Genomic DNA, 42,893 nt, shown 5'->3' with positions numbered 1-42,893 from the left:
GGTTGGTGCGCAGGGCCTGCTCGGTGGCATCGGAGCGAAATTGTTCCAGGCTGTCGAGCTTGGGATTGGTGTTGCTGCGGTCCAGGGTATCGGTCCCGGCCAGTGCGCTGGTGGCGGCAGGCTTTTTAGTACTCATCAGACGTAGACTCCTCGTTGCGATTCCCGTCGTGGTCAGGGCTCATTGGCATTGCCCGGGCTTTTTCGAGTTGCTTAATGAGTGACTGATGAGGCGCTGGCGCCGTTCCTTTTTTCTGACCTTTGATCGCGTTATTGCCAAATCGCTGGTTGAAAGCGAAATAAATGCTAAGAACCTCTATACGGACAGGCTAAAATGCGCGCCCGGCTAACCGCTGATCCTTTTCTAACGCGCCCCACAAGGTTCGCTACGTGATCGAGTTTCAAAACGTCCACAAAACTTACCGCGTCGCCGGTAAGGATATTCCCGCCCTGCATCCGACCAGTCTGACGATTGAGAACGGTCAGGTCTTTGGCCTGATCGGCCATTCCGGTGCGGGAAAAAGTACCCTGCTGCGCCTGATCAATCGCCTGGAAAACTCCAGTGGCGGCAAGATCATCGTCGATGGTGAAGAAGTCACGGCGCTGGATGCCAATGGCCTGCGACGTTTCCGTCAGCAGGTCGGGATGATTTTCCAGCACTTCAACTTGCTGGCGTCCAAGACCGTGGCCGACAACGTCGCGCTGCCGCTGACCCTCGCCGGTGAGCTGTCGCGTAGCGAAATCGACCAGCGTGTGGCGCAATTGCTGGCGCGGGTTGGCCTGGCCGACCATGCGAAAAAATACCCGGCGCAACTGTCCGGTGGTCAGAAGCAGCGTGTCGGCATCGCCCGCGCCCTGGCAACCAAGCCGAAAATTTTGCTGTGCGACGAAGCCACCAGTGCCCTCGACCCGCAGACCACGGCGTCGGTTTTGCAATTGCTGGCCGAGATCAATCGCGAGCTGAAGCTGACCATCGTCCTGATCACCCACGAGATGGATGTGATTCGTCGAGTCTGCGATCAGGTGGCGGTGATGGATGCCGGTGTGATCGTCGAGCAAGGTTCGGTGGCCGAAGTGTTCCTGCACCCCAAGCACCCGACCACCAAGCGCTTCGTCCAGGAAGACGAGCAGATCGACGAGAACGAACAGCGCGACGACTTCGCTCATGTGCCGGGCCGCATCGTGCGTCTGACCTTCCAGGGCGAAGCGACCTACGCACCATTGCTGGGTACCGTCGCCCGGGAAACGGGCGTGGACTACAGCATCCTGGCCGGTCGTATCGATCGCATCAAAGAGGTTCCCTACGGCCAATTGACCCTGGCCGTCACCGGTGGCGACATGGAAGCGGCGTTTGCTCACTTCACCGCAGCTGATGTCCATATGGAGGTGCTGCGCTGATGGAAGTCCTGATGAGTTTCTTTTCCAATATCGACTGGTACGAAATCTGGCTGGCCACCGGCGACACCCTGCTGATGCTTGGCGGTTCGCTGTTGTTCACCGTGCTGCTGGGGTTGCCGTTGGGCGTGCTGTTGTTCTTGTGCAGCCCGCGCCAGTTGCTGGAAGCCAAAGGCGTCTACGCGATGCTATCGCTGGTGGTGAACATTCTGCGTTCGCTGCCGTTCATCATTCTGCTGATCGTGATGATTCCGTTCACCGTATTGATTACCGGCACCTCCCTCGGTGTCGCCGGTGCGATCCCACCGCTGGTGGTGGGCGCCACGCCGTTCTTCGCGCGACTGGTGGAAACCGCCCTGCGTGAAGTGGATCGCGGCATCATCGAAGCGACCCAGGCCATGGGCGCGACGACCCGTCAGATCATCACCAACGCCTTGCTGCCGGAAGCCCGCCCGGGCATCTTCGCAGCGATTACGGTGACAGCGATTACACTGGTGTCCTACACAGCAATGGCCGGTGTGGTCGGCGCTGGCGGCTTGGGCGACCTGGCGATCCGTTTCGGTTACCAGCGTTTCCAGACCGACGTGATGGTGGTCACCGTGGTCTTGCTGCTGGTGCTGGTTCAAGTGCTGCAAACCGTCGGCGACAAGCTGGTGGTTCATTTCTCCCGCAAATAAACAGTTTTCGTCACTTAAGACATGAGCCGGCCATTCGCTGGCAGGCGCCGAAGACTGGCGCCTCACAAGGAGTTAGCTGAATGAAAAAACTACTCGTCGCATTCGCTGCCATTGCAGCCTTTTCCGCCCACGCTGCCGACACCTTGACCGTTGCGGCCACCCCGGTGCCCCACGCGGAAATCCTCGAGTTCGTTAAACCAGCCCTGGCCAAAGAAGGCGTGGACCTGAAAGTCAAAGTCTTCACCGACTACATCCAGCCGAACGTACAGGTGGCCGAGAAGCGTCTGGACGCCAACTTCTTCCAGCACCAACCGTACCTGGATGAGTTCAACAAGGCCAAGGGCACCAACCTCGTCAGCGTTGCCGGTGTGCACCTGGAGCCGCTGGGCGCTTACTCCAGCAAGTACAAGAAACTGGAAGAGCTGCCGGGCGGCGCCAACGTGGTGATCCCGAACGACGCCACCAACGGCGGCCGTGCGCTGTTGCTGCTGGAGAAGGCTGGCCTGATCAAGTTGAAGGATTCGAAAAATATCCTGTCGACCGTGAAGGACATCACCGAGAACACCAAGGATCTGAAATTCCGTGAACTGGAAGCCGCGACCATCCCCCGCGTGCTGACTCAGGTCGACCTGGCGCTGATCAACACCAACTACGCGCTGGAAGCCAAGCTCGATCCGTCCAAGGACGCGCTGGTCATCGAAGGCAGCGACTCGCCGTACGTGAACATCCTCGTTGCCCGTCCGGACGACAAGGACAGCGCGGCAATGCAGAAACTGGTTGCTGCCCTGCACAGCCCGGAAGTGAAAGCCTTCATTCTCGAGAAGTACAAAGGCGCGGTATTGCCGGCGTTCTGATCGGCTGACGTAAACGAAAAAGGGGCGCATTGAATTGAATGCGCCCCTTTTTTTGTCTGTTTGCCCCTTACTGTAGGAGCCAGGCTTGCCGGCGACGGCGCCCGTGAGAGCGCCTTCGCCGGCAAGCCTGGCTCCTACAAAGAGTGTGGTGCTTATTGACGGTTGAGCATCACCGGCAACTGCGCCACCAGTTTCTGGTTATTCAGCGGTGCACGAATGAACCCGCGTTGAGTCCCGTCCGGTCCGATCACCGCCAGGTTGCCGCTGTGGTCGACGGTGTAGTTCGGCTTGCTGGTGTCCGCCGGAATGAACGGAATGCTCACCGCGTTGGCCATTTTCTGAAGGTCTTCGACCGAGGCTGCGGTCAGCCCGATGAATTGCGGATCGAAGTAGCCCAGGTACTGCTTGAGTTGCTTGGGCGTATCGCGGTTAGGGTCGACGCTGACCAGGATGACCTGCAACTTGTTCACCGCATCCGCCGGCAGTTCACTCTTGATCTGCCGCAGCTGGGCGAGGGTGGTCGGGCAGATGTCCGGGCAGAAGGTGTAGCCGAAGAACAGCAAACTCCACTTGCCTTTCAGTTCGTTGACCGCCACTGGCTTGCCGTCCTGATCGGTCATCTTCACGTCCGGCAGATTACGGCTTTGGGGCAGCAGAATGATCCCTGCATCGATCAGCGCCGTCGGGTCTCCCTGGTTTTTCCCGGTCAGTACTTTATTGACGGTCAGGCCCAGGATCAGCGCGATCAGGGCAACGAGGATGAAGACGGTTTTCTGGGTTCGGGTCATAGGATCAGCAGTAAGTAGTGGTCTACGAGCAGCGCGATAAACAGCAGGAACAAGTAGTAGATAGAGTACTTGAACGTGTTGATCGCCGCGTGCGGTCGAGTGCCACGGTACAGCACCACGGCCCATTGCAGAAACCTTGCGCCCAGTAAGAGGGCACACATTAGGTAGAGCACGCCGCTCATGTGGATCACGTAGGGCATCAGGCTGACGGCCAGCAACGCAAAGGTATAGAGCAGGATGTGGACTTTGGTGTAGTGCTCGCCATGGGTCACCGGCAGCATCGGAATGTCAGCCTTGGCGTATTCTTCCTTGCGGTGAATCGCCAGCGCCCAGAAGTGCGGTGGGGTCCAGGCGAAGATGATCAGCACCAGCAACAATGGTTCGGCGCCGACATGACCGGTGGCGGCGGTCCAGCCGAGCAGTGGCGGGGCAGCTCCGGCGAGGCCGCCGATGACGATGTTCTGCGGCGTCGCGCGTTTCAGGAAACCGGTGTAGACCACGGCATAACCGAGCAAGGAGGCGAGGGTCAGCCACGCCGTCAACGGGTTGGTGAAAGTCAGTAGCAAGGCCTGGCCGAGCATCGCCAGTATCAGGGCGAAGGTCAGCGCGGCGGCTGGAGATACCCGGCCTTCGGCCAGGGGCCGTTTGTGGGTCCGGGCCATGACCGCGTCGATGCGCCGGTCCACCACATGATTGACCGCCGCGGCACCGCCGGCACACAGGGCGATCCCCAGATTGCCGAACACCAGCACCGTCCATGGCACCCCGGCGCGGGTCGCGAGGAACATGCCGACCAGCGAGGTGATGAGCATCAGCACCACCACTTTCGGCTTGGTCAGTTCCAAGTAGTCTCGCCAGATGGCCTGACTGTGACGTTCGCCGATCAGAGTCGCCATGGCATCTCTCCTTTTATTGTTATGGGCCCGGCCGAGTGCTTACGCAGGCGTAGACGCCAGCGCCGAGGGGGCTGATGCTTGACCCGAACCAGGCTGGTTCGCGCGTGATAATTGACCAGCACCATCGTCAGCAACAGCGCCGCACCGCCGGCGTTGTGGGCGACGGCCACCGGCAGCGGCAAGTGGAACACCACGTTGCTGATGCCCAGGGTGATTTGTGCGGCAAGGGCGATCAGCACCATGACGGCCAGGCGCGTCATGCCGACGACCTTCAGTTGCCAGGCCAGACCGAGCAGAACAAAGGTGACCAGTAATGCGCCGATGCGGTGAGTCAGGTGAATCGCGGTGCGGGCATCGCTGTCCAGCTGCCCGCCCAGATAATTCGGGCCGATGTGCTGGGTCAGGTGAAAACCGTTGGCGAAATCAGCCGGCGGCAGCCATTGGCCGTGGCAGGTTGGAAAGTCGATGCAGGCTACCGCCGCATAGTTGGAGCTGACCCAGCCACCGAGAGCAATTTGCAGGATCACCAACAGCAAGCCGGCGGTTGCCCAGTATTGCAAACGTCGAGGCACGGTCAGCGCCGGCAATACGCCGGACAGGCGCAAGGTCAGCAGAAACAACAGGCTCAAGGTCGCAAAACCACCGAGTAAATGTCCGGTGACCACTTGCGGCCAAAGCTTGAGCGTCACCGTCCACATGCCGAAAGCCGCTTGGCCAATGACCAACGCCAGCAGGAACAGCGGTAACTTCACCGGCTGCCCCGGATGATGACGATGGACCCAGGCGCGGCCCGCCAGCACCGCGATCAGCAGCCCCAGCGTGCCGGCGAAGTAGCGATGGACCATTTCGTTCCAGCCCTTGTGGGCTTCCACCGGAGTGTCTGGAAAATGCAGTTCGGCATGAGCCAATTGGGCTTCGCTTTGCGGCACGCTGATAAAACCGTAGCAGCCGGGCCAGTCCGGGCAGCCGAGGCCGGCGTGGGTCAGGCGTGTGTAAGCGCCGAGCAACACCACAATCAGTGCCAGCAAGGTGGCAAACAGCGCGAGGCGAAATCCAGGTTTGGCCATGACGATGCCCTTATCCGATGTTCGACAGTTTCAGCAGGTGGCGCAGGTCGTTGAGCAGATCCTTGCCCTTCACCGTCGGGTCGTAACGCAGCACCAGATTGCCGTGAGGGTCGATGATCCACAGGTGCGGCGTGTCATTGCTCTGTGCGCCTTTGATGTAGGACGGCAGGTCCAATGAATAGCGTTGTAACTGTGGGTACTCGCGTTGAAGTTTAGTCTCGTAATCGCTGTTCAGCGGCTGCGCGATGGCCAGCGCATGGCTGGCACGGGCAGCATCGCGACCGAGGCCGATCTGGATCTGCCGCGCCAGATAAACCAGCTGTTGGCAGTCCACCGAGCAGTCCTTGGGCGCCGTCACCAGCAACTGCCAGCGTTCTTCTTGCGCTTGTACGCCAATGTCGGCGCGAGTCTGGCCGTTGCCGATCAGCTCACCGTGATAACTGCGGCCTTCGGGTACCCAGAACTGCAATTTGTACATGCCGGTGGCGAGGATCATCGGACCGATCACCCCCAATAGGATCAGCAGCAACTGCAAGCGTCCGCGCCGCCGATTCACCGGTGTTTTCGCCTCAGACATGCCGGGTGGATTCATGGCCACTCCCATTATTGTTCTCCTTTGCGTTGTGCCAGCCGAGATAGAGATAAAGGCCGAACAGCGCGATCGCCAGGGCGAACCACTGCACGGCGTAAGCCAGGTGCTTTTCCGGCCCCATGGCCACCACCGGCCAATCGGCGCGGTAGGTCGCAGGGCCACTTTGCGCGCGTAATTCGTAGGCGAAACCGTCACGTTCAAGCGCCGTCCACAACCTGGCCGGTTCAACGGCGGTGATCAGTTGTGGCCAGGTCGTGGTGTTGGGGTCGGCGTGCAACTGGAACGTTGCGCCGGGGGAGACGTAGACCCAGGCGTCGAGGCTCAACACCTGAGTCGGTGTGGTGAATGACGGCGGGGTACGCCGATCCGGCCACGGCAGCCAGCCGCGATTGACCAGCAACCAGAGCCCGGTGGCCTGATCCTGAAATGGTTGCAACAGCTCGACCCCGACCTTGCCGTCACGCTGCCGGTTATCCAGCAGCAGGCTGTGTTCGGCATCGAACTGGCCGTGCAGGCGAACCCGGCGAAAGGCCGGATCTTCGGTGTGTTGCAGTTCGGTGCTGGCCATCGGTTCGGCCGCCCGGCGCTCAGCGTAATTTTGCAGCAGCGCGCTTTTCTCCGCGCCCCGGCTCAACTGCCAGAAGCCGAGTGACACCAGCAAGGGCAGCAGCACCGCGACCACCAGAGTCGGCACGAGGCCCAGCCGGAAGCGCTTCATGGCGTCGCCAGAAAGTCGGTCATCGCGATAGCTATACTCACATGCATCGCCTGTCCCCCGGAGTGTCACCATGCTCAAAGCAGCCATCGTCCTGATGCTGATTGCCACGGTTGTCAGCCTGTTCAGCGGCCTGTTTTTTCTGGTCAAGGACGACAGCAGCTCGAATCGCCTGGTCATCGCCTTGAGTATTCGTGTTGCGCTGGCCGCCATCACTGTCGGCTTGATCGCCTGGGGTTTTTTCAGCGGCCAGTTGGTGTCTCACGTGCCTTGGTAGTCATGAGTGCCAGGCTCAAAGTACGTAGACGAAAACGAACAACCCGATCCACACCACATCCACAAAGTGCCAATACCAGGTCGCCGCCTCGAAGCCGAAATGGTGGTCTGCATTGAAGTGCCCGCGCATGATGCGCATCAGCATCACGAACAGAATGATGGTGCCGATGGTCACGTGGGCACCGTGGAAACCGGTGAGCATGAAGAACGTTGCGCCGTAGATGCCGGAACCGAGGGTCAAGCCCAGCTCGTGGTAGGCGTGCAGGTATTCTTTGGCTTGAAAGCCCAGGAAGCCGCAACCGAGCAACACGGTCAGCGCCAGCCAGATTTTCAGCGCCCCGCGATGGCCTTTCTTCAAGGCGTGGTGAGCGATGGTCACGGTGACGCTGGAACTCACCAGCAGTACGGTGTTGAGCAGCGGCAGACCCCAGGGGCTGATGACTTCCTTGGGGGGAGGAAAGAGTTTCGAGTCCGGGTTGTTCAGCAGCGGCCAGGTGAACTCGAACGTCGGCCACAGCATGTGGGCGATGCCTTTGGTGCCTTCACCACCCAGTGCCGGGCCCGCGATGTTGCGCACATAAAACAGCGCACCGAAAAAGGCCAGGAAGAACATCACCTCCGAGAAAATGAACCAGCTCATGCCCCAGCGGAACGAGCGGTCGAGTTGCGGGCTGTACAACCCCGCGCGACTCTCCTTGACCACCGTCCCGAACCAGCCGAACAGCATGTAGGCCAGCAGCAGTCCGCCGACGAAAAAGATCAGCGGGCCATGGGATTCCGGCCGCGCAGCCTTCAGGTCGTTGAACCAGGTGCCCAGGCCGAACACCGTGACCAGCATGCCGATCGTGGCGATGATCGGCCATTTGCTCTGGGCTGGAACGTAATAATGTTCATGAGTTGCCATTTATTGTTCTCCTTATCGGGCACGCTTTAACGCCTAGCCACCTGTGCTTGCTGCAACAGCCACGGGCGGATGACGTGCGGTGATATCGAACAGCGTGTAGGACAGCGTCAGGTGCTTCACATCCTTGGGCATGTCGCGGTCAACGATGAACCGTACTGGCATCTCGATGCGTTGACCGGGCTGCAGCACTTGCTGGGTAAAGCAGAAACATTCGGTCTTGTGGAAGTACGCCGCGGCTGCACTCGGCGCGATACTCGGCACCGCCTGGGCGCTCATCGGCCGGTCGGTGGGGTTGTGGGCGATAAAAATCATCTCGTTCACCGCCCCGGGGTGCGCGGTCAGCTCATCCGTCTTGGGATAGAAATCCCAGGGCATGTCAGCAGCGTTGGTCGACAGAAACTGCACGCGAACCTGCCGCGAGGCGTCGACCGTTTGCTCGCCTTCATACTGCCCGGCGGTTTTGCCATTGATGCCGAATGCCTTGCACATCACGTCGTAGATCGGCACCAGGGCAAAGCCGAAGACAAACATCGCCGCCACCACCAGCAACAGGCGGGTGACCAGCTTCTTCATCGAGATCGAGTCAGCCATTATTTCCAGCCTCTACGCCATATCCTGTAGGAGCTGGCTTGCCAGCGAAGGCGGAGTGTCTGACACACCGCGCTGCGTTCATCGCCAGCAAGCCGGCTCCTACAGGACCGAGGCGTTTCATTTCACTTCCGGCGGTGTGGTGAAGGTGTGATACGGCGCGGGCGATGGAATGCTCCATTCCAGGCCTTCGGCACCATCCCACGGCTTGGCCGGTGCCGGCTCGCCGCCGCGAATGGTCTTGATCACGATGAACAGGAAGAAGATCTGCGTGGCACCAAACATGAACGCGCCGATCGACGACACCATGTTGAAGTCGGCGAATTGCAGGTTGTAGTCCGGAATCCGCCGCGGCATGCCCGCCAGGCCCACGAAGTGCATCGGGAAGAACGCCATGTTCATGCCGATGAAAGACAGCCAGAAGTGCAGCTTGCCGAGGGTTTCGTCGTACATGTGGCCGGTCCATTTCGGCAGCCAGAAGTAAGCCGAGGCGAAGATCCCGAAGATCGCCCCCGGCACCAGCACGTAATGGAAGTGCGCGACCACGAAGTAGGTGTCCTGGTACTGGAAGTCTGCCGGGGCGATGGCCAGCATCAGCCCGGAGAATCCGCCAATGGAGAACAGGATCACGAACGCCACGGCGAACAGCATCGGCGTCTCGAAGGTCAGCGAGCCTTGCCACATGGTGCTGGCCCAGTTGAACACCTTCACGCCGGTCGGCACTGCGATCAGCAGCGTGGCGTACATGAAGAACAACTCGCCCACCAGCGGAATGCCGACCACGAACATGTGGTGCGCCCAGACGATGAATGACAGGAACGCAATACTGGCCGTGGCATAGACCATCGAGGTGTAGCCAAACAGCGGCTTGCGCGAGAACGCCGGAATGATCGAGCTGACGGCACCGAAGGCCGGCAGGATCATGATGTACACCTCGGGGTGACCGAAGAACCAGAACACGTGCTGGAACAGCACCGGATCACCGCCACCGGCGGCACTGAAGAAACTGGTGCCGAAGTGGATGTCCATCAGCATCATGGTTACGCAGCCGGCCAGTACCGGCATCACCGCGATCAGCAGGAACGCGGTGATCAGCCAGGTCCAGACGAACAGCGGCATTTTCATCAACGTCATGCCGGGGGCGCGCAGGTTGAGGATGGTCGCGATCACGTTGATTGCGCCCATGATCGAACTGATCCCCATCAAGTGGATGGCGAAGATGAAGAACGTCACGCTTTCCGGCGCGTAGGTGGTCGACAGCGGTGCGTAGAAGGTCCAGCCGAAGTTCGGCCCGCCACCGGGGGTGAACAGGGTCGATACCAGCAGAATGAACGCGGCCGGCAACAGCCAGAAGCTGAAGTTGTTCATTCGCGGCAGGGCCATGTCCGGCGCGCCGATCATCAACGGGATCATCCAGTTGGCGAGGCCGACGAAGGCCGGCATCACCGCGCCGAAGACCATCACCAGACCGTGCATGGTGGTCATCTGGTTGAAGAACGCCGGTTCGACGATTTGCAGTCCCGGCTGGAACAGCTCGGCACGGATCACCATGGCGAACGAGCCGCCCAGCAGGAACATAGTGAATGCAAACCACAGGTACAGCGTGCCGATATCCTTGTGGTTGGTGGTCAACACCCAGCGCATCAGGCCTTTGGCGGGGCCGTGGGCGTGGGCGGTATCGGTATGAACATGGTCATCGACTACAACAGTCATGTCCTGTCTCCTGCAAACGGCTGGGCTGGGCGAACCGGGACGTCATGCCCCGACCGATTCCTTGAGTACGCAATAGACCGGGTCATTTGCTTTCCGCCTGTTTCAGCTCCAGCACTTCTTTAGGGGTGACCATGTCGCCTTTGTTGTTGCCCCAGGCGTTACGTTCGTAGGTCACGACCGCCGCGATATCGACTTCCGAGAGCTGCTTGCCGAACGCCGCCATCGCGGTGCCGGGCTTGCCATGGAAGACCAGGCTCAGGTGAGCCTCTTTCGGCCCGGTGGCGATTTTCGAGCCCTTGAGTGCCGGGAACATCGGCGGCAGGCCCTGGCCTTCGGCCTGGTGACAGGCCACGCAAGTGGTGTGATAAATCTTGTCGCCGCGCTCCTTGAGCTCGTCGAGGGTCCATTCCTTGCTGGTCAGCTCTTTGAGTTGCGCGGCTTCCGCCTTGCGCTCGCCCAGCCATTTTTCGTAGTCGGCCTTTTCCTTGACCTCGACCACGATCGGCATGAAGCCGTGGTCCTTGCCGCACAGCTCGGCGCACTGGCCACGGTAGATGCCGGGCTTGTCGACACGGGTCCAGGATTCATTGACGAAGCCCGGAATCGCATCGCGCTTGACTGCGAAGGCCGGCACCCACCAAGAGTGGATGACGTCGGCGGAGGTCACCAGAAAACGCACCTTGGCACCGATCGGCAGCACCAGTGGCTTGTCGACCTCCAGCAGGTAATGCTCGCCCTTGGCTTCCTTGTTGTGGATCTGATCGGCGGGGGTAGTCAGGTTGCTGAAAAATTCGACGTCCTGACCCAGGTATTTGTAATGCCACTTCCACTGATAGCCGGTGACCTGGATATCGATATCCGGCTCCGTGTTGTCGTACATCTTGATCAGTGTGGCGGTTGCGGGGACCGCCATGGCTACCAGGATAAGCAGGGGGACGATGGTCCAGAGGATTTCAACGGTGGTGCTTTCATGAAATTTTGCGGCCACCTGCCCGGTCGAGCGGCGGTGGATCATCATCGACCAGAACATGGCGCCGAAGACGATGATGCCGATCACCACACAAATCCAGAAAATGGTCATGTGCAGATCGAATACTGCGTGACTGATCTCAGTCGCTCCAGGCGCCATATTGACAGTCCAGGCCGCTTGCGCCTGACTGAAAATCGACCACAACAGGAGGCCCATCCAGACATGTGGATGTCGCATCATTGCGGGTTCCCCTTATCGTTCTTGTTATCCCGTAGGCGTAACGCCTGCGGCAAGGGAGCGGCATTTTCAGACCACGAACTTGAATCGCCGAGCCTTGCTGCGTATGCAGTCGGGTGTCATCAGCTAACTCCATTCAGAACCGAGTATAGACAGCGACTGCCACCTCGCAACGCGATGGGGTAAATCAGCTGAAACAGGTTGGACTTGCGTTCCAGGTCACGAATGGAGAAGGATGCAGACGAGTGGTGGCAAATCGATATAACTTCGATGTCTCAAGGATGAAATAATTATGACAAATGCGTCTTAGCCTTTTTCCTGAGCCAGCTAAGTTATGTCTTCCCTATTTCATTGCCTTTGTTTCCTGGAGTTTTCATGAACACCGCCGCATTGCGCGAGCAGATCCAACAAGCCCAACAACACGAGGCCGAGACCGGCCTGCTGACTCGTCAGCTGGAAACCCAACTGCCGCACCTTCACTCCGCCATCCAATTGCCGGATGTCGACGCTAACGGCGTGATGACGCGTTTTGTGGCCGCGTATATAGAACAAGTGCCAGACCTGCTGGATGCAGCCAATGAAGTCGCCAGGGAAGCGGGCATCGAATCGCAGATCAAGCCGGTGCTGACAATCGCCGAGCAGTTCTTCCTCCAACCGCCGGCGATCATGGCCGGTCACGTTGGCCTGGACAGCCTGCTGGACGAAGCTTATCTGGCGCACCGCCTGGTCGAAGAGGTCAACGACCTGTACATCAAGCATTTTGGTCAGCCATTGATCCCCTTGGACATGACTGTCGCCAACCTGATTGCCCACCAATTGATTGGCGAGGAATTTGCCAACCAACTGGATGAGGCGGTGCATCACGCCGTGGACGAGATGCTTGACGATGAAAGTTTCGCGCTGGAGTCGGTGGAGGCCTACCGCGAGAAACTCAACAGCCCGGACACCGGCGCCGCGTGGAAGCGCTGGCCGTGCCTGTCGCGCCAATTGGGCGTGGAGCTGGAGCTGGATCAACCAGCCGCGTAAGTCTATGCAACCCTGTAGGAGGCTTGCCCGCGAAGGCGTCCCCAAGTACGCCAAAAGCTTCGCGGGCAAGTCGGATCGCCGCACCGCTCGCTCCTACAGGGGGGCTTCAACCGGCCGTTGAGCCTACCCCGGTGGTGGTCCGCAACCGCCCTTCAAGCCTGCGCTTCAACCCCCGCGCTTCAATCACCAACTTCGAACCCTTGGCCGCATTGGCCCGGCCCCACTCCTCCAGCAACTCAAGGCACGAGTGATCGATGTAGCTCAGGTTATTGAGCGGCACATGCACCGTCGCGCCAGCGGGAATGCTCCCCAGCACCTGGGTCAACGCCGGCACCTTGAGGAAAGTCGCCGCCCCCACCAGACGCAGTTCCATCTCGCCGTCCGCCGGTAGATCGATCAGGCTGATTTTCAGGCGCGAAGCCTTCCAGGCCAGTTTGGCCAGCGTCAGGCCAAAGCCGATCAGCACGCCCGTCAGCAGGTCGGTGAAGATGATTGCCAGTGCAGTCGCCGCATAGGTGAACATCGGCATCCGGCCATAACGGCCCAGGCCGCGAAAGGCTTTGAGGTCCACCAGTTTGAAACCGGTGTAAACCAGCACGCCCGCCAGGCTCGCCACCGGAATGCTTTGCAGCACGCTCGATAGCAGCAACACGAAAGCCAGCAACCACAGGCCATGGAACACCGTCGACAGGCGGGTGGTGGCGCCGGCTTGAACGTTGGCCGAGCTGCGCACGATTACCCCGGTCATCGGCAGCGCGCCGAGCAGGCCACACAACATGTTGCCCACACCTTGTGCCGACAATTCGCGGTCGAAGTCCGAGCGTTGACCACTGTGCATGCGATCCACGGCGGCGGCCGAGAGCAGGGTTTCGGCGCTGGCGATAAAGGCCACGGCGAAGGCGGCGATCAGCAGGGTTGGGTCAGCCAGGTTGAGCAGATCCGCCGGGCGTAGCCAATCGATGGCCTCCGCCAGGTTAGCCGGGACCTCCACACGTTTGACCTGCAAGGCGAGCGCCAGGCTGGCGATCGTTGCTAGACCGACCCCGAGCAATGCGCCGGGAACGAAACGCAGGGAATGCGGGCGGAATTTTTCCCACAGCCACATCACGGCAATGGTCGACAGCCCGAGCAAACCCGCTTGCCAGCCAAACGAAGGCAAAGCCTGAATCACTGCAGTAGGAAAGGCCGCCAGGTTATCCAGCCCTGAGGGCTTGGGCACGGCATCGAGCATTACGTGCACCTGCGACAGCACGATCAACACGCCGATGCCGGCGAGCATGCCGTACACCACAGCCGGCGCCGTGACCCGAAACCAGCAACCCAGTTTCAAACGCCCGGCTACCAATTGCAGAAAACCCGCCAGTAGCAGGATCGGCCCGAGCATGGCGATACCATGCTGGCGCACCAGTTCGAACACCAATACCGCCAGGCCTGCCGCCGGACCGCTGACTTGCAACGGTGAACCGGCAAGCCAGCCAACTACCAGCCCACCGATGATGCCGGTGATCAGGCCTTTGGCCGGTGGCAGCCCGGAGGCGATGGCGATGCCCATGCACAAAGGCAGGGCAACCAGAAACACAACCACCGAAGCCAGCAGCTCCCGTGGCAGAACAGCTTTTAATTGAGCGGCACGCATGGTGACTCTCCCGAAGTTTTCTTCAGGCATGGCAAAGCCGGGCTGCCTGATCAGCAGCCTCGGCTAAACCACACAGGGATCTGTTGACCTGTCTCGCAAACGTTATTGTGAGACAGGCTACGAAGAGGATTTAGAAGCGCGCTTTGGGCGTCGCCACCGGAATCGGATGGCTGCCATCGAGCGGCAGGAAACAACCCTGATCCGCGTCGTAAGCCTGGATTTCGCTGGTTTCGATGTTGTACACCCAACCATGGATAAACAGCTGACCGTTGGCCATGCGCGAGGCCACCGACGGGTGCGTGCGCAAATGTTGCAACTGAGCGATCACATTCTCTTCGGTAAGGATGTGCATGCTCTCGCTTTCATTCGAGCAATGGCAGTTGTCCTGAACCATGGTTTTCGCCACTTCCGCATGGCGCAGCCAGGCTTTGACCGTCGGCATCTTTTCCAGGCTCTGCGGGTTGAGTACTGCGCGCATGGCGCCACAGTCGGAGTGGCCGCAGATGATGATGTGCTGCACGCCAAGCGCCAGCACTGCGTATTCGATGGCTGTGGAAACACCACCGTTCATTTGCCCATAAGGCGGCACGACGTTGCCGACGTTACGGGTGACGAACAGGTCGCCGGGGGCGCTTTGGGTGATCAGCTCGGGAACAATGCGCGAATCGGCGCACGCGATGAACATCGCCCGAGGCCGCTGGGCCGTGGCGAGTTTTTTGAAGAGTTCTTCCTGCTGCGGAAAGATCTCGTGATGAAAATGCAAAAAGCCGTCAACGATATGCTGCAGCGCTGCATCGGCGGTTTCCGCCTCGGGTTGGGCTGAAGCCGACGCAGCCAAAGGCTGTTTATCCTTGTCACTCATGATTCATCCTCTTTGGCGGAGTCAGGGAATTTCCCGTTTTGTCCGATGTGAAGCCAGTGGCTGTATAAAAAACGTCCAGGTCGAAAAACAGACCCGTCAGTCACTCGATGAACAAGGTAGCGGCTGAAGCTTAACTCAAACTGAATCAAGCGCTCTAGAACGTGCGTTCCAGGTCATAAGAAATATGACCAGCTTGAACACGACGTGCTTTTTTCACTACTCCACCATAGGTCCGATTGTCCTTAAATCAATGACATCTGGCGACCCGGCGGACAAAAGGCTTTGCAGTCCAGATCGAAACCTTCCCGACGGTTGAGCCCCAGGCGCTTGATGGTTTTGGCAAAACGCTGCGCCAGCAGATCGGCAAACGGTCCTTCACCGCGCATACGGGCGCCAAACCGACTGTCGTAAAGCTCCCCACCACGGCTCTGGCGGATCAGGCTCAACACATGAGCTGCACGTTGAGGATAGTGGGCGGCCAGCCACTCTTCGAACAGCGGCGCCACTTCCAGCGGCAGGCGCAACATCATGTAAGCCGCAGTTTGCGCTCCGGCCGCATGGGCTTCAGTCAGCAGGCTTTCGAGTTCGCTGTCGTTGATCATCGGAATCATCGGTGAACACAAGACACCCACCGGAATCCCCGCTTCACGCATTACCCGGATCGCCCGCAGTCGTGCCTTGGGCGCGGCCGTACGAGGTTCGAGGATGCGTTTGAGCTCATCGTCCAGAGTGGTGAGGCTGATCATTACCGCCACCAGTCGTTGTTCGGCGAGTTCGGCCAGCAAGTCCAGGTCGCGCAGAATCAGCGAGCCCTTGGTGATGATGGTCACCGGATGGCGGTAGCGCAGCAGCACCTCAAGGATCTTGCGGGTGATTCTGTGTTCACGCTCGATCGGCTGATAAGGATCGGTGTTGGAGCCCAGGTTGATCGGCGCGCATTGATAGCCGCGTTTGGACAGTTGTTCTTCCAGCACATCGGCGGCGTTGGTCTTGGCGATCAGTCTGGTTTCGAAATCCAGACCCGGCGACATGTCCCAATAAGCGTGGCTTGGCCGCGCGTAGCAATAGATACAGCCATGCTCGCAGCCACGATAGGGATTGATCGAGCGGTCGAAGGGCAAGTCCGGCGAGTTGTTGCGGGTAATGATGGTCTTCGCCGTCTCGATGCGCACCTCGGTGCCTTGGGTGATTGGCGCTTCCTGATACCAGCCGTCATCCTCGGCCACCGAACGGTTCGGTGCGAAACGGTTGTGAGGGTTGGTGGCGGTGCCGCGACCGCGGGGTGGCAGAGGCGTGTTCATCGATAAAAACCCATTGGCTGTATGTGCATACAGTATCAAGGGGGAAAGCGACAAACCAGTGCCGTTCGGCGAGTGAACATCGGAGATTATATAAAGGAACTAACAAGACAAGTTTATGGATCAAGCGCATCGCGCAACCGTCATCACCGGAAATATATATAAAGTAGCGCAATTACAAAGGCTATCAGTACTATCCTCGCCACACGAAGTTGTCGTGGATTATTAATTAAAAGGATTTAATCATGTCGTTTTTTAATCAGCGTGGTATTTTTTTACAACTGTTGGCGCCGAGCATAACCAATCCTCGTGAAGCACAAGTATCGATGCAGCTTGCCCGTAAAGAGCCGGGATGGGATGCGGTAAATGAAGTGCAGACAGAGGCACTGGTCGATTCCGTCTATGTGACAGCGGTTTCCAGCGATGGTGGTCAGTCCTTCACGATCAAAACCATTAACAGCGATGTGGACGGTGATGGCGATATCGATGGTGATGACAAAGCAAAACTGCTGGCCTTGGCCAAGGCTTATTCCAGTATCGTAAATCCCTGAAGTTGATAGTTGTTGCCAGGTCTGCATGAGACTCCATGCAGGCCTGGTTTTATCGGTGTCTATTAACTCAAGGTCTTGCCGGATAGTGTCTCTCAATCAACTAGCGATGTCGGACAGATCTGACTGATCTGAATGACCACCAGCCTCGGGCATTTGCTGTTCTATTCACGATTCTTTGACAGTGCCCTCACAGGTCTTTGACTGTCCCGAGTTCAGGCTATCGATCACTTATCCACCACTTCACGGTCGCCTGAGCATGTCCCTACTGCGCCTTCTACCTGCGACGCTTCTTTTGTCGCTGGCCGCACTTTTCAACCTGACGCTGGCCCACGCTGACGACGCTGCTCTATCCCGGCCTGCGGACTGGGCTCAATCGGTGGAGGTTCAGTACAACCTCTATCAGATGTCCCCGACCCTCTATCGCAGTGCGTTGCCGGACAAGGGGGCGGTGCCGTTGCTGGAAAAACTCAAGGTCGCCACCGTCATCAACTTCCTGCCTGAACCGGACTCGAGCTGGTTGTCAAAACCCGGAATCACCCAGATACAACTGCCCTACCGCACCAATCATGTGGATGACAGTGATGTGCTCAAGGCCCTTCGCACGATTCAGACCGCCGAGGCCAAAGGGCCTGTGCTTATGCACTGCAAACACGGCTCGGATCGCACCGGCCTGATGGCGGCGATGTACCGGGTGGTGGTGCAGGGCTGGAGTAAGGAAGATGCGCTGAGTGAAATGACTCAGGGCGGTTTTGGCGATAGCACCCACTTCAAGGACGGCATTCGCTACATGATGCAGGCCGATGTCGACAAACTTCGTACGGCGCTGGCCAATGGTGATTGCAGCACAAGTCCGTTTGCCATGTGTTCGATGAAGAGTTGGTTCAACTCGGCCCATGTCGAGTAAGTAACACCTTCCACTGCGTTGCGCAGTGGAAGGTGTTTTTCGATACTCAGTGTTGCTCGTCAGGCTTTTTCTTCAGCTTCGGGTTCGGGAAAAACTGCACGGCCTGAACCTTGGCGTCCGGCACCTTGGGTGCCGAGGTGTTAACCCGGGTGCCCAATTCCTTGGGCACCGACAGACCTTGTTCATTCAGCGTGTCGGAATAACCGCAGGCCACGCACTCGCGATGCGGAACGGTATCTTCGTTCCACATCATCAATTTGTCCGGCTCGCTACAGGCCGGGCAGACCGCCCCGGCGATAAAGCGTTTTTTGGTAATCACAGGTCCCTCACTCATGCTGCCGCGTCCTCGGTCAGGCCGCTGTGGCGCAAGAGTGCGTCAATCGATGGCGCACGGCCACGGAAGTCGACGAACAGCACCATCGGTTCCTGGGAACCACCTCGTGCCAGGATCGCTTCGCGGAATGCACGACCGGTCTGGGCATTGAGCACGCCGTCTTCTTCGAATTTCGAGAAGGCATCGGCCGACAACACTTCAGCCCACTTGTAGCTGTAGTAGCCCGCCGCGTAACCACCGGCGAAGATGTGGGCGAAGCTGTTGGGGAAACGGTTGTAGGCCGGTGGACGCATGACCGAAACCTCATCACGCACGCCTTCGAGCACTTGCAGCACGCTGCGGCCGTCGCCGTGAGTGGCGTGCAGCTCGAAGTCGAACAGCGAGAACTCCAGTTGGCGGACCATCATCAGTCCGGACTGGAAGTTCTTCGCCGCGAGCATTTTCTCCAGCAGATCCTGAGGCAACGGTTCGCCGGTTTCGTAGTGTCCGGAAATCAGTGCCAGACCTTCCGGCTCCCAGCACCAGTTTTCCATGAACTGGCTTGGCAGCTCGACCGCATCCCAGGCCACGCCGTTGATGCCGGACACGCCAGCGTGCTCGACGCGGGTCAGCAGGTGATGCAGGCCGTGACCGAATTCATGGAACAGGGTGGTCACTTCGTCGTGGGTCAGCAGGGCTGGTTTACCGCTGTCGGCCGGGGTGAAGTTGCACACCAGGTTCGCTACCGGGCTTTGCAGCACACCATTGATTGTGCGGCGGTGATCGCGGGCGCCGTCCATCCAGGCACCGCCACGCTTGTTGGCGCGGGCATAGAGGTCGAAGAAGAAGCGGCCGACGTGCTGGCCGTTTTCCTTGATTTCGAACAGGCGAACGTCCGGGTGCCAGGTATCGAAGCCTTTCAGCTCGGCGATCTCGATGCCGTACAGCCGCTGGACGATGGCGAACAGCCCACCCAGAACCTTGTCGATCGGGAAGTACGCGCGAAGGGTTTCCTGGGCAACGCTGTAGCGCTGCTCGCGAAGTTTTTCACCGTAGAAACCGCTGTCCCAGCTTTGCAGGTCCGGGCAACCCTGTTCGGCGGCGTAGGCCTTGAGCTGCTCCAGATCCCGGACGGCGAACGGCTTGCTGCGCTTGGCCAGGTCGCGCAGGAAGCTGAGTACCTGATCGCTGGATTCGGCCATTTTGGTCGCCAGGCTCAGCTCCGAGAAGCTGGTGAAACCCAACAGTTTTGCCAGTTCCTGACGCAGGTCGAGGATTTCTTCCATGACCGGGCCGTTATCGTTCTGACCGGCATTCGGACCTTGGTCCGACGCACGGGTGCAGTAGGCGGCGTAGACTTCTTCGCGCAGGGCGCGGTCCTGGGCGTAGGTCATCACCGCGTAGTAACTCGGGAATTCCAGGGTGATCAGCCAGCCGTCGAGGTCTTTGGCTTGCGCGGCGGCGGCCATCTGCGCCTTGGCTGAATCGGTCAGGCCAGCGAGGGCGGCTTCGTCAGTGATGTGCTTGGTCCAGGCCTGAGTGGCGTCGAGCAACTGGTTGGAGAAGCGACTGCCCAGCTCCGACAGTTTGCTCTGCACGTCGGCATAACGCTTTTGTTCGGCTTCAGGCAGGTCGATACCCGACAGGCGGAAGTCACGCAGGGCGTGCTCCAGGATGGTTTTCTGCGCCACGTCGAAACCGGCGGCCTCAGGACTGTTCGCCAGCGCTTCATAGGCCTGAAACAGTTCACGGTTCTGGCCCAGCTCGGTGGCGTAGGCGCTCAGGGCCGGCAGGCAGGACTCGTAAGCCTCGCGCAACTCAGCGCTGTTGCACACGGCATTGAGGTGGCTGACCGGGCTCCAGGCGGCGCCCAGACGATCGTTGAGTTCGTCCATCGCCAGCACCAGGCCGGCCCAGGTCGGTTGTTTGGCCTGGGTCTTGAGGATTTCGACAATGGCGGCGCGGTTGTCAGCCAGGATCTTTTCAATGGCCGGTTGCACGTGTTCGGCACGGATCGCCGAGAACGGCGGCAGGTCGTAGGACTGCAGAAGAGGGTTGTTCACGCTCACGGTTGGCACCTTGGCTGGAAAACATGCGGAAGAAACATGCGCCCATCTTAATTACAATCGACGCTCACCGCAGCTATCGGCAACAGAGAGAAACCCTATCGTGACCCTTCGCAAGTATCAGAACTACACGCCGCTGCTGGGCAAAGGCGCTTTTGTCGACGGCTCGGCAGTGGTGATCGGCGACGTCGAAATCGGCGAAGACAGCTCCGTCTGGCCGCTGACGGTGATCCGCGGCGACATGCATCGCATCCGGATCGGTGCGCGCACCAGCGTGCAGGACGGCTGCGTGTTGCACATCACCCATGCAGGGCCATTCAACCCCGATGGCTTTCCGTTACTGATCGGCGACGATGTGACCATCGCGCATAAAGTCATGCTTCATGGTTGCGCCGTGGGCAACCGGATTCTGATCGGAATGGGCAGCATCGTCATGGACGGTGCGGTGGTCGAGGACGATGTGATCATTGGCGCCGGTAGCCTGGTGCCACCGGGTAAGCGCCTGGAAAGCGGTTTCCTTTATGTCGGGAGCCCGGTGAAACAGATCCGGCCGCTGACGGACAAGGAAAAAGCCTTTTTCACCTACAGTGCAGCGAATTACGTGAAGCTCAAGGACCTGCATCTGGCCGAAGGCTACGACCAGCTCTAAGCCTCTTGATAACGGAAAGCGTCTCGCTATTGCTCAGGAATTTCCATGCATTACCAAACCGTACTGTTCGACCTCGATGGCACGCTGACCGACCCGCGCGAAGGTATCACCCGCTCCATCCAGTTCGCCCTGAGCAAACTGGGTATCGATGAACCGGACCTGACCAGGCTCGAACATTTCATTGGCCCGCCATTGTTGCAGGCGTTCATGCAGTTCTATGACTTCGACGAACCCAAGGCCTGGGAGGCAGTGAACTTCTATCGTGAACGCTTCAAGGTCACCGGCCTGTATGAAAACCGCGTGTTCGACGGCGTCACGCCTCTACTGGAAACCCTCGGTGGCCAAGGGCGGCAGCTGTACATCGCGACCTCCAAGCCATGGGTTTTCGCCCGGGAAATTGCCCGGCACTTCGACTTCGCCAAGCATTTCAAGATGATTTATGGCAGTGAGCTGGATGGCACGCGGACCAACAAGGTCGAGCTGATTGCACACTTGATGGCCGAAGAAGGTCTCGACCCGGCCAATACGCTGATGATCGGCGACCGTAAGCACGACCTGATCGGTGCCCGCAGCAATGGGCTGGACGCGGCAGCGGTGGGTTATGGGTTTGGCAGCCGGGAAGAATTGAGCGCCGAAGCACCGGCGTATCACTTCGAGACGCTGGATGAGTTGCATCAGGCGTTTTTGCAGCGCTGATCAAATCCCCTCGCGGGCAAGTCCGCGAAGGTGCCCGTTCAGCCACCGGAATTCGCTGATCCTGCCAACGCCCTCAACGCCGCCTTGCGCTCCCCAACCGGCAACGTGCCTACCTTCTCCACTGCCGCATAAAACCTCACCCAATCACCATCGACCTGCCTGAACAGTGTGGTAAACGCTGGCACCCACTGGTCATACAAACCAAACGGCAGTAATCGGGCGTTGTTCATCGGGGCGTTGATCCATGCATCGTAGCGATTGTTGCCAGCCCATTGGCTGTCACGCAGGGTCCTGTACTCACGGCGCAATTGTTCGAACTCGGCCGCTTTTCGCTCACGCATTTGGTCGGCCGGCAGCGGTAGGGCGTAAAGCCGTTCAAGCCGGGTGCGGGTGTCCAGAATCAATTGGATGAACTGGTCGCGTTGGCGTACCAACGCTCCATTATCCGGCGGCATGTCTCGGAATGCGCGCCATTGGCGAGTGCCTTCCTGTTCGACGAACGTGGCGAAGGACTCGTTGAACTCGGTGTCGTCTTTCACATAAAAACGTTGGTGCGCGAGTTCGTGGAATATCAGCGTCGCCAACCGCTCGTCGCCCCACGCCATCATCGAGCTAATAATCGGATCGTTGAACCAACCGAGCGTCGAATAGGCCTCGACGCCGCCGATCGACACGTCCATACCTTGCAGGCGTTGCAAGGCGGCCTCACCGCGAGCAGCGCTCTGACTGTAAAAACCGCGATAAGCGACGCAGCCGGCGACGGGGAAGCAATGGTTCTGCGGCTTCAGCGAAAACTCCGGCGTGGCGAAGACATTCCAGACTACAAACGGTCGGCCGATGTCGGCGTACAAGCGGTAGCTCTGGTTGTCCGGCAGATGCAGGTGTTGGCTGGCGAACGTTCGGGCCTTTTGTGACTGGGCCAGGTGCGCACGCAATTGCCGATCGCGGTCGGGGTCGGCAATCACATTGGCAATCGGCTCCCGGGCCCGCAGCAAGTGCAGCTGACCACTGGCCAATTGGCCGTAATAGCTGACGCTCGCGCAGCCATTGAGCGCCAAAAGAAAAACACCCGGAAACAAAATGCGTAAAACGCGATCAAGTAACCCAAGGCTTGGACGCGGCCTGATCAAAATAAAAAAATCCCTGGAAAGTCTGCCCGCAAGACTATCCCGCCTATTGGAGCTCCGCTATGCGCAAATTGATGCTGACGGGAGGCCTGCTGATGCTGGCCGGCTGTGCCGGATTGCCCACCCCTGATCCTTCGCAGGCCTGGATCGATCTTGATCCATTACAACAAGACGCCGCGCTGCAAGCGCTGAAAGTCGATGACAAGGCGTCCATCGACAAGCGCTACTTCCAAGTGCAGCCCGGCAGCCATGAGCTGAAGGTTCGCTATTTGTTCGCGGTCCAGCCGACCAACATTGGCCCCGACGCCGAGCCGCTGTGGCGCGATTGCCAGCTGAATGTGAAATTCAAGGACTTCAACGCCGGGCAGCGGTATCAGCTGCAAGCGGGGAATATCGGCTTTCGGCCGTGGGCAAAGCTTTATGATCAGCAGCGAAAAGTGATTGGGCAGGGTAAGCCAGCGGGCTGCCAACGCACCTGATCGGCGCTATGCTGAATGATCAGTCCTTGGGATATTCATCATGCGCAGGTTGTTGCTGTTGCTCGCTGCAGGTGCCTTTGTCGGCTGCACGAGTCCGTTGCCGGCGGTCAATCCGCAGATGGCCTGGGTCGACTTCGCTACGCCAGTTCCCGGCGGGAAACTGCTGATGGCCGATCGTCTGGACAACCAGCGGTTGAGCGATGGCCGTTACTTTCAGGTCACCCCGGGTAGTCATGAGCTCAGGGTACGTTTTGACTTTGAAGTGTTTGGCGGAGGACCGGGGTTGCTGAACACTCCTCTGGAGCGAATATGCTACCTGACCATCAATTACGACCATTTCGAGGCCGGCCAGCGTTATCTGTTGGAGGCTCGCTCCATAGCGTTCAGCCCCAGCGCCCGGCTGTATAACGCCAAGCGGGAGATTGTCGCCGAAGATCGCGAGAGCTACTGCCTCATGTGAGGCGAATCAACGGTCATTTTTTTGGTAGATGATTTTCTTCGTGCCGCCGTCGCACGTGCCGACCACCATATTCTGATCGTGCACTTCGTCGTTGGTGACGATTTCCAGGGTGTAGGACGAGACGTTATTGGCCTGGATCTTGGCTTCGATCTCAGCCTTGAGTTCCTCACACGATTTGGTTACCGCGAGAGCCGATGTGGCCAGCGTGCAACAGATAACCGCCAAGGCAAAACGTTTCATGGTTGAAGCTCCCTTGAGGCAGCGCGCACGGTGATGCGCTAAAGCTGCTGTCATTTATTCGACCACAATTACGCCAGCCATGTTTTGTTCCAACGCAAAAAAAGATCGCAGCTTTCGACAGCGCTTACCGATCAATCAATAATCCAGGCGCTGCCGACGGCTGCGATCTTTTATCGGTTTAGCTGACCAACGTCGCATCCAGGCTGATTTTCGCATTCAGCACCTTGGACACCGGGCAGCCCTCTTTGGCCTTGTTGCTCAATTCCTCGAATTGCGCCTGGGTCGCCCCAGGGATTTTCGCCTTGAGGATCAGTTTCACTGCGGTGATTGCAAAGCCGCCGTCCACCTGGTCCAGAGTGACTTCGGCATTGGTGTCGATGCTGTCGGCCTTGAGGCCGGCATCGCCGAGAATCATTGAAAATGCCATGGAGAAACAGCCCGCGTGGGCCGCACCGATCAACTCTTCCGGATTGGTGCCTTTACCGCCTTCGAAACGGGCCTTGAAGCCGTAAGGGGCTTCTCTGAGTACGCCGGTTTCCGTGGAGATTGAGCCAATGCCGGTTTTCAGGTCACCTTCCCAATGAGCCGATGCTTTCTTTGTGATAGCCATGTCTGCCTCCTCAAGATCCGGTGCGAAACGTCGCGCCTTCGTGGTTTTCGGTTACCAGGGTTCTGAGGATAGACCGTCAGGCAAAGTTCACCTCATCTGATCAGTCCTCTAATCGTGCAGGAATTTTGTCTCTTCTATTGAAACTCGGGTATATGCCCTCATTGCATAGAACACGCTTATAGCCTCGGCAGGTTTTCGTTGGTGAAAAAACCTGCTTACCCATTGGAGAAGCAGGTTTATGAAACGACTGTCTGAGATCAAGTTTTCGACCCTCGATCTGGTGCCCGTGCGCGAGAACGGCAGTGCGGCCCAGTCTCTGCGCAATTCCCTGGACCTGGCGCAGCACGTCGAAAAATTCGGCTACAACCGCTTTTGGGTCGCCGAACACCACAATATGGACGGGATCGCCAGCTCGGCGACCTCGGTCCTGCTGGGCTATCTGGCCGGTGGCACTTCGACCATTCGTGTCGGCTCGGGGGGCGTGATGTTGCCCAACCATGCGCCGCTGGTGATCGCCGAGCAGTTCGGCACCCTTGAAAGCCTGTATCCAGGCCGGATCGACCTGGGCCTGGGGCGCGCGCCCGGCTCCGATCAAATGACCGCCCGCGCCTTGCGTCGCGAGCGTTCCGGCAGCGCCGACGATTTCCCGGAAGACGTGGCCGAGTTGATGCGCTACCTCGGCCCACGCACGCCGGATCAGCGGATCATTGCCATGCCGGGTACCGGCACCAATGTCCCGGTCTGGTTGTTGGGTTCGAGCCTGTTCAGTGCGCAGCTGGCCGGTGAGCGCGGATTGCCCTACGCCTTCGCTTCACATTTCGCACCGCGCTTCATGCATGAAGCGATTCGCGTCTACCGCAACCACTTCAAGCCATCAGCGGTGTTGGATAAGCCTTACGTGATGCTCGGTGTGCCGCTGGTGGCGGCAGACACCGACGAGCAGGCCGATTACCTGGCCACTTCGGTGTACCAGCGGATTCTTGCGTTGATGCGTGGCCAGAGCCTGGTGCAACGCCCACCCGTGAAGACCATGGACGGCCTGTGGCTGCCCCATGAGAAAGAAGCGGTCGGTGATTTCCTGGGGCTGGCGATGGTCGGCAGCCCGCAGAAAATCCGCGCCAAGCTTGAGGTGCTGATCGAACAGACCCAGGCGGATGAACTGATTTTCACCTGTGACCTGTATGAACATGCCGATCGCGTGCACTCCTATGAACTGTTGGCGCAGGTCATGAAGGGCTGACACTTAAACGGCATCCACAAAAAGCCGACGCCATGGCGTCGGCTTTTCGTTATTGAGGGAAGTCAGCCCTGTTTGTAAACGATTACCTTGGAGCCCTTCTCGCATTTTCCGACGACTTTTCCACCGGCAGCAGTGCCTTTGTCGACGATCTCCAGCGTGTAATTGGAAACACCCTTGGCGTCCAGTTTTGCAGCAATTTCGGCTTTCAGCTCTTCACACGACTTGACCTGGGCAAAGGCTGTTCCCGCAAGGCTCAACAAACCTACCGCCAGAATAAACTTCTTCATGGGTTGCACTCCTTGGTCGGATCAATAGAGGGAGGGCATCCAGCTACCGGATGCGCTCATTCTGTAGCGCTTTGCTGTTTCCTATGGCATTCAGTCGTCGCGCAAGTTCAGACGGCTGGCTCAAACTCAGCTGCTGGCAATCCGGAACCCGACTTTGAGTGTCACCTGGAAGTGTGCAGCTTTGCCGTCTTTGATATGCCCGCGAGTTTCGGTCACTTCAAACCATTCCATGTACTTGAGGCTTTTGTTGGCTTCGGCCAAGGCATTGTTGATGGCGTCTTCAATGCTGCTGGTGGACGAGCCAACCAGTTCGACTTTCTTGTAGGTGTGATGGTCAGACATGGCGTTCTCCTTGAGGTGTGAAATACAGCCTAGCAGTGATTTTTCTTATTTCTTCTGTCGACCAATCCGTAGTGACGTTCAGATTTACTGCACTTTCTCGAACCCCTGAAGTCCCAACCAACACACGTCACTCATCAACAATGCAGGAGAGCCATCATGGCCAACACGTCGTTACGCAACGCCTCATTGCAAAGCATGGAAGCCGAGATCGAGAGTCTGTTGAAATCGTTGGAAAGCTTGAAGGACGACGCCTCGGACGAGTCGCGTAAAACTATCAAGACGTTGAAAAGCAACGCCGAGAACGCGCTGAAACACTCACGCCATCTGCTCGCCGATGCTTATGAAGAGGTTAAGGTCAAAACCCGTGAAACCGGGATCGCGACTCGTGACTACGCCCAGGAGCACCCTTGGACTACAGCCGGTGTTGCCGTTGGTGCGCTGGGATTGCTTGCGGCCTATTTATTGTTCAAGCGCGGTCATTAAGGTGTCTGGCGCAGTTCGTTTTTAAGCCACTGCGCCAACTGCCGAGCGCGCCCGTCCGCGGCGCGCTTGGGGAGCCACAACGCCAGTTGCGCCGGGGTTTCACGGAAGCCCCATGGCGCAACCAGGCGACCGGCCTTCACGTCTTCGGCCACCAGCGGCTCGGGCGCGATGGCCACGCCCAGCCCGGCCACTGCCGCTTCCAGCAAATAATACAAATGCTCGAAGCCCTGACCGTACTTCAGCGCCTTGTCGTCGAGGCCGCTTTGCTGTGCCCAGATCGGCCAGGCTTGCGGACGTGAGGTGGTGTGCAGCAAGGGTTCGCTCAACAGTGTGCTTGCTGGTGCGTTTCGTAGCCTTTCGTAGCCGGCAAATCGCGGGCTCATGACCGGGCCGATGCGTTCGCTCACCAACTCGTAGACCTGCATATCCGCCGGCCACGGCGGCTCGGCAAACACCAGCAGGGCATCCAGACCGGGCCGTCGTGGATCGAGATCGCCTTCGCCAGCCGACAGGTGCAAGCGCAGATCCGGCAGGTCCGCATTCAGGCGCCCCAAACGCGGAATGAACCAGCGCGCCAAAAGACTGCCCGAGCAGCCGAGCACGAACGGCGCATCGGCGGTGCTTTGGGTCAGCTCGGCGCAAACGCTGCGCAAACGCTCGAAGGCTTCGCCGCTGGCATCGCGCAATCGAACGCCGGCATCTGTGAGTTTAAGGCCGCGTCCATCCTTGAAGAACAGGCTCACGCCGAGGTGTTCCTCCAGTACCTTGAGTTGCCGGCTGACCGCGCCATGGGTGACGTGCAGCTGTTCGGCAGCCTGACTGACGCTGTTCAGGCGGGCAGTGGCTTCGAAGGCGCGAAGCGCGTTCAGCGGGGGGAGGTCATGGCTCATGGGATCTGTGAGTTTTCCTGACAGGTTGCGGCGATCTTATCGGTTTTCAGCGTGGGATGTCAGGGGTAGAGTGAACCCCATCGTCACCTCTCGAATACAACTGGAGCGACCCATGACCCAGACTAATCTGCGCAACGGCCCCGACGCCAACGGCCTGTTTGGCGCGTTCGGTGGCCGTTACGTCGCCGAAACCCTGATGCCGTTGATCCTCGATCTGGCCCGTGAATACGAAGCAGCCAAGGAAGATCCGGCATTCAAAGAAGAATTGGCCTACTTTCAGCGTGATTACGTCGGACGTCCAAGCCCACTGTATTTCGCCGAACGCCTGACTGAGTTCTGCGGTGGCGCGAAAATTTACCTCAAGCGCGAAGAGCTGAACCACACCGGCGCGCACAAGATCAACAACTGCATCGGCCAGATCCTGCTGGCGCGGCGCATGGGCAAGAAACGCATCATCGCCGAGACCGGCGCCGGCATGCACGGCGTGGCGACCGCCACCGTGGCCGCGCGTTTCGGCCTCGAATGCGTGATCTACATGGGTACCACTGACATCGAACGTCAGCAAGCCAACGTGTTTCGCATGAAGCTGCTGGGCGCCGAAGTGATCCCGGTAGTCGCGGGCACCGGCACCCTCAAAGACGCAATGAACGAAGCCCTGCGTGACTGGGTGACCAACGTCGACAGCACCTTCTACCTGATCGGCACCGTGGCCGGTCCGCACCCGTACCCGGCCATGGTTCGCGACTTCCAGGCCGTCATCGGCAAGGAAACCCGCGAGCAGTTGCAAGCCCAGGAAGGTCGTCTGCCAGACAGCCTGGTGGCGTGCATCGGCGGTGGTTCCAATGCCATGGGCCTGTTCCACCCGTTCCTCGATGATAAGAGCGTCGAGATCATCGGCGTCGAAGCGGCCGGTTACGGCATCGAAACCGGCAAACACGCGGCCAGCCTGAACGGTGGCGTACCAGGCGTGCTGCACGGTAACCGTACGTTCCTGTTGCAGGACGATGATGGCCAGATCATTGACGCGCACTCGATTTCAGCCGGTCTCGACTATCCAGGCATCGGCCCGGAACACGCCTGGTTGCATGACATCGGCCGCGTCCAGTACACCTCGGTGACCGACGACGAAGCCCTCGATGCATTCCATAAGTGCTGCCGCCTGGAAGGGATTATTCCTGCACTGGAAAGCGCCCATGCCCTGGCCGAAGTGTTCAAGCGCGCACCGACCCTGCCGAAAGATCACCTGATGGTGGTCAACCTGTCCGGCCGTGGCGACAAAGACATGCAAACCGTGATGCACCACATGGAAAACTCTCAACAAGTGCAGTCCAAGCAGGAGAAACACTGATGAGCCGCCTGCAAACGCGTTTTGCCGAACTCAAGGAACAGAACCGCGCCGCCCTGGTGACCTTCGTGACCGCCGGCGATCCGAGCTATGACACGTCCCTGGCGATCCTCAAAGGCTTGCCCGGTGCCGGCGCCGACGTGATCGAGTTGGGCATGCCCTTCACTGATCCGATGGCCGATGGCCCGGCGATCCAGCTGGCCAACATCCGTGCTCTGGGCGCCAAACAGAACCTGGCGAAAACCCTGCAAATGGTTCGCGAGTTCCGCGAAGGCAACAGCGAGACTCCGCTGGTGTTGATGGGTTACTTCAACCCGATTCACATGTACGGCGTGCCGCGTTTCATCGCTGAAGCCAAAGAAGCCGGTGTCGATGGCCTGATCGTGGTCGACATGCCACCAGAACATAACGCTGAATTGTGCGACCCGGCACAGGCGGCAGGCCTGGACTTCATCCGTCTGACCACTCCGACGACTGACGATGGGCGTCTGCCGACCGTACTGAATGGCAGTTCCGGATTTGTTTACTACGTGTCGGTGGCGGGTGTGACCGGTGCGGGCGCGGCGACTCTGGAACATGTCGAAGAGGCCGTCACCCGTCTGCGTCGCCATACCGATCTGCCGATCAGCATCGGCTTCGGTATTCGCACACCGGAACAGGCAGCGGCAATCGCGCGTCTGGCTGATGGTGTGGTGGTGGGGTCGGCGCTGATTGATCACATCGCCAACGCCTCGACCCCTGATCAGGCTGTGGAGGGCGTACTCAGCCTGTGCGCGGCCTTGTCCGACGGCGTGCGTAAAGCGCGGGTCAGCTGAAAGTAAGAGAGGAATTAGTGCCTCGCGGCACAGCACATACAGCAAGACCGAGGGCTTCAGGACTATGTTCTGAAGCCCTTTTTGCTTTCAGGGCAACTCCAACCCACCCGCAGCCTTGTGCAACTTCCTCAAATGTTCGCCAACCTGTTTCAGGTTCTCTTCGTTGGCGGCCATTTCAGCAGCGCGGCTTGGCTCGAGCAGCGCTCGCACTTCCTTGTCGAGGTCCCCGGTCAGCACTTGAAGCTGCTTCTGACGCAGATTGCTTTCCGACTCCAGGCGCGTCCACTCGTTCGGCTGCGGCAAACCATAGCCACCGGTGCCGAGCAGTTCGGCCGGACGGCTGAGGAAGCCACTGTTGGCGAGAATCTGCTTCAAGGTCGCGTTGGCCTTATCCATGCTGCCGTTGTTCAATTCCTGAGCGCCCAGATAGCGTTGCTTCACTTCGTCCTGGGCCAATACTAATTGTTGGCGGAAGCTCGCCTGCTCCAGTAACAGCAATGCCGCGCTGGTGCGCAGGTCCGCCTGGTCAATCCATTTGCGGCGCTCATCAGCTTTCAATGCCAGCCAGTCTTCGACCTTTTCCTGCTTGATCGGCAAGTGCTTTTTCAGCACCTCGAACATCGCTTGATAACGCTCGCGGAAGGAGTCGAAGCGATAGCCCAGGCGTAACGCTTCGCGAGGGTCGTCGAGCACGCTGGTATCCGCCAGTCCACGGCTCTTGAGTACTTCCAGCAAGCCGTTGGGCATGATGCTGTCGAGCCCTGTCAGCTGGGCATTATTGCTGCCGCTGCGCAGCAGCTTCAGGCTTTCCACGGCGCAGTTGTTGGACAGGAAGAAGTAATTGCCGTCGTAACTCCAGTGCATCTCGGCGGCGTGCTCCACCACGTCTTCGATCTCGCTGCGCGACAGGTTCAGCGGTACCGAGGCCAGGCTGCGCAGTTCGGTCTTGGTGTATTCGTCGATCACCTGGGCCAGCGGCAGCACAAACAGGCGCGATGGATATTTGCCCACCAGCCCATCCCAACTCGACAACTGTACGTCGCCGACGAAGGCGCGGTAAGACAGCACCAGATGTTGATCCAGATCGAGGCGGCAATCCGGCCCGCGAGGCCGACCGGGCGCGCAGATCACCAGTCGCAGCATGCTGTGACCCCAGCGGCTGACCCAGTTCTGGTTGGCTTCTGCCAGCAGATAGTCGACGGCATACACCCGTTCCGGATCGACCTGGCCCAAGGGCTGTTTGGCGAAATCATTACCGGCATTGAGGAAGGCGAATGATCGGGCGCAGGTGTCTTTGGCGGCGGGCGCCCAGCCGAAGTGTTCTTTGTAGTAGCGATACAGCGCAGGGCGACGGCAGGCATAGCTTGGGTCGAGGAGGAAGTACTCCATGTTGACCGCGACGAACTCCTTCGGGCTGCTCGTCTCGTAGATGTCCGGGCTGCGGGCAATCTGCCGGTTGTGCTGTTCGCGCTCGCCGCGCCGACCGACGTATTGCGGCCAGCCGGCCAGATCAAGCAGGCGAGGGTCGTCGCTGAGGGTCCAGCGTCGGTCGGTCTGTCCGCGGCACTGATCCGGGATGCCGATCAGTCCGGAGCTGCTGTTACGTTGTGTGCAGCGCTGGATCAGTGTGCGCTCGGCGTCCGGCCACAGGCGTGCGCGGTCGTAGATGTGGGTGAGCTCGTGCAACACCGTGGCGAGCAGTTCCTGACGCACGGTGCCGTGGGGGCGATAGGTTTTTTTGGTCGCGGCGCTGCCGTCGGTGAGGCTGGCGAGCAGGTTGCGATTCAGGTCGAGCTCGGACACCAGTGATGCCTGGCCATAGGCATTGCTCGGCATGTTGTCGGTCCAGCCGACATCGATGTGCCGGTCCAGCTGCTCGATGAAGCGTGGCGGTAACGCCTGCATGGCTTCATCGAGCAGCGCCTGACTGGCCTGCTGTTGCGCGGGGCTCAGGCCGTCGGTCTTGAGCCGCAATTGCAAGCCGGCCTGGGCCGTGCTGCCAAGCAGCAACACAACCCCGGCCAGCAGCCAGGCGCTTAGTGATTTCACAGTGCGAGGACGGCTTCGGCGAGAACCTGATCACTGGCGTCGCGGGCTTCCGGTACGCGGGTGCGCAAGGTGTCGAAGGCAGCTTCCAGGTGTGCACCACGGATTGCACCCTCGCTGGCGACGAAACTGGCCGCATCGTCGTGGGCTTCACGGACGATCTTCGAATCGCGGATGGACGTGGTGGTATCGGAAGTGAAATCAAGCGTGCGCTGGGAGGCACGAATGATCATGTTGCTGGTGGCTACCAGGGTTTGGGCCTGGGCCACGTCGGCCAATAGCAGCAGGCCAAGGGTGGCAGCAATCAGCGGGCTACGCATGGAGTGACTCCGGAGAAACAAGGATAACTATTGGACGAGAATTGCCTGCGCCAGTTCAAGGTCGCTGGCATGAAGTTTTGGCTGGGTCCGGCGCAGGTAGATCAAGGCCGATTCCAGTTGTGCTCCTCGCAGTTGGCCGTCACTGGCGATGAACGCTGCAGCGTCATCCCGGGCGGCGATCAGCATTTTATGGTCGAAGGGCGCGGAGGTCACCATGCTGGTGGCGTAACCACTGGCTACGGTGCCTTGTGTGGACAGGTTGAAAGCGTCGAAGGCATGGGCCGAACCCGACCAGCAGGCCGCGAGAAAAACCGGAGTGATCAACAGACTTGAAAGAAAACGCATGAGGCTCGATAGCTGAAAGCGAGCCCCAAGGCTAGCGCAATGCCCGGGCTAGAGCCAGCGTCGAAACATCGGGACACGACGGGCGTGTCCCGGTTCAGCACAGTTGCCTAGATCGTCAGGATGGCCTGGGCCAGCTGTGCGTCGGTCGCATTCAGTTGTGGAGCCTGTTGGCGGATATGGTTGAGCGCGCTTTCCAGTTTCACGCCACGGATGGCACCTTCACTGGCAACGAAGCTGGCGGCATCGTCACGGGCAGCACGGACGATTTTGTTGTCGCGAAAGGAGGACGAGACATCCGAAGTCGCGTCGGAGGAAGCCTTCAGGCCATTAACGATGGAGTCGGTGGTCACGATAAAACTGGAGGCGTGGGCATTGGCAGCCATGGCAAGCAGGGCTGCAGCGCTGAGCAGGCGAAGGGGGGACATGAGGTAGCTCCTTTGGATAGACCGATAGAGAGGTGGCAAAGGATCAGACGCCTGTCGTCTTAAAGCGTTCGCCACGTTTTATACAGATATTAGGCCTGCGTACATCGGTTAGAACAGTCCCGCTTGTTCATGCAGGCGAGCGCAGACACCCTTAGAATAAACTGTACTGGTTGTTTTTATATATTTAAAAACTGTAACTGTCGGTAGTTTTCTCTTCTGTACGCCCCCAATATGAAGCCCTAAAACGACAAAACCCGTCGTGGTTTCCCACGACGGGTTCTGTTTGTTCAATTCGGGTTGCTGGCGGTGGACCCGGTGGGTCAGAGCCAGCGACGCTAACTTAGCGCCAGAACGGCTTGCTCAGCTCTTCGTAGCGTTGTGCTTCGCTAATCCCGGCGTCAGCCAGCAGACGCGAATCCAGGCGAGCCAGTTGATGGCGGCTGGAGATGCGGCGCTGCCACAGCATCAGGTTGGCGATAACGCGCAAAGGCAGGGAAGCCTGGGTTTTTGCAGCAGTGTCTTCGAAGAACAGTTCGGAACTGAGTGTACGTTCCATGGTTGACATCCTTCCGCTTATGGCGGGATTAGGTAGTGGTTTAACTTTGACTGATGCCAATGATCCTCTCGTTTGGCCAGTCTCTGTAGATACAGTTCACCTGTATTGTGAGAGACCAGTTAACTGTTAAACGGTGGTGTACTGGTCTAAATTGAGGCAACTGTACCTATCGGCACCATTATGGTGCATTTATAGGGCTTTGGCTGGAAAAGGTAGGCAATTACGGTAGGAAAAGACCGGTACAGCAGTACAGTTTTTGATTGAAAGGAATGCTGCAACAGCGAGCTGACGAAACTGTGTTTGCGTCAGCTGCTATCTGTATCAATTACACCGCCAGCATGCGCCCGGTTTCTTCCAGGTTCATGTGCCAGCTCAGTGCGTCACGCAGGATATGCGGGGTATGCCCGCCGACCGCGCAAGCAGCAGTGAAGTAGTCATTCAGGGCTGGGCGATAGTCCGGGTGCACACAGTTGTCGATGATGACGCGGGCACGCTCACGCGGCGCCAGGCCTCGGAGGTCGGCCAGGCCGATCTCGGTCACGAGAATATCGACGTCATGTTCTGTGTGGTCGACGTGGCTGACCATGGGGACCACGCTGGAAATCGCCCCGCCCTTGGCGATCGACTTGGTGACAAAAATCGCCAGGTGCGCATTGCGCGCGAAGTCGCCCGAGCCGCCGATGCCATTCATCATCCGCGTGCCGCAGACGTGAGTGGAGTTGACGTTGCCGTACAGGTCGAACTCCAGCGCGGTGTTGATGCCGATGATGCCCAGGCGCCGCACCACTTCGGGGTGATTGGAGATTTCCTGGGGGCGCAGCACCAGCTTGTCCTTATAGTGCTCCAGATTCCCGAATACATCGGCATTGCGCCGGCTCGACAGGGTGATCGAACTGCCCGAAGCGAAGCTCAACTTGCCGGCGTCGATCAAATCGAAAGTCGAATCCTGCAGCACTTCGGAGTACATGGTCAGGTCTTCAAATGGCGAGTCGATCAAGCCGCACATCACCGAATTGGCGATGGTGCCGATTCCGGCTTGCAGTGGGCCGAGTTTGTTGGTCATGCGACCGGCAGCCACTTCTTGCTTGAAGAAGTCGATCAGGTGGTCGGCGATGGCCTGGGTGTCCACATCCGGCGGCAGCACAGTAGAGGGCGAGTCGGATTGATTAGTGATCACGATCGCGACGATTTTTTCCGGCGGTATCGGGATGGCAGTGCTGCCGATACGGTCATCGACCTTCACCAGTGGAATCGGCGTGCGGGTCGGCCGGTAGGTAGGGATATAGATGTCGTGCAAGCCTTCGAGATTCGGGTTGTGCGCCAGATTGATCTCGACGATCACGTGTTTGGCGAAAATCGCGAAGCTGGCCGAGTTGCCCACCGAGGTGGTCGGCACGATATGGCCCTGCTCGGTGATCGCCACGGCTTCGATCACCGCGATGTCCGGCAGCTTGAGTTGCTGGTTACGCAGCTGCTCTACGGTTTCCGACAGGTGCTGGTCGATGAACATGACTTCGCCGGCATTGATCGCCTTGCGCAGAGTGCTGTCCACCTGGAACGGCATGCGTCGCGACAGTACGCCGGCTTCAGTCAGCTGTTTGTCGAGGTCGTTGCCCAGGCTGGCGCCGGTCATCAAGCTTATTTTCAGCGGCGTGACCTTGGCGCGCTCGGCCAGTGCATGAGGCACGGCCTTGGCTTCGCCGGCTCGGGTAAAGCCGCTCATGCCGACGGTCATGCCGTCCTGAATCAGAGCGGCAGCGTCGGCGGCGCTCATTACCTTGTCCAACAATGAAGGCAAGCGAATACGGTCACGGTACATGATTGTTATCTCGGGCAACGGAAGCAAGGTGCGCAGTCTAGTGAATTCGAGCGGTGCCCGTCCCGCTACCAAGGTCGCATTCGGGGCGTCTATTCCGGTGCTTTCAGGCAAAACACCTTTGCAGGATCGGTAACAGACGCAAACAAAAACGCCCCGACGAGTCGGGGCGTTCAGGTTGCCGAAGGTTTTTACTCGACGGCTTTAACCATGTCTTCGATGACTTTCTTGGCATCGCCGAAAACCATCATGGTCTTGTCCAGATAGAACAACTCGTTGTCCAGGCCGGCATAGCCGCTGGCCATCGAGCGCTTGTTGACGATGATGGTCTTGGCCTTGAACGCTTCGAGAATCGGCATGCCGGCAATCGGCGATTTCGGGTCGTTCTTGGCTGCCGGGTTCACCACGTCGTTGGCGCCGAGCACCAGCACCACGTCGGCCTGGCCGAACTCGGAGTTGATGTCTTCCATCTCGAACACCTGGTCGTAAGGCACTTCGGCCTCGGCCAGCAATACGTTCATGTGGCCAGGCATCCGGCCGGCAACCGGGTGAATCGCATACTTCACGGTTACGCCGCGGTGGCTCAGTTTCTCGGTCAGCTCTTTCAAGGCGTGCTGCGCCCGTGCTACCGCCAGGCCATAGCCTGGAACGATGATCACGGTGTCGGCGTTGGTCAGCAGGAAGGTGGCGTCATCAGCCGAACCGGATTTCACCGGACGGGCTTCTTTGGAGCCCGCCGGGCCAGCATCCGCGGTGTTGCCGAAGCCGCCGAGCAGTACGTTGAAGAACGAACGGTTCATCGCCTTGCACATGATGTACGAGAGGATCGCACCGCTTGAGCCCACCAGCGAGCCGGCAATGATCAGCATCGAGTTGTTCAGCGAGAAGCCGATACCCGCTGCCGCCCAACCGGAGTAGCTGTTGAGCATCGACACCACGACGGGCATGTCGGCGCCGCCGATCGGGATGATGATCAGCACGCCCATCACGAAGGCCAGGATCAGCATCAGGGCAAAGGCGCTGAAGTTGCCGGTCAGCATGAACGTGACACCCAGTGCCAGCGTCGCCAGACCCAGCAGCAGGTTCAGTTTGTGCTGACCGCTGAACTGTACTGGTGCGCCCTGGAACAGGCGGAACTTGTACTTGCCCGACAGCTTGCCAAACGCGATCACCGAACCGGAGAAGGTGATTGCACCGATGGCCGCGCCGAGGAACAGCTCCAGACGGTTGCCCGCCGGAATCGAATCGCCCAGATGTTTAACGATGCCCAACGACTGCGGCTCGACGACGGCTGCAATGGCGATGAACACCGCCGCCAGACCGATCATGCTGTGCATGAAGGCGACCAGCTCCGGCATTTTGGTCATTTCAACGCGCTTGGCCATGATCGAACCGGCGGTACCGCCGGCCAGCAGACCGACGATGACGTAGCCGATGCCGGCGGTAGCACCGCCTTGCTCAATGGAGAGCGCCGCCAGCTTATAGATGAGACCGATGGTGGTGAGGATCGCCAAGGCCATGCCGAGCATGCCGTACACGTTGCCGCGCCGCGACGTGGTCGGGTGCGACAGGCCTTTGAGGGCCTGGATGAAGCAGATCGACGCGATCAGGTACAGCGTCGTTACCAGGTTCATGCTCATTACTTGGGCGCCTCTTCTTTTACGGCTTTCGGGGCTTTTTTCTTGAACATCTCAAGCATGCGACGGGTGACCAGGAAACCACCGAACACGTTCACGGCCGCCAGAGCCACCGCCAGGGTGCCCATGGTTTTGCCCAATGGTGTTACGGTCAAGGCAGCCGCCAGCATCGCGCCGACGATCACAATCGCCGAAATGGCGTTGGTCACCGCCATCAATGGCGTGTGCAGTGCAGGTGTAACGTTCCAGACCACGTGATAACCGACATAAATCGCCAGCACGAAGATGATCAGGTTGTAGATACCGGGGGAGATAAGCTCTTCCATCGTCTGAATCCCTGCTTAGGCGTTTTTGCGGATGACTTGGCCGTCGCGGCACATCAGGCACGCGGCGACGATGTCGTCTTCTAGGTTCACTTCGAACTGGCCTTCCTTGTTGAAGACCAGCTTCAGGAAGTCCAGCAGGTTGCGTGCGTACAGCGCCGAAGCGTCTGCCGCCACCGCACCGGCCAGATTGGTCGGGCCGACAATGGTCACGCCATTCGAGACCACGACCTGGTCCGCCACGGTCAGCGGGCAGTTGCCGCCCTGCGCTGCGGCGAGGTCGACAACCACCGAGCCTGGCTTCATCTGCGCCACGGTTTCGGCGCTGAGCAGCGTCGGCGCCTTGCGACCCGGGATCAGTGCCGTGGTGATGACGATGTCAGCCTGCTTGGCGCGTTCGTGTACGGCCAGGGCCTGACGCTGCATCCAGCTGGCCGGCATGGGGCGCGCATAGCCGCCGACGCCGACGGCGCATTCGCGCTCTTCATCGGTTTCGTACGGCACGTCGACGAATTTCGCACCCAGGGATTCAATTTGCTCCTTCACCGCAGGACGCACATCGGACGCTTCGATCACGGCACCCAGACGTTTTGCCGTGGCAATCGCCTGCAAACCGGCCACACCGGCACCGAGAATCAGCACGCGCGCCGCTTTCACAGTGCCCGCGGCGGTCATCAACATCGGCATGAAGCGTGGGTAGTAGTGAGCGGCCAGCAGCACGGATTTATAGCCGGCGATGTTCGCTTGGGAGGACAGCACATCCAGGCTCTGGGCGCGGGAGGTGCGTGGCGCAGCTTCCAGCGCAAACGCGGTAATGCCGCATTCGGCCAGTTTGGCGATGGTTTCATTGCTGAACGGGTTGAGCATGCCGACCACTACGGTGCCGCTCTTGATCAGCGTCAGTTCGCTGTCGCTGGGGGCGACCACCTTGAGAATCAGCTCGGCACCAAACGCATCGTTGGCGCTGCCAATGGTTGCGCCTGCCGCTTCATAAGCACTGTCGACAACGCTGGCGTTAATGCCGGCGCCGCTTTGTACAGTGACCTTATGACCCTGGCCGATCAGCTTCTTGATGGTTTCCGGGGTTGCAGCAACCCGTGTTTCACCCGTCTGGGTTTCGAGAGGAACACCAATGTGCACGTCAAATCTCCTGCGTGATCTTATTGAGTAAACCCAGGCACTTCGGATGGTGCGGCTGGGGCGGCCGATCAGCACGACCCCACCAAATCAGGGCGGGGCGCGGCATTTTGCAGGCGAACTTTGTGCCCTTCAAGGGATTATGACGGGTGACGGAAAATTAACTACAAGTCACCCCGTGACCGAATGTCGCACCTTTCCGTTAAATCCCTTGCAGGCCGTGGCTTCTAAGGATTTTTGCCAAAATTCAAGAATTTACACATCCGCACGGTGAATAGGTTGTCATTGCCTGCCAATAGAGGCTCAAAGCCACGTACTCAAACGCTTGTGGGACGTTTGTGCTGTTTGTCGGTACAGTCTGTCAATATGCGACAAATACTTATATCTGTAGTGCTTTTGTTTTGCTGACTACGCGGTCAGCTAATGGCTGTGAGCCTTTATCCTTCTAGGTTGTAGCTGTGTGCCTGATTCACCAGCCAATCGCGAAATGCCTTTAAAGAGGCTGATTCGACCTTTCGATCAGGAATCATCAGGTAGTAGGCCTTGATGCTCGATAGTGCTTGGGTATTGGCAATGACCAGGCGCTTCTCTGCCAATTCGCGCTGAATCAGGAATGGCGGAATCAGCGCGATCCCCATGTCATGCATCGCTGCCTGGGCGAGCATGGAGAATAGCTCGTAACGCGGCCCTGTCATGTCTCGCGGGATATTCAGGTTCTGGGAGTTGAACCATTGGCGCCAGGCATAAGGGCGAGTGGTCTGTTGCAGCAAGGGCAGCTCGGCGATTTCACCGGGGCTCAGGTTGGTTTTTTGGCCCAGCAGCGTGGGGCTGCACACCGGCATCGGGTTCTCGCCCATTAACCTGTGGGATTCGGTACCTGGCCAGTCCGCGTCGCCGAAATAAATGGCGGCATCGAAGTCGGTGTCGGCAAACAGGAAGGGGCGCGTACGGTTGGTGAGGTTGACCGTCACCTCCGGGTGTTTGTGCTGGAAATCCTTGAGTCGTGGCAGCAGCCACTGAGTGCCGAAGGTCGGAACCACCGCCAGTTCGATCGAGTTGGCGCCTTGCTGGCCCATCACTGACAAGGTGTCCCGTTCAACCGCGTCGAGTTGGGTGGCCACCCTGCGACTGTAGGAAAGCCCGGCTTCTGTCAGCTTCACTCCGCGCCGTGAACGCCGGAACAGCTCGACATTGAGGAACTCCTCGAGGCTGGCTATCTGTCGGCAAATCGCTCCCTGAGTGAGAGAAAGCTCCTGGGCAGCCTTGGTAAAGCTCTCGTGGCGCGCTGCCGCTTCAAAGCTGATCAGGGCTGTTGTGCTGGGGATCTTCCTGCGCATGTACGTCAACCTCACTAATGCATTGCATAAAGGCGATTTTGCAACGTTTCGAAGTGAGAAATTAGCACAACAGTATGCGAAAACCTCGTTTGCCGGGACGCCGAACCCGGCCTAGGATCAATCCACGTTATTTGACCCGATTCGAGAGGACTCACTCATGGGCGGTAAAGCTAGCTTCAACTGGATCGATCCCCTGTTGCTGGATCAACAGCTCACTGAAGAAGAACGCATGATTCGCGACACGGCCGAGCAGTTTGCTCAGCAGAAGCTCGCACCGCGTGTTCTCGAAGCTTTCCGTCATGAGAAGACTGACCCGGCGATCTTCCGTGAGATGGGTGAGGTGGGTCTGCTGGGGGCGACCATCCCTGAGCAATACGGTGGCAGCGGCCTGAACTATGTCAGCTACGGCCTGATTGCCCGTGAGGTCGAACGTGTCGACTCCGGCTATCGCTCGATGATGAGTGTGCAGTCTTCGCTGGTCATGGTTCCGATCAATGAATTCGGCACCGAAGCACAGAAGCAGAAATACCTGCCGAAGCTGGCCACGGGTGAATGGATTGGTTGCTTCGGTCTGACCGAGCCCAACCACGGTTCCGACCCGGGCGCGATGATTACTCGTGCACGCAAAGTGGAAGGTGGCTACAGCCTCACCGGTAGCAAGATGTGGATTACCAACAGTCCGATCGCTGATGTATTCGTGGTTTGGGCCAAGGACGATGCGGGCGACATTCGTGGCTTTGTGCTCGAGAAGGGCTGGAAAGGTCTGAGCGCTCCGGCGATTCATGGCAAGGTCGGCTTGCGTGCATCCATCACCGGCGAGATCGTCATGGACAACGTGTTTGTTCCTGAAGAGAACATCTTCCCGGATGTCCGTGGTTTGAAAGGCCCTTTTACCTGCCTTAACTCGGCGCGTTACGGCATTTCCTGGGGCGCACTGGGCGCTGCCGAGTTCTGCTGGCACACCGCTCGCCAGTACACCCTGGATCGTCAGCAGTTTGGTCGTCCATTGGCGGCCACTCAGTTGATCCAGAAGAAGCTGGCCGACATGCAGACCGAAATCACTTTGGCGCTGCAAGGCTGCCTGCGTCTGGGGCGCATGAAAGATGAAGGTACTGCTGCGGTCGAGATCACTTCGATGATGAAGCGCAACTCCTGCGGCAAGTCCCTCGACATCGCTCGCATGGCGCGCGACATGCTGGGTGGCAACGGTATCTCCGATGAGTTCGGTGTGGCTCGCCACCTGGTCAACCTGGAAGTGGTGAACACCTATGAAGGTACGCATGACGTCCATGCGCTGATCCTCGGTCGCGCGCAGACCGGCCTCCAGGCGTTCTATTAATAGGAGAACGGCCATGGGCGCGCTTTCGCATCTACGGGTACTGGATTTGTCGCGGGTGCTCGCCGGGCCTTGGGCCGGGCAGATTCTTGCGGACCTTGGCGCTGACGTCATCAAGGTCGAGCGCCCGGGTAATGGCGATGACACGCGTGCCTGGGGGCCTCCGTTCCTTAAGGACGCTTATGGCGAGAACACCAGCGAGGCGGCTTATTACTTGTCCGCCAACCGCAACAAGCAATCGGTGACCATCGACTTCACGCGACCAGAGGGGCAGCGGCTGGTGCGTGAGTTGGCGGCGAAGTCGGATATCCTCATCGAGAACTTCAAGGTCGGTGGTCTTGCGGCATATGGGCTGGACTACGAGTCGCTAAAGGTGGCCAATCCGAAGCTGATCTATTGCTCGATCACCGGGTTCGGTCAGACCGGCCCGTATGCCAAGCGTGCGGGTTATGACTTCATGATCCAGGGCTTGGGCGGTCTGATGAGTTTGACCGGTCGCCCCGAAGGAGATGAAGGTGCAGGCCCGGTGAAAGTTGGCGTGGCGCTGACAGACATTCTGACTGGACTCTATTCAACGGTAGCGATCCTGGCTGCGCTGGCTCATCGGGATCATGGTGGCAGCGGTCAGCACATTGATATGGCATTGCTGGACGTTCAGGTGGCGTGTCTGGCGAACCAGGCGATGAACTACCTGACTACGGGCATTGCGCCTAAGCGCCTGGGCAACGCCCATCCGAATATCGTGCCTTATCAGGACTTCCCTACAGCCGATGGCGACTTCATCCTTACCGTGGGTAATGATGGGCAGTTCCGTAAATTTGCGGAGGTGGCCGGGCAGCCGCAGTGGGCGGATGATCCGCGTTTTGCGACCAATAAGTTAAGGGTGGCAAATCGGGCGGTGCTGATCCCGCTGATCCGCCAGGCGACCGTGTTCAAGACCACTGCTGAATGGGTGACGCAGTTGGAGCAGGCAGGCGTGCCGTGTGGGCCGATCAATGATTTGGCCCAGGTGTTTGCCGACCCTCAGGTTCAGGCTCGAGGGTTGGCTATTGAGCTGCCTCATGCTTTGGCCGGGATCGTACCTCAAGTTGCGAGCCCGATACGCCTGTCCGAGACGCCAGTGGAGTACCGTAGCGCACCTCCTTTATTGGGTGAGCACACACTGGAGGTTTTGCAGCGGGTATTGGGTCTGGATGCCGGTGCAGTCGCTGCTTTCAAAGAGGCGGGGGTGCTCTGAAGTCCTCTTCTATATAGAGGGAGTGGTTTTGCTCTCCTCTATAGAAGGAAAACGGGCGGTTTTCCGGCTTTCTGCAAGCTATTGATAGAAAAGCCAAATTAGAGGTTGACGGCAGATTCTGGACGTCTATAATTCGCCCCACTTCCGGCGCAGTCGAAACGGAAAACTCCTTGGTAAACAACGAGTTACGCAGTTTTCGACAGCGGTTATGCTTCAGTTCATCGAAGCCAGAAGGAGTTGGTAAGGCAGGGTATTGTCGCCTTATTGACGGTTCGATCTTCTCGGTCGAAAGCGGAGAAAAAGAGGTGTTGACAGCAGCGACTAACGCTGTAGAATTCGCCTCCCGCTAACGAGAGATCGGAAGCGCAAGTGGTTGAAGTTGCAAAGGAA

At 58.9% G+C, this 42,893-nt stretch carries 47 protein-coding genes; 17 read left to right on the top strand and 30 right to left on the bottom strand.

Features of this window, described 5'->3' with window-relative positions; all coding sequences use genetic code 11:
• Window positions 1-387 precede the first annotated feature (387 nt).
• The 3 genes from AC1DIS_RS22010 (at window position 388) to AC1DIS_RS22000 (ending at window position 2,923) form a co-directional block, all read left to right on the top strand.
• Window positions 388-1,395, top strand: coding sequence for a methionine ABC transporter ATP-binding protein (locus tag AC1DIS_RS22010; RefSeq protein WP_007940716.1), 1,008 nt, complete (start codon window positions 388-390; stop codon window positions 1,393-1,395).
• A complete protein-coding gene (locus AC1DIS_RS22005) occupies window positions 1,395-2,069 on the top strand; it encodes a methionine ABC transporter permease (RefSeq protein WP_018927268.1) in 675 nt (224 codons plus the stop codon). Before AC1DIS_RS22010 ends, AC1DIS_RS22005 begins: the two co-directional genes overlap by 1 nt.
• An 80-nt stretch (window positions 2,070-2,149) precedes the next feature.
• Window positions 2,150-2,923, top strand: coding sequence for a MetQ/NlpA family ABC transporter substrate-binding protein (locus AC1DIS_RS22000; protein WP_018927267.1), 774 nt, complete (start codon window positions 2,150-2,152; stop codon window positions 2,921-2,923).
• A 152-nt stretch (window positions 2,924-3,075) separates the two neighbouring features.
• Here AC1DIS_RS22000 and AC1DIS_RS21995 read toward each other — a convergent pair whose 3' ends face one another.
• From AC1DIS_RS21995 to AC1DIS_RS21975, 5 genes are read right to left on the bottom strand one after another with little or no spacing between them, the layout of a single operon-like run.
• On the bottom strand, window positions 3,076-3,711 hold the full coding sequence (locus AC1DIS_RS21995; protein ID WP_018927266.1) for an SCO family protein: 636 nt from the start codon (window positions 3,709-3,711) through the stop codon (window positions 3,076-3,078).
• Window positions 3,708-4,607, bottom strand: a complete 900-nt coding sequence (gene cyoE / locus AC1DIS_RS21990; protein ID WP_018927265.1) for a heme o synthase — start codon at window positions 4,605-4,607, stop codon at window positions 3,708-3,710. The genes AC1DIS_RS21995 and cyoE overlap by 4 nt, the downstream gene beginning before the upstream one ends.
• Entirely contained in the window at window positions 4,595-5,674 is a 1,080-nt protein-coding gene (locus tag AC1DIS_RS21985) for a COX15/CtaA family protein (RefSeq protein WP_018927264.1), read from the bottom strand. The genes cyoE and AC1DIS_RS21985 overlap by 13 nt, the downstream gene beginning before the upstream one ends.
• A 10-nt stretch (window positions 5,675-5,684) precedes the next feature.
• The gene (locus tag AC1DIS_RS21980) at window positions 5,685-6,278 is read right to left on the bottom strand and encodes a hypothetical protein (protein ID WP_026286508.1); all 594 of its coding nucleotides are present in this window, start codon (window positions 6,276-6,278) and stop codon (window positions 5,685-5,687) included.
• Window positions 6,244-6,984, bottom strand: a complete 741-nt coding sequence (locus AC1DIS_RS21975; protein ID WP_111453136.1) for an SURF1 family protein — start codon at window positions 6,982-6,984, stop codon at window positions 6,244-6,246. The genes AC1DIS_RS21980 and AC1DIS_RS21975 overlap by 35 nt, the downstream gene beginning before the upstream one ends.
• A gap of 70 nt (window positions 6,985-7,054) precedes the next feature.
• Here AC1DIS_RS21975 and AC1DIS_RS21970 point away from each other — a divergent pair, with 70 nt between their 5' ends.
• Entirely contained in the window at window positions 7,055-7,258 is a 204-nt protein-coding gene (locus AC1DIS_RS21970) for a twin transmembrane helix small protein (protein WP_018927261.1), read from the top strand.
• Window positions 7,259-7,273: 15 nt separating this feature from the next.
• Here the strand turns inward: AC1DIS_RS21970 and AC1DIS_RS21965 are convergent, their stop codons facing one another.
• The 4 genes from AC1DIS_RS21965 to coxB all read right to left on the bottom strand — a co-directional run bounded on the left by AC1DIS_RS21965 (window position 7,274) and on the right by coxB (window position 11,672).
• On the bottom strand, window positions 7,274-8,161 hold the full coding sequence (locus tag AC1DIS_RS21965; RefSeq protein ID WP_018927260.1) for a cytochrome c oxidase subunit 3: 888 nt from the start codon (window positions 8,159-8,161) through the stop codon (window positions 7,274-7,276).
• A 33-nt stretch (window positions 8,162-8,194) separates the two neighbouring features.
• Window positions 8,195-8,752: a cytochrome c oxidase assembly protein gene (locus AC1DIS_RS21960; protein WP_018927259.1), complete on the bottom strand. Its 558-nt coding sequence runs from the start codon at window positions 8,750-8,752 to the stop codon at window positions 8,195-8,197.
• 117 nt (window positions 8,753-8,869) lie between these two features.
• Window positions 8,870-10,462 (bottom strand): cytochrome c oxidase subunit I, encoded by a 1,593-nt coding sequence (gene ctaD / locus AC1DIS_RS21955; protein WP_064615680.1) that lies wholly within the window; start codon window positions 10,460-10,462, stop codon window positions 8,870-8,872.
• A gap of 82 nt (window positions 10,463-10,544) precedes the next feature.
• On the bottom strand, window positions 10,545-11,672 hold the full coding sequence (gene coxB / locus AC1DIS_RS21950) for a cytochrome c oxidase subunit II (protein ID WP_019580289.1): 1,128 nt from the start codon (window positions 11,670-11,672) through the stop codon (window positions 10,545-10,547).
• 372 nt (window positions 11,673-12,044) lie between these two features.
• Here coxB and AC1DIS_RS21945 point away from each other — a divergent pair, with 372 nt between their 5' ends.
• Entirely contained in the window at window positions 12,045-12,695 is a 651-nt protein-coding gene (locus AC1DIS_RS21945; RefSeq protein WP_018927256.1) for a hypothetical protein, read from the top strand.
• A gap of 106 nt (window positions 12,696-12,801) precedes the next feature.
• Here the strand turns inward: AC1DIS_RS21945 and AC1DIS_RS21940 are convergent, their stop codons facing one another.
• The 3 genes from AC1DIS_RS21940 to AC1DIS_RS21930 form a co-directional block, all read right to left on the bottom strand.
• Window positions 12,802-14,331 carry a SulP family inorganic anion transporter gene (locus AC1DIS_RS21940; RefSeq protein ID WP_018927255.1) on the bottom strand — a complete coding sequence of 510 codons (1,530 nt, stop codon included), beginning with the start codon at window positions 14,329-14,331 and terminating at the stop codon, window positions 12,802-12,804.
• A gap of 130 nt (window positions 14,332-14,461) precedes the next feature.
• Window positions 14,462-15,193 carry a carbonic anhydrase gene (locus tag AC1DIS_RS21935; protein WP_018927254.1) on the bottom strand — a complete coding sequence of 244 codons (732 nt, stop codon included), beginning with the start codon at window positions 15,191-15,193 and terminating at the stop codon, window positions 14,462-14,464.
• Between the two features lie 242 nt (window positions 15,194-15,435).
• Window positions 15,436-16,494 carry a PA0069 family radical SAM protein gene (locus AC1DIS_RS21930; RefSeq protein ID WP_064615687.1) on the bottom strand — a complete coding sequence of 353 codons (1,059 nt, stop codon included), beginning with the start codon at window positions 16,492-16,494 and terminating at the stop codon, window positions 15,436-15,438.
• 242 nt (window positions 16,495-16,736) lie between these two features.
• Here AC1DIS_RS21930 and AC1DIS_RS21925 point away from each other — a divergent pair, with 242 nt between their 5' ends.
• Together AC1DIS_RS21925 and AC1DIS_RS21920 are read left to right on the top strand one after the other, a co-directional pair.
• Window positions 16,737-17,042, top strand: a complete 306-nt coding sequence (locus tag AC1DIS_RS21925) for a hypothetical protein (protein WP_064615689.1) — start codon at window positions 16,737-16,739, stop codon at window positions 17,040-17,042.
• 256 nt (window positions 17,043-17,298) lie between these two features.
• Window positions 17,299-17,946, top strand: coding sequence for a dual specificity protein phosphatase family protein (locus tag AC1DIS_RS21920; RefSeq protein ID WP_477746024.1), 648 nt, complete (start codon window positions 17,299-17,301; stop codon window positions 17,944-17,946).
• Window positions 17,947-17,992: 46 nt separating this feature from the next.
• On the opposite strand, the gene AC1DIS_RS21915 is transcribed toward AC1DIS_RS21920, so the two are convergent.
• The gene (locus tag AC1DIS_RS21915) at window positions 17,993-18,280 is read right to left on the bottom strand and encodes a YheV family putative zinc ribbon protein (RefSeq protein ID WP_064615693.1); all 288 of its coding nucleotides are present in this window, start codon (window positions 18,278-18,280) and stop codon (window positions 17,993-17,995) included.
• A complete protein-coding gene (gene prlC, locus AC1DIS_RS21910) occupies window positions 18,277-20,328 on the bottom strand; it encodes an oligopeptidase A (protein ID WP_018927248.1) in 2,052 nt (683 codons plus the stop codon). Before prlC ends, AC1DIS_RS21915 begins: the two co-directional genes overlap by 4 nt.
• Before the next feature lie 100 nt (window positions 20,329-20,428).
• Between prlC and AC1DIS_RS21905 the strand changes: the two genes are divergently transcribed.
• Window positions 20,429-20,974, top strand: coding sequence for a gamma carbonic anhydrase family protein (locus tag AC1DIS_RS21905; RefSeq protein ID WP_007940736.1), 546 nt, complete (start codon window positions 20,429-20,431; stop codon window positions 20,972-20,974).
• A gap of 45 nt (window positions 20,975-21,019) precedes the next feature.
• Window positions 21,020-21,670, top strand: coding sequence for an HAD family hydrolase (locus tag AC1DIS_RS21900; protein WP_086945262.1), 651 nt, complete (start codon window positions 21,020-21,022; stop codon window positions 21,668-21,670).
• 38 nt (window positions 21,671-21,708) lie between these two features.
• On the opposite strand, the gene AC1DIS_RS21895 is transcribed toward AC1DIS_RS21900, so the two are convergent.
• Window positions 21,709-22,800, bottom strand: a complete 1,092-nt coding sequence (locus tag AC1DIS_RS21895) for an aminopeptidase (protein WP_477748446.1) — start codon at window positions 22,798-22,800, stop codon at window positions 21,709-21,711.
• Between the two features lie 59 nt (window positions 22,801-22,859).
• Here AC1DIS_RS21895 and AC1DIS_RS21890 point away from each other — a divergent pair, with 59 nt between their 5' ends.
• Together AC1DIS_RS21890 and AC1DIS_RS21885 are read left to right on the top strand one after the other, a co-directional pair.
• Window positions 22,860-23,276, top strand: coding sequence for a PA0061/PA0062 family lipoprotein (locus tag AC1DIS_RS21890; protein WP_018927245.1), 417 nt, complete (start codon window positions 22,860-22,862; stop codon window positions 23,274-23,276).
• Between the two features lie 40 nt (window positions 23,277-23,316).
• On the top strand, window positions 23,317-23,736 hold the full coding sequence (locus AC1DIS_RS21885; RefSeq protein ID WP_064615701.1) for a PA0061/PA0062 family lipoprotein: 420 nt from the start codon (window positions 23,317-23,319) through the stop codon (window positions 23,734-23,736).
• A gap of 6 nt (window positions 23,737-23,742) precedes the next feature.
• Here the strand turns inward: AC1DIS_RS21885 and AC1DIS_RS21880 are convergent, their stop codons facing one another.
• On the bottom strand, window positions 23,743-23,976 hold the full coding sequence (locus AC1DIS_RS21880; protein WP_018927243.1) for a DUF1161 domain-containing protein: 234 nt from the start codon (window positions 23,974-23,976) through the stop codon (window positions 23,743-23,745).
• A 178-nt stretch (window positions 23,977-24,154) separates the two neighbouring features.
• Window positions 24,155-24,586: an OsmC family protein gene (locus AC1DIS_RS21875; RefSeq protein ID WP_008152515.1), complete on the bottom strand. Its 432-nt coding sequence runs from the start codon at window positions 24,584-24,586 to the stop codon at window positions 24,155-24,157.
• 238 nt (window positions 24,587-24,824) lie between these two features.
• On the opposite strand from AC1DIS_RS21875, the gene AC1DIS_RS21870 reads away from it, so the two are divergent.
• Window positions 24,825-25,826: an LLM class flavin-dependent oxidoreductase gene (locus AC1DIS_RS21870; protein ID WP_064615703.1), complete on the top strand. Its 1,002-nt coding sequence runs from the start codon at window positions 24,825-24,827 to the stop codon at window positions 25,824-25,826.
• 62 nt (window positions 25,827-25,888) lie between these two features.
• On the opposite strand, the gene AC1DIS_RS21865 is transcribed toward AC1DIS_RS21870, so the two are convergent.
• Together AC1DIS_RS21865 and AC1DIS_RS21860 are read right to left on the bottom strand one after the other, a co-directional pair.
• Window positions 25,889-26,113, bottom strand: coding sequence for a DUF1161 domain-containing protein (locus AC1DIS_RS21865; RefSeq protein ID WP_018927241.1), 225 nt, complete (start codon window positions 26,111-26,113; stop codon window positions 25,889-25,891).
• Between the two features lie 126 nt (window positions 26,114-26,239).
• Complete coding sequence (locus AC1DIS_RS21860; RefSeq protein WP_018927240.1) at window positions 26,240-26,455, bottom strand: dodecin; 216 nt, start codon at window positions 26,453-26,455, stop codon at window positions 26,240-26,242.
• Between the two features lie 156 nt (window positions 26,456-26,611).
• Between AC1DIS_RS21860 and AC1DIS_RS21855 the strand changes: the two genes are divergently transcribed.
• Complete coding sequence (locus tag AC1DIS_RS21855) at window positions 26,612-26,938, top strand: ElaB/YgaM/YqjD family protein (RefSeq protein WP_018927239.1); 327 nt, start codon at window positions 26,612-26,614, stop codon at window positions 26,936-26,938.
• On the opposite strand, the gene AC1DIS_RS21850 is transcribed toward AC1DIS_RS21855, so the two are convergent.
• On the bottom strand, window positions 26,935-27,828 hold the full coding sequence (locus tag AC1DIS_RS21850) for a LysR family transcriptional regulator (protein ID WP_477743514.1): 894 nt from the start codon (window positions 27,826-27,828) through the stop codon (window positions 26,935-26,937). The two genes, AC1DIS_RS21855 and AC1DIS_RS21850, sit on opposite strands and share 4 nt — an antisense overlap.
• 112 nt (window positions 27,829-27,940) lie before the next feature.
• On the opposite strand from AC1DIS_RS21850, the gene trpB reads away from it, so the two are divergent.
• Entirely contained in the window at window positions 27,941-29,176 is a 1,236-nt protein-coding gene (gene trpB, locus AC1DIS_RS21845) for a tryptophan synthase subunit beta (protein WP_018927237.1), read from the top strand.
• Window positions 29,176-29,988 carry a tryptophan synthase subunit alpha gene (trpA, locus tag AC1DIS_RS21840; RefSeq protein ID WP_019580275.1) on the top strand — a complete coding sequence of 271 codons (813 nt, stop codon included), beginning with the start codon at window positions 29,176-29,178 and terminating at the stop codon, window positions 29,986-29,988. The genes trpB and trpA overlap by 1 nt, the downstream gene beginning before the upstream one ends.
• Window positions 29,989-30,075: 87 nt before the next feature.
• Here trpA and AC1DIS_RS21835 read toward each other — a convergent pair whose 3' ends face one another.
• From AC1DIS_RS21835 to AC1DIS_RS21790, 10 genes are all read right to left on the bottom strand, one after another.
• Window positions 30,076-32,037 (bottom strand): DUF7844 domain-containing protein, encoded by a 1,962-nt coding sequence (locus AC1DIS_RS21835; RefSeq protein ID WP_064615709.1) that lies wholly within the window; start codon window positions 32,035-32,037, stop codon window positions 30,076-30,078.
• Window positions 32,034-32,354, bottom strand: a complete 321-nt coding sequence (locus AC1DIS_RS21830; RefSeq protein ID WP_086945264.1) for a DUF2388 domain-containing protein — start codon at window positions 32,352-32,354, stop codon at window positions 32,034-32,036. Before AC1DIS_RS21830 ends, AC1DIS_RS21835 begins: the two co-directional genes overlap by 4 nt.
• 27 nt (window positions 32,355-32,381) lie before the next feature.
• Window positions 32,382-32,699, bottom strand: coding sequence for a DUF2388 domain-containing protein (locus tag AC1DIS_RS21825; protein WP_018927233.1), 318 nt, complete (start codon window positions 32,697-32,699; stop codon window positions 32,382-32,384).
• Window positions 32,700-32,806: 107 nt separating this feature from the next.
• Window positions 32,807-33,124: a DUF2388 domain-containing protein gene (locus AC1DIS_RS21820; RefSeq protein ID WP_064615713.1), complete on the bottom strand. Its 318-nt coding sequence runs from the start codon at window positions 33,122-33,124 to the stop codon at window positions 32,807-32,809.
• Window positions 33,125-33,464: 340 nt separating this feature from the next.
• Window positions 33,465-33,680 carry a DUF1127 domain-containing protein gene (locus tag AC1DIS_RS21815; RefSeq protein ID WP_018927231.1) on the bottom strand — a complete coding sequence of 72 codons (216 nt, stop codon included), beginning with the start codon at window positions 33,678-33,680 and terminating at the stop codon, window positions 33,465-33,467.
• A gap of 325 nt (window positions 33,681-34,005) precedes the next feature.
• Window positions 34,006-35,499 (bottom strand): acetyl-CoA hydrolase/transferase family protein, encoded by a 1,494-nt coding sequence (locus AC1DIS_RS21810; protein WP_064615715.1) that lies wholly within the window; start codon window positions 35,497-35,499, stop codon window positions 34,006-34,008.
• A 188-nt stretch (window positions 35,500-35,687) separates the two neighbouring features.
• Window positions 35,688-37,136 (bottom strand): NAD(P)(+) transhydrogenase (Re/Si-specific) subunit beta, encoded by a 1,449-nt coding sequence (locus AC1DIS_RS21805; protein WP_018927229.1) that lies wholly within the window; start codon window positions 37,134-37,136, stop codon window positions 35,688-35,690.
• Window positions 37,136-37,459 (bottom strand): NAD(P) transhydrogenase subunit alpha part 2, encoded by a 324-nt coding sequence (locus AC1DIS_RS21800; RefSeq protein WP_003187010.1) that lies wholly within the window; start codon window positions 37,457-37,459, stop codon window positions 37,136-37,138. The genes AC1DIS_RS21805 and AC1DIS_RS21800 overlap by 1 nt, the downstream gene beginning before the upstream one ends.
• A 15-nt stretch (window positions 37,460-37,474) precedes the next feature.
• A complete protein-coding gene (locus tag AC1DIS_RS21795; protein ID WP_018927228.1) occupies window positions 37,475-38,596 on the bottom strand; it encodes a Re/Si-specific NAD(P)(+) transhydrogenase subunit alpha in 1,122 nt (373 codons plus the stop codon).
• Between the two features lie 434 nt (window positions 38,597-39,030).
• Window positions 39,031-39,930: a LysR family transcriptional regulator gene (locus AC1DIS_RS21790; protein WP_018927227.1), complete on the bottom strand. Its 900-nt coding sequence runs from the start codon at window positions 39,928-39,930 to the stop codon at window positions 39,031-39,033.
• A 157-nt stretch (window positions 39,931-40,087) separates the two neighbouring features.
• On the opposite strand from AC1DIS_RS21790, the gene AC1DIS_RS21785 reads away from it, so the two are divergent.
• Window positions 40,088-41,269: an acyl-CoA dehydrogenase gene (locus AC1DIS_RS21785; RefSeq protein ID WP_018927226.1), complete on the top strand. Its 1,182-nt coding sequence runs from the start codon at window positions 40,088-40,090 to the stop codon at window positions 41,267-41,269.
• 13 nt (window positions 41,270-41,282) lie between these two features.
• Window positions 41,283-42,503, top strand: a complete 1,221-nt coding sequence (locus tag AC1DIS_RS21780) for a CaiB/BaiF CoA transferase family protein (protein WP_018927225.1) — start codon at window positions 41,283-41,285, stop codon at window positions 42,501-42,503.
• The last annotated feature ends 390 nt before the right edge of the window (window positions 42,504-42,893 follow it).

Source organism: Pseudomonas sp. 05N433 (assembly GCF_056396925.1).
This window is presented reverse-complemented; position numbering and strand designations above follow the sequence as displayed.

Bases quoted from the DNA above. Each gene is read 5' to 3' on its own strand.
- AC1DIS_RS21830 (WP_086945264.1), bottom strand. From the start codon at position 32,354: ATGCGTAGCCCGCTGATTGCTGCCACCCTTGGCCTGCTGCTATTGGCC.
- AC1DIS_RS21815 (WP_018927231.1), bottom strand. From the start codon at position 33,680: ATGGAACGTACACTCAGTTCCGAACTGTTCTTCGAAGACACTGCTGCA.
- AC1DIS_RS21900 (WP_086945262.1), top strand. From the start codon at position 21,020: ATGCATTACCAAACCGTACTGTTCGACCTCGATGGCACGCTGACCGAC.
- AC1DIS_RS21940 (WP_018927255.1), bottom strand. From the start codon at position 14,331: ATGCGTGCCGCTCAATTAAAAGCTGTTCTGCCACGGGAGCTGCTGGCT.
- AC1DIS_RS21875 (WP_008152515.1), bottom strand. From the start codon at position 24,586: ATGGCTATCACAAAGAAAGCATCGGCTCATTGGGAAGGTGACCTGAAA.
- AC1DIS_RS21810 (WP_064615715.1), bottom strand. From the start codon at position 35,499: ATGTACCGTGACCGTATTCGCTTGCCTTCATTGTTGGACAAGGTAATG.
- AC1DIS_RS21945 (WP_018927256.1), top strand. From the start codon at position 12,045: ATGAACACCGCCGCATTGCGCGAGCAGATCCAACAAGCCCAACAACAC.
- cyoE (WP_018927265.1), bottom strand. From the start codon at position 4,607: ATGGCGACTCTGATCGGCGAACGTCACAGTCAGGCCATCTGGCGAGAC.
- AC1DIS_RS21870 (WP_064615703.1), top strand. From the start codon at position 24,825: ATGAAACGACTGTCTGAGATCAAGTTTTCGACCCTCGATCTGGTGCCC.
- AC1DIS_RS21805 (WP_018927229.1), bottom strand. From the start codon at position 37,136: ATGAGCATGAACCTGGTAACGACGCTGTACCTGATCGCGTCGATCTGC.
- AC1DIS_RS21975 (WP_111453136.1), bottom strand. From the start codon at position 6,984: ATGAAGCGCTTCCGGCTGGGCCTCGTGCCGACTCTGGTGGTCGCGGTG.
- AC1DIS_RS21980 (WP_026286508.1), bottom strand. From the start codon at position 6,278: ATGGGAGTGGCCATGAATCCACCCGGCATGTCTGAGGCGAAAACACCG.
- AC1DIS_RS21850 (WP_477743514.1), bottom strand. From the start codon at position 27,828: ATGAGCCATGACCTCCCCCCGCTGAACGCGCTTCGCGCCTTCGAAGCC.
- AC1DIS_RS21880 (WP_018927243.1), bottom strand. From the start codon at position 23,976: ATGAAACGTTTTGCCTTGGCGGTTATCTGTTGCACGCTGGCCACATCG.
- AC1DIS_RS21930 (WP_064615687.1), bottom strand. From the start codon at position 16,494: ATGAACACGCCTCTGCCACCCCGCGGTCGCGGCACCGCCACCAACCCT.
- AC1DIS_RS21800 (WP_003187010.1), bottom strand. From the start codon at position 37,459: ATGGAAGAGCTTATCTCCCCCGGTATCTACAACCTGATCATCTTCGTG.
- AC1DIS_RS22000 (WP_018927267.1), top strand. From the start codon at position 2,150: ATGAAAAAACTACTCGTCGCATTCGCTGCCATTGCAGCCTTTTCCGCC.
- AC1DIS_RS21970 (WP_018927261.1), top strand. From the start codon at position 7,055: ATGCTCAAAGCAGCCATCGTCCTGATGCTGATTGCCACGGTTGTCAGC.
- AC1DIS_RS21965 (WP_018927260.1), bottom strand. From the start codon at position 8,161: ATGGCAACTCATGAACATTATTACGTTCCAGCCCAGAGCAAATGGCCG.
- AC1DIS_RS21785 (WP_018927226.1), top strand. From the start codon at position 40,088: ATGGGCGGTAAAGCTAGCTTCAACTGGATCGATCCCCTGTTGCTGGAT.
- AC1DIS_RS21960 (WP_018927259.1), bottom strand. From the start codon at position 8,752: ATGGCTGACTCGATCTCGATGAAGAAGCTGGTCACCCGCCTGTTGCTG.
- coxB (WP_019580289.1), bottom strand. From the start codon at position 11,672: ATGATGCGACATCCACATGTCTGGATGGGCCTCCTGTTGTGGTCGATT.
- AC1DIS_RS21820 (WP_064615713.1), bottom strand. From the start codon at position 33,124: ATGTCCCCCCTTCGCCTGCTCAGCGCTGCAGCCCTGCTTGCCATGGCT.
- AC1DIS_RS21780 (WP_018927225.1), top strand. From the start codon at position 41,283: ATGGGCGCGCTTTCGCATCTACGGGTACTGGATTTGTCGCGGGTGCTC.
- AC1DIS_RS21865 (WP_018927241.1), bottom strand. From the start codon at position 26,113: ATGAAGAAGTTTATTCTGGCGGTAGGTTTGTTGAGCCTTGCGGGAACA.
- AC1DIS_RS21885 (WP_064615701.1), top strand. From the start codon at position 23,317: ATGCGCAGGTTGTTGCTGTTGCTCGCTGCAGGTGCCTTTGTCGGCTGC.
- AC1DIS_RS21825 (WP_018927233.1), bottom strand. From the start codon at position 32,699: ATGCGTTTTCTTTCAAGTCTGTTGATCACTCCGGTTTTTCTCGCGGCC.
- AC1DIS_RS21860 (WP_018927240.1), bottom strand. From the start codon at position 26,455: ATGTCTGACCATCACACCTACAAGAAAGTCGAACTGGTTGGCTCGTCC.
- AC1DIS_RS21790 (WP_018927227.1), bottom strand. From the start codon at position 39,930: ATGCGCAGGAAGATCCCCAGCACAACAGCCCTGATCAGCTTTGAAGCG.
- AC1DIS_RS22005 (WP_018927268.1), top strand. From the start codon at position 1,395: ATGGAAGTCCTGATGAGTTTCTTTTCCAATATCGACTGGTACGAAATC.
- AC1DIS_RS21925 (WP_064615689.1), top strand. From the start codon at position 16,737: ATGTCGTTTTTTAATCAGCGTGGTATTTTTTTACAACTGTTGGCGCCG.
- AC1DIS_RS21935 (WP_018927254.1), bottom strand. From the start codon at position 15,193: ATGAGTGACAAGGATAAACAGCCTTTGGCTGCGTCGGCTTCAGCCCAA.
- AC1DIS_RS21995 (WP_018927266.1), bottom strand. From the start codon at position 3,711: ATGACCCGAACCCAGAAAACCGTCTTCATCCTCGTTGCCCTGATCGCG.
- AC1DIS_RS21915 (WP_064615693.1), bottom strand. From the start codon at position 18,280: ATGAGTGAGGGACCTGTGATTACCAAAAAACGCTTTATCGCCGGGGCG.
- trpB (WP_018927237.1), top strand. From the start codon at position 27,941: ATGACCCAGACTAATCTGCGCAACGGCCCCGACGCCAACGGCCTGTTT.
- AC1DIS_RS21890 (WP_018927245.1), top strand. From the start codon at position 22,860: ATGCGCAAATTGATGCTGACGGGAGGCCTGCTGATGCTGGCCGGCTGT.
- trpA (WP_019580275.1), top strand. From the start codon at position 29,176: ATGAGCCGCCTGCAAACGCGTTTTGCCGAACTCAAGGAACAGAACCGC.
- ctaD (WP_064615680.1), bottom strand. From the start codon at position 10,462: ATGACTGTTGTAGTCGATGACCATGTTCATACCGATACCGCCCACGCC.
- AC1DIS_RS21920 (WP_477746024.1), top strand. From the start codon at position 17,299: ATGTCCCTACTGCGCCTTCTACCTGCGACGCTTCTTTTGTCGCTGGCC.
- AC1DIS_RS21985 (WP_018927264.1), bottom strand. From the start codon at position 5,674: ATGGCCAAACCTGGATTTCGCCTCGCGCTGTTTGCCACCTTGCTGGCA.
- AC1DIS_RS21855 (WP_018927239.1), top strand. From the start codon at position 26,612: ATGGCCAACACGTCGTTACGCAACGCCTCATTGCAAAGCATGGAAGCC.